37 protein-coding genes and 7 pseudogenes (2 of these 44 cut by a window edge) are annotated in these 57,671 nt (G+C 74.3%); 26 read left to right on the plus strand and 18 right to left on the minus strand.

Going from position 1 to position 57,671, the window contains the following annotated elements:
• The 4 genes and pseudogenes from UK82_RS08205 to UK82_RS41985 form a co-directional block, all read right to left on the minus strand.
• On the minus strand, positions 1–790 hold the 5' portion of the coding sequence (locus UK82_RS08205) for a type IV toxin-antitoxin system AbiEi family antitoxin domain-containing protein (RefSeq protein ID WP_044884346.1). 140 nt of this gene lie to the left of the window's left edge; 790 of the gene's 930 nt are visible here — the first part of the coding sequence; its start codon is at positions 788–790; its stop codon lies off the left edge, out of view.
• Between the two features lie 133 nt (positions 791–923).
• Complete coding sequence (locus UK82_RS08210; RefSeq protein ID WP_044884418.1) at positions 924–3,305, minus strand: hypothetical protein; 2,382 nt, start codon at positions 3,303–3,305, stop codon at positions 924–926.
• Between the two features lie 271 nt (positions 3,306–3,576).
• On the minus strand, positions 3,577–5,451 hold a 1,875-nt coding region (locus UK82_RS36560), incomplete at its 5' end, for an ATP-binding protein (protein WP_396230488.1).
• A gap of 1 nt (position 5,452) precedes the next feature.
• Positions 5,453–6,906 (minus strand): annotated as a pseudogene (locus UK82_RS41985) (helicase HerA domain-containing protein); the annotation flags it as partial.
• A gap of 790 nt (positions 6,907–7,696) precedes the next feature.
• Between UK82_RS41985 and UK82_RS08225 the strand changes: the two are divergent.
• Positions 7,697–8,473, plus strand: coding sequence for a L,D-transpeptidase family protein (locus tag UK82_RS08225; RefSeq protein WP_052681010.1), 777 nt, complete (start codon positions 7,697–7,699; stop codon positions 8,471–8,473).
• 52 nt (positions 8,474–8,525) lie between these two features.
• Here UK82_RS08225 and gnd read toward each other — a convergent pair whose 3' ends face one another.
• Positions 8,526–9,551 (minus strand): phosphogluconate dehydrogenase (NAD(+)-dependent, decarboxylating), encoded by a 1,026-nt coding sequence (gene gnd, locus UK82_RS08230; protein ID WP_044884343.1) that lies wholly within the window; start codon positions 9,549–9,551, stop codon positions 8,526–8,528.
• Between the two features lie 310 nt (positions 9,552–9,861).
• Between gnd and UK82_RS08235 the strand changes: the two genes are divergently transcribed.
• Both UK82_RS08235 and UK82_RS36570 read left to right on the plus strand, forming a co-directional pair.
• The coding region (locus tag UK82_RS08235; RefSeq protein ID WP_236705651.1) for an NAD(P)/FAD-dependent oxidoreductase at positions 9,862–10,883 on the plus strand (1,022 nt) is incomplete at its 3' end.
• A gap of 1 nt (position 10,884) precedes the next feature.
• Positions 10,885–11,376, plus strand: a pseudogene (locus UK82_RS36570) (pyridine nucleotide-disulfide oxidoreductase); the annotation flags it as partial.
• Between the two features lie 51 nt (positions 11,377–11,427).
• Here UK82_RS36570 and UK82_RS33975 read toward each other — a convergent pair.
• The 3 genes from UK82_RS33975 to UK82_RS33570 all read right to left on the minus strand — a co-directional run bounded on the left by UK82_RS33975 (position 11,428) and on the right by UK82_RS33570 (position 13,592).
• Complete coding sequence (locus tag UK82_RS33975) at positions 11,428–11,571, minus strand: GPGG-motif small membrane protein (protein WP_165699166.1); 144 nt, start codon at positions 11,569–11,571, stop codon at positions 11,428–11,430.
• A gap of 38 nt (positions 11,572–11,609) precedes the next feature.
• The coding region (locus UK82_RS08240; RefSeq protein WP_236705652.1) for a glycerol-3-phosphate dehydrogenase/oxidase at positions 11,610–13,346 on the minus strand (1,737 nt) is incomplete at its 5' end.
• A 78-nt stretch (positions 13,347–13,424) separates the two neighbouring features.
• Entirely contained in the window at positions 13,425–13,592 is a 168-nt protein-coding gene (locus tag UK82_RS33570) for a hypothetical protein (RefSeq protein WP_157866924.1), read from the minus strand.
• An 82-nt stretch (positions 13,593–13,674) separates the two neighbouring features.
• On the opposite strand from UK82_RS33570, the gene UK82_RS08245 reads away from it, so the two are divergent.
• The 4 genes and pseudogenes from UK82_RS08245 to UK82_RS42470 form a co-directional block, all read left to right on the plus strand.
• On the plus strand, positions 13,675–14,853 hold the full coding sequence (locus UK82_RS08245) for an acyl-CoA dehydrogenase family protein (RefSeq protein ID WP_044884340.1): 1,179 nt from the start codon (positions 13,675–13,677) through the stop codon (positions 14,851–14,853).
• 98 nt (positions 14,854–14,951) lie between these two features.
• A partial coding sequence (locus UK82_RS08250; protein WP_236705653.1) for an acyl-CoA dehydrogenase family protein occupies positions 14,952–15,858 on the plus strand: 907 nt, incomplete at its 3' end.
• A gap of 1 nt (position 15,859) precedes the next feature.
• Positions 15,860–16,166 (plus strand): annotated as a pseudogene (locus tag UK82_RS36575) (acyl-CoA dehydrogenase family protein); the annotation flags it as partial.
• A 1,082-nt stretch (positions 16,167–17,248) separates the two neighbouring features.
• Positions 17,249–17,497 (plus strand): annotated as a pseudogene (locus UK82_RS42470) (ATP-binding protein); the annotation flags it as partial.
• Positions 17,498–18,947: 1,450 nt separating this feature from the next.
• On the opposite strand, the gene UK82_RS31125 reads toward UK82_RS42470, so the two are convergent.
• A complete protein-coding gene (locus UK82_RS31125; RefSeq protein ID WP_082121758.1) occupies positions 18,948–20,630 on the minus strand; it encodes a glycerol-3-phosphate dehydrogenase/oxidase in 1,683 nt (560 codons plus the stop codon).
• Positions 20,627–21,436, minus strand: coding sequence for a TetR/AcrR family transcriptional regulator (locus UK82_RS08260; RefSeq protein WP_236705654.1), 810 nt, complete (start codon positions 21,434–21,436; stop codon positions 20,627–20,629). The genes UK82_RS31125 and UK82_RS08260 overlap by 4 nt, the downstream gene beginning before the upstream one ends.
• A 98-nt stretch (positions 21,437–21,534) precedes the next feature.
• Between UK82_RS08260 and UK82_RS08265 the strand changes: the two genes are divergently transcribed.
• The 5 genes from UK82_RS08265 (at position 21,535) to UK82_RS08280 (ending at position 29,599) form a co-directional block, all read left to right on the plus strand.
• Positions 21,535–23,253 carry an FAD-binding oxidoreductase gene (locus UK82_RS08265; RefSeq protein WP_044884337.1) on the plus strand — a complete coding sequence of 573 codons (1,719 nt, stop codon included), beginning with the start codon at positions 21,535–21,537 and terminating at the stop codon, positions 23,251–23,253.
• 220 nt (positions 23,254–23,473) lie between these two features.
• Complete coding sequence (locus UK82_RS33980; RefSeq protein ID WP_173667251.1) at positions 23,474–23,629, plus strand: hypothetical protein; 156 nt, start codon at positions 23,474–23,476, stop codon at positions 23,627–23,629.
• Positions 23,630–23,697: 68 nt separating this feature from the next.
• On the plus strand, positions 23,698–24,432 hold the full coding sequence (locus UK82_RS08270) for an SDR family oxidoreductase (RefSeq protein ID WP_044884336.1): 735 nt from the start codon (positions 23,698–23,700) through the stop codon (positions 24,430–24,432).
• Between the two features lie 229 nt (positions 24,433–24,661).
• Positions 24,662–26,233 (plus strand): DUF2993 domain-containing protein, encoded by a 1,572-nt coding sequence (locus tag UK82_RS08275; protein ID WP_055406799.1) that lies wholly within the window; start codon positions 24,662–24,664, stop codon positions 26,231–26,233.
• An 807-nt stretch (positions 26,234–27,040) separates the two neighbouring features.
• Positions 27,041–29,599: an FHA domain-containing protein gene (locus UK82_RS08280; protein ID WP_044884334.1), complete on the plus strand. Its 2,559-nt coding sequence runs from the start codon at positions 27,041–27,043 to the stop codon at positions 29,597–29,599.
• A 205-nt stretch (positions 29,600–29,804) separates the two neighbouring features.
• Here UK82_RS08280 and UK82_RS08285 read toward each other — a convergent pair whose 3' ends face one another.
• Positions 29,805–30,749 carry a DUF559 domain-containing protein gene (locus tag UK82_RS08285; protein ID WP_052681004.1) on the minus strand — a complete coding sequence of 315 codons (945 nt, stop codon included), beginning with the start codon at positions 30,747–30,749 and terminating at the stop codon, positions 29,805–29,807.
• 140 nt (positions 30,750–30,889) lie between these two features.
• On the opposite strand from UK82_RS08285, the gene UK82_RS33575 reads away from it, so the two are divergent.
• Positions 30,890–31,054 carry a hypothetical protein gene (locus tag UK82_RS33575; RefSeq protein WP_157866925.1) on the plus strand — a complete coding sequence of 55 codons (165 nt, stop codon included), beginning with the start codon at positions 30,890–30,892 and terminating at the stop codon, positions 31,052–31,054.
• Positions 31,055–31,185: 131 nt separating this feature from the next.
• On the opposite strand, the gene UK82_RS08290 is transcribed toward UK82_RS33575, so the two are convergent.
• Positions 31,186–33,522 carry a protein kinase domain-containing protein gene (locus UK82_RS08290; RefSeq protein WP_044884333.1) on the minus strand — a complete coding sequence of 779 codons (2,337 nt, stop codon included), beginning with the start codon at positions 33,520–33,522 and terminating at the stop codon, positions 31,186–31,188.
• Positions 33,523–33,848: 326 nt separating this feature from the next.
• Here UK82_RS08290 and UK82_RS08295 point away from each other — a divergent pair, with 326 nt between their 5' ends.
• Positions 33,849–35,198, plus strand: coding sequence for a hypothetical protein (locus UK82_RS08295; RefSeq protein WP_055406800.1), 1,350 nt, complete (start codon positions 33,849–33,851; stop codon positions 35,196–35,198).
• Positions 35,199–35,613: 415 nt separating this feature from the next.
• Here the strand turns inward: UK82_RS08295 and UK82_RS08300 are convergent, their stop codons facing one another.
• Both UK82_RS08300 and UK82_RS08305 read right to left on the minus strand, forming a co-directional pair.
• Positions 35,614–36,831, minus strand: a complete 1,218-nt coding sequence (locus UK82_RS08300; RefSeq protein ID WP_044884331.1) for an acyl-CoA dehydrogenase family protein — start codon at positions 36,829–36,831, stop codon at positions 35,614–35,616.
• 10 nt (positions 36,832–36,841) lie between these two features.
• Positions 36,842–37,876, minus strand: a complete 1,035-nt coding sequence (locus UK82_RS08305; protein WP_044884330.1) for an Acg family FMN-binding oxidoreductase — start codon at positions 37,874–37,876, stop codon at positions 36,842–36,844.
• Positions 37,877–38,126: 250 nt separating this feature from the next.
• On the opposite strand from UK82_RS08305, the gene UK82_RS08310 reads away from it, so the two are divergent.
• The 12 genes and pseudogenes from UK82_RS08310 (at position 38,127) to UK82_RS08355 (ending at position 55,588) form a co-directional block, all read left to right on the plus strand.
• A complete protein-coding gene (locus UK82_RS08310; protein WP_044884329.1) occupies positions 38,127–38,789 on the plus strand; it encodes a hypothetical protein in 663 nt (220 codons plus the stop codon).
• Positions 38,790–39,267: 478 nt separating this feature from the next.
• The gene (locus tag UK82_RS08315) at positions 39,268–41,940 is read left to right on the plus strand and encodes an ATP-binding domain-containing protein (RefSeq protein WP_055406801.1); all 2,673 of its coding nucleotides are present in this window, start codon (positions 39,268–39,270) and stop codon (positions 41,938–41,940) included.
• 159 nt (positions 41,941–42,099) lie between these two features.
• A partial coding sequence (locus UK82_RS36580) for an FAD-binding oxidoreductase (protein ID WP_236705655.1) occupies positions 42,100–43,764 on the plus strand: 1,665 nt, incomplete at its 3' end.
• 1 nt (position 43,765) lies between these two features.
• Positions 43,766–45,087: pseudogene (locus UK82_RS36585) on the plus strand ((Fe-S)-binding protein); the annotation flags it as partial.
• Positions 45,088–45,601: 514 nt separating this feature from the next.
• A complete protein-coding gene (locus tag UK82_RS08325) occupies positions 45,602–47,032 on the plus strand; it encodes a glycosyltransferase family 2 protein (RefSeq protein ID WP_055406803.1) in 1,431 nt (476 codons plus the stop codon).
• On the plus strand, positions 47,019–48,749 hold a 1,731-nt coding region (locus UK82_RS36590; RefSeq protein WP_236705656.1), incomplete at its 3' end, for a PA14 domain-containing protein. The genes UK82_RS08325 and UK82_RS36590, both read left to right, overlap by 14 nt.
• Positions 48,750–49,547: 798 nt before the next feature.
• Positions 49,548–49,850 carry a galactose oxidase early set domain-containing protein gene (locus UK82_RS36595; protein ID WP_236705673.1) on the plus strand — a complete coding sequence of 101 codons (303 nt, stop codon included), beginning with the start codon at positions 49,548–49,550 and terminating at the stop codon, positions 49,848–49,850.
• Between the two features lie 2 nt (positions 49,851–49,852).
• A complete protein-coding gene (locus UK82_RS08335) occupies positions 49,853–50,380 on the plus strand; it encodes a hypothetical protein (protein ID WP_236705674.1) in 528 nt (175 codons plus the stop codon).
• Positions 50,370–51,092, plus strand: a complete 723-nt coding sequence (locus UK82_RS08340) for an SCO family protein (protein ID WP_236705657.1) — start codon at positions 50,370–50,372, stop codon at positions 51,090–51,092. Before UK82_RS08335 ends, UK82_RS08340 begins: the two co-directional genes overlap by 11 nt.
• A gap of 201 nt (positions 51,093–51,293) precedes the next feature.
• Positions 51,294–53,285 (plus strand): glycosyltransferase family 2 protein, encoded by a 1,992-nt coding sequence (locus UK82_RS08345; RefSeq protein ID WP_044884323.1) that lies wholly within the window; start codon positions 51,294–51,296, stop codon positions 53,283–53,285.
• Between the two features lie 1,749 nt (positions 53,286–55,034).
• The gene (locus UK82_RS42475; RefSeq protein ID WP_082121757.1) at positions 55,035–55,319 is read left to right on the plus strand and encodes a type II toxin-antitoxin system Phd/YefM family antitoxin; all 285 of its coding nucleotides are present in this window, start codon (positions 55,035–55,037) and stop codon (positions 55,317–55,319) included.
• The gene (locus UK82_RS08355; RefSeq protein WP_044884321.1) at positions 55,316–55,588 is read left to right on the plus strand and encodes a type II toxin-antitoxin system RelE/ParE family toxin; all 273 of its coding nucleotides are present in this window, start codon (positions 55,316–55,318) and stop codon (positions 55,586–55,588) included. The genes UK82_RS42475 and UK82_RS08355 overlap by 4 nt, the downstream gene beginning before the upstream one ends.
• 418 nt (positions 55,589–56,006) lie before the next feature.
• Here UK82_RS08355 and UK82_RS36600 read toward each other — a convergent pair.
• From UK82_RS36600 to UK82_RS08370, 4 genes and pseudogenes are all read right to left on the minus strand, one after another.
• Positions 56,007–56,339, minus strand: a pseudogene (locus UK82_RS36600) (FHA domain-containing protein); the annotation flags it as partial.
• A gap of 1 nt (position 56,340) precedes the next feature.
• A pseudogene (locus UK82_RS36605) lies at positions 56,341–56,633 on the minus strand (FHA domain-containing protein); the annotation flags it as partial.
• A 147-nt stretch (positions 56,634–56,780) separates the two neighbouring features.
• Positions 56,781–57,320, minus strand: a complete 540-nt coding sequence (locus UK82_RS08365; RefSeq protein ID WP_055406807.1) for a Rieske (2Fe-2S) protein — start codon at positions 57,318–57,320, stop codon at positions 56,781–56,783.
• A 36-nt stretch (positions 57,321–57,356) separates the two neighbouring features.
• On the minus strand, positions 57,357–57,671 hold the 3' portion of the coding sequence (locus tag UK82_RS08370; RefSeq protein ID WP_044886775.1) for a DUF6529 family protein. Its footprint extends 258 nt past the window's final position; the window shows 315 of its 573 coding nt (coding positions 259–573); its start codon lies off the right edge, out of view — the gene reads right to left on this strand; it ends in the stop codon at positions 57,357–57,359.

The raw sequence follows: 57,671 nt of genomic DNA on the forward strand, positions 1-57,671 counted from the left end.
TGGGATCACGTTGGGTGATCAGCCGGTTCGCGGTCGGTTCGACCGCGACCTCGACCCGCACCCGCCACGGCTCGTAGCGCACGGTCAGCCGCGAGGTCGGCTCGTCCGCCGGACCCTCGACCCGATAGCCCGCCGGGGGCAGCTCGCGCCGCCGCTCGATCCGGCGGAACATGATCTCGGTGAGGTGCGGCGCGTCCGCGCCGAGCCGATCCAGCGTCTCGGCGATCAGCGTGCGCCGGCTGATCGGGCCGCGGCGGGACAACGCCTCGCGCAGGCCGCGGACGGTGACGATCTGTTGGCGCACTGCGTCGCAGAGGACGTCCTGCGCCAGGGCCCGGGACGCCGCCCACTCCGCCATGTCGATCAGGGACCGGGCCGGTGTGGTCCGCCGGGGCAGCCGGAGCGGGTCGATCTCGCTGGATTCCAGGCGCGCGCTGTGCCGTAGCAGTACCCCCGGCGGAGCGCTGACACGGCGGTCGGCCGGGATGAGCACGGTCACCGGCTGAGGGTCGTGGCCGACCAGCCCGGCGAGCGCCGCCGCACATCCGCCCGCGAGCACTGCATCCGGCCCGATGGCCTGCACTGCGACCCACAGGTGCTGCGGGCCGGTGGCGGGGTTGAGGTCGGTGATCAGGACGCCGCGGACGGGCTGCCGCCAGCGGCCGTCATCGAGGCGTCGGCGGATCTCGGTACGGGTGATGCCGGCGGCGACCGCGTCGCGGATTGTGATCACGCCGGCCTGGGGGGTGGCGATCTCCTGCCAGGAGAGTCGGCCAGGGTTATGGGCCATGAGAAGACGATGACGGTTGTTCTTCCGTTGGGCCAGCATCTTTTTTTGGTTGTGGATAACTGCGTGCCGTGTTCGCCGGCCACGCAGTGTTCGCCGGTTGGACGGGGCGCGCCGGTTGGACGGGGCGCGCCGGTCACGCCGGGTTCGGCGGCTGCCCGCTGAGGCGGCGCCGGCCCCTGCGCGGCGGCCTCCCCTCCTCGCGTGGCCGCCCGTCGGCCGGGGAGTCCTCCACGGGCCGCCCGGAGCCCCCGGCCTGCGGGCCCGGGCCCGACGCCGGCTGCACTCCGGTCGGCACCCAGCCGCCGGCCACCCGGCCGGGGCCGGGGACGGGGCCGGCAGGGTGGCCGGGCCGTGGCGGCGGTGGGGCCAGCCGGTAGGCCAGCTCCTCCGCGGCCACGGCGAGGCTCGGGTAGGCGTCGGGCGCCGCGGTGCCGATCGGACGCGGTCGGGCCCCATCCCGCCGGCCCGCCGCCCCACCGACCGGGAGCTGCGCCGACGGTGCGGGAGGCTCGGCGAGGGGGGTGGCGCCCGGCGCCCGGGGTGCCGCCTGCGCCCCCGCGGCCCCGGCGGCACCCCGGGCCGCCGACCAGCGGTCCACCGGCGAGACCCGGGGCAGCAGCACGGTGCCGGGGTTACAGTCGCCCGAGATCACCCGACCCGGCCCGTCGACCGGGCTGACCAGCAGGAAGGCGGTGGTCGGCAGGGTCTGCACGGTGGTGGGCTCAATGAGGAACTCATACACCCGCTGGGTGGTGCTGCCGTCGTTCGTCGAGTCGCTGACCGAGGTGTTCGTCGTGCGCTGCCAGGTCTGCGAGCGTGACGTCGTCACGGATTCCTGCCAGCCGGTGTTCGTGGAGGTGTTCTGCAGCCAGGGCAGCAGGCGGGTGCGGTCGTAGGTCCGACTCGACCCGCCGCTGGTGCCGGTGGTGTCGGAGGTGCCGTCGGAGTAGCCGACGCTGTCGCTGTCGCCCGTCGTGAAGCTCCGCCCGACCTGCGTGGTCACCTGGGACATGACGAACCTGTGACCGCGGCCGATGAACTCCGCCGCGGTTGTCGCGTCCTTGCCGTTGCCGAGCCGCATGATGATCGTCGATCCGCCCTGGCTGCCCAGGACCCGCTCGGCGTCGTCGGCGAGCCGTTCGAAGAGCAGCACGAGGCGTACCCCGGCGATCTCGGCGTGCCGGGCGAGGCCGCCCAGCACGGGTCGGCCGAGATGGTCCGCTCCGGCGACGACCAGCATGTCCCGCCCGGCGGCGGGGGCGAGCTCGCGGCGACGAAGCTGGTGGAGGACCGCCTGGATGACCAGCCGGTCGGCGAGCTCCTTGTGATGCGTCGACGACGTGCGGCTGGAGGTCGCCATCACCCGCAGCCCCTGGACGGGCCACCATGTCGCCAGCCGCCGCAGGCCGCCGGCGCCCGGCCCGCCGGCGATCGCCGCCCGTTGCGCGGCCACGGCCGAGGCGTCCGGCGGGCAGAGGGCCTCCAGCGAGGAACGCAGGTAACGCAGCTCGTCGGGGATCCGCTCGCCGCGGCCGAAGGCGTTCATCCGGCCGACGAGCGCACCGGCCTCGGCCGTCGACAACGCCGCGGCCGCCGTGCCGTCGTCGAGACCCTCCAGCACGCGCAGGCCCTCGGCGAGCCGGCGGAAGGTCAGCCGCTCGCCGAGGACCTGACCGACCGTGCTCACCAGGTCGGCGTGCAGCGCCCGGCGGTGATGGTCCTGATCGCCCTCGCGGGTCGGGCCGAAGGCGTCCGCCACGAGCTCGCCGGTCTCCCGCGGGCCGAGCCCGTCGAGCAGCGCGACCTCGTCGAGCTGGCGGGGCAGGTCCCAGGACTCGACGGGCCAGCGGGCCTGCCCGGCCAGCCGCGCCAACCCGCCGCCGACCGTCCGCTCGCTCAGGTCCACCAGCAGGATGCCGGTGCCGCCGGTGAGCACCGAGCAGCCGGCGGTGGCCAACAGGCTGGCCCAGCCGTTGCCGTCGCCGCCGAAGACGTCGACCCGCGGGGTCGCGGCCGGCGTCACGATGGGGAAGAAGCTGCTGGCGGCCTCCCGGCGCCGCTCGTCGGCCCGGATGTGCGCGTCGATCTCGGCCCGCCAGGACACCACCGCCTGCTCGTGGGCGGCGCGGGCGGTCGCCGTCGCCGTCGCCGTCCGGCGCCGGGCGCGCACCAGCCGCCGGTGGCGCACCAGCGGGGGCAGGCCGGCGAGCAGCGCGAGGACCAACCCGGCCGGCACGAAGAACAGCCCGCCCTCGGACGCCAGCAGCACCCCGAAGACGACGAAGGCCGCGGGTACCGGCAGCCGTTTCCACAGCGACCGCAGCGACCGGTCCCGCCGGGCGGCCAGCTCGGTCAGGTCGGGCAGCGCCGGTGGCGTCCAGACGGGGCGTTCGTCGGCGAGCGGGCTCGGCGTCGGCGGGCCGCCGTCGACGAACTCCCACCCCCAGCGTTCCCGAGGGACGAACAGTCCCTGGATGAGCTGGGCCTCCGCCGCCGTCAGGGCTGCGCCTCCCATCGTGACCCCCGCCAGTCGCGTCACGGCAGGACCTGGCCCGCCAGCCTGTGCATCGCCCGGCCCACCGCGTCGCCGTTGCTGGCGAGCACGCCCCGTGGCGAGACCAAATCCCTCCGTCTCCAGTATGGCGTCGAGTGTCCGTTCTGTCGCGTTCTGACGCCCGCGACCGCGGCCGCCGTTCCGTCACCCTGTTCGACGTGGCCGGGAGCCAACGCCACCAGCGTGCCGGTCCCGGCGGGGAACTTCCCCGACTCCTCACCGGGCAACGCTCTCACCGGCCGGCCGCGGCCGACTCCGGCGCCTCGGGTCCGGCCAGCGGGCCGCCCGTGCCCGTCTCGACGAGGTTGGCGATCTGGTCGACCAGGTCCGCCAGGCCAGGCCCGGTGCAGGCGTGCTCCAGCGCGATCCCGACGGCCCCGGCAGCCGTCCCGCCGGCGAGCTCCCGCACCGCGTCGACCAGCCCGCTCGCCGTCACGTCGCCGACGCTGACCTGGTCCTCGCCGCCCGTGTAGATCGGGCTGGCGCGCAGCCAGGCGAGCTGCTCGCCGATCGTGCCGCCGGCGACGGCCAGGCCGCGGTCGTGCCAGGACGAGGTGAGCGGGTGGGGGCCCGCGTCCGGACCCTGCCGGCGCACGGCCTCGCCGAGCGCCAGCCGGACGTCCTGCCAGCGGTAGACGCCCGCGGTGAACCGCCGGGAGTCCACCGGCGCGTCGGCGGGCGGCCCGACCAGCAACCGGCGCAGCGTGGCGCGCAGCGCGGCGGCGAAGTCGTCCGGATCGACGGACGGGCGCAGCAGCCGGGCTCGGGCGTCGGTGGCCCGGTCGGTGGCGTGCGCGAGCAGGCAGTCGAGCCGCCGCGGCGGCTGCGCGGCCAGCATCGCGCGCAGCGCTGGCGAGGGGGCGAACGGCGCGAGGCCCAGCACGTGGGCGAAGCCCATCACCTGGTGGGCCGCGACCGCCTCGACCCAGAGCACCAGCCGGGCGTCGTGGGCGGCCAGCGCCGCCGTCTCGGTCTCCTCCAGGGTGCAGGCCCGCCCGAGGGCGCACGCCGCGCCGCAGTGCAGGCTGCGCCGGCCGGCCAGCGGAACCCGGTCGTAGCGGGCGAGATGCGGGGACTCCCGTGCGTCACCGGCGACCATCCGGGCCAGCACCGGACGGTCCATGCCGTCCACGCTGACGGCGGCCACCCCGGCGGGCAGCGCCACGACGGCCTCGGACTGCTCCGGGCGCAGGTTCATCGTGGCGCCGACGGCCTCCCGGTCGTCAGCGGCCGGCAGGCGATGCATCACCTTCAGCGCGGTGTTCTTGATGACGTCGGGCAGGATCTTCGCCGGGATCTGCTCCACGACGACGAGGCCCTCGCCGTAGGCGCGGATCTCGGCGAGCAGGGAGGCGAACAGCTCCACCGCGGCCGCGGCCGGCCCGTCGGTGACGTTCTTGAGCAGCCGGTGCGCCTCCTCGACGACGAGGACGTGCCGTAGCCCGCCGGCGCCGGCGGCCCCGAACCGGACCCGCAGGTGCTCCACGACGCGGATGAGAACCGCCCCGAGCAGGAACGCCTTGTCCTGGTCGCTGGTGATGTCCTCGAGCTCGATGACGACGTTGCGGGTCAGCAGGGCGCCGATGTCGATGGGATGGCCACCCTCGAAGAACCGTCCCGGGCTGCCCTCCCGCAGGCTGCCGATGCGCACGTCGACGAACCCGCGGACGTCGGCGGTGACCTCCGCCCCGTAGCCGATGTTCTCCACCACCCTGGCGGCGGTTCGCTGCAGGTCGCCGAGGGTCGGGTAGCGCCGCCGCGCCTCGACCGGCGCGTCCGCGTCCGGCCCGCGGACGCGGAACCGCGGCCGGTGCGGCGGCTCGGGCCGGTCGAGCACCAGGTTCCAGCCCAGATCCCGGTAGCAGACGGTGAGTGCCCGGGCCAGGACCTGGGGGAACGGCTCATGCGCCTCGAACGCGGCGAGGAACAGCGCGCGGACCAGGTCGAGGTGGCTCTGCAAGGGGAAGCCGGCCTCCGGCTCCAACGGGTTCAGTGACGCCGGCGCCGCGTCAAGCCGGCCAGGCCGGATGACAAGCACCTCACCGGGCCGCACGGCATCCCCGACGCTCCCCGCGCCGAGCCCGCCCGCGCCGAGCCCGCCCGCGCANTCGGCTCCCGCGTCCCCGCCCTCCGGCGGTCCGGTGAGCGGTCCGGTGAGGTCGGCCAGCCGACCCGCCATCCGCGCGTACTCCGCCTTCGCCGGCTCCAGCACCAGCCACGGCACCGGCGCCGGGGCGCGCGCCAGCGACTCCAGCAGCGACCGCACGGTCTGCGACTTCCCGGAGCCGGTGGCGCCGCAGACGAACGCATGTCGGTTGAGCGTGGACCGGGGGACGGCGAGCGTGCCGGCCGGCGACCAGCCGGCGTCGAGGACGTCGCCGAGCCGCACCGCCCCGGGGGCGCCGCGGGGATCCGCGGGCCCGTTGCCGTCCGGGCCCTCCGGCGTCACGTCGAACGTGTGCGGGGTGATGAGCGTGATGCCAGGAAGTTCCCGGCCGGGCGGGCGGGCCAGCGCCGCGAGCAGCTCGGCGCCGGCCCGGAACGGGCTGCGCTCCGCCCCGTCCGCGGGATCCGCCGGCCGCGGCGCCCGGACACCGGCGAACGACGTCGCGGGGCCCAACGGGCGCAGCGTGTAGGGCAGCTCGTCGAGATCGCTGGAGCTGCACAGCAGCGCCGCCAGAGAGAACGCGCCGGCCCTGCTGGCCCCGCCGACGAGGATCTCGACGTCCCACATCCCGCTGGCCGCGGCGCGGCCAAGCTCCCGGTGGCGGCGCTCGGCCCGTTCCAGGTCGAGCCGGGCGTCCTGGTCGTGCTCGCGCAGGCGCAGCGCGGGGATGCTGCGGGCGAGGGCGTCGCGTTCCTCGGTGAGGCGACGCGGCGCAACCGGCCGGGCCAGCACCAGCCAGGCGAACGGGCCGACGAGGTGGGCGGCGTAGTCGTCGAACGAGCCGCGCCGCGCGCCGGCCGGGGGTTGGTTGCCGCCCTCCCCGCCTGGTCCGGGCGCCCACAGCGCGTCCGGGGCGCCACCGCAGCGCAGCCAGTACGGGAAACGGGCGAGGTCGTCGAGGACGGCGCCGGGCGCCAGCGCGACGGCCGTCGATCCGGGCGGGTAGAGCAGCGGGGCCGGTCCGGCCGCCCGCGGCGCCGACGCGGGCCGGGGCCGGCCGGGGCGGGGCGGCCCGGGAAAGGGCGGGAGCGCCGGCAGCCCTCCGCCCTCGGAATCCGGCCACCCGCCGCCCGGTGGCGGGGACGTCGGGCCCGGTGGGATGGTCGGGGGCGGCGGGGCGGCCGCGGCCTCGGCCTCGGCCTCGGCCGCAGGGATGGTGCCCGGGGGGAAGTAGGGCCGGCCGCCGGCGAGGAAGCGGATGTGGGACTCGCCCGGCCCGCGCAGCCAGGCGACAGCGACGCCCGGCGCGGCCGGGCCGGCGTCGAGCGAGGTCAGCTCGGCGTGCGCACCCACGAGCGCGGCGAACAGCGCGGGCGGGACGGGGTCGGGACGGTCGGTCCCCTCCGGGCGCCGCGGGGTGGCCAGGATGCGGTGGAACTGGAAGCCGTCGAGCACGGTCGTCGGGCCTGATTCGGTGGGGGCCCGAGCGGTGACGGGCCGGGTCGGTGGCGGCCGATTGCGGTGCGGTGAGCGCACTGCGGTGCGGTGTGCGCATGCGGTGCGGTGTGCACGCTTTGTCGCCGCAGATTGACCAGAACGTACCGCAATCGACTCCATGCATCTCGCGCCGTGGGTGCCGGCGACAGGCGTAACCCGGTCGGGCGTGATCCCACCCTCGTCGCGGCCGCGGGGGCGCTGGATGGGCCGGGGTCGGCAGCCGACCGTGCGTTCGTCCTCGCCGGACCTCGCCTGGTTCCGTGCCGACGGCGGGCCGCCGAGCAATCGATCCGCAGCGGCAATCTGTCACCCTCCGCACGGCAAAAAATCCTGATCGTGCTGATCGGCGGGTCTTTCCGGTGCTCTGCGGGCGTTCCGGGCAGGTTCGGAACCGCCCTGTGGGGGAGGTGATGAGGAGTGCGCCGCGGACGATGATGATCCGCCCGGGGAGGCATTCCTCAATGTCACCCAGCGTTCGGATGCTGTGACCGCATGGCACGGGCATCGCGCTGGGGTATCCCACCGAAGAGCGGGAGGCGATCCGTATCGTCGTGACCGGTGCGCCGTGGTCGCACCCCGGTGGCGCGGGCGCGGTCGCCGCCGGGAGCGTCGGCCCTCGACAGCGCGACGCCGCCCCGCCCGCGGCGTCGTCCCGGAGGCCGCAGACATGGCCGATCACCGCAACAGACCTCGCCGCGCGGGCGCCGCGCGGGGCCGGTCGGTCGCCGTCGGTGTCGCGGCTGCCGGCGTGACTCTGGTCGTGGGCGCCGCGAGCGCCGTCCACTTCAGCGGTCCCGGCTCGGAGCGGGACCCGAGGCCGTCGGCATCGGTCGGCGCAGCCTCGGCCGGGTCGGCCCCATCGGCGGCGGGCGCGGAGCGGGTGCGGCCGAACCGGGTCGTGGGCGCGGACGGCACGGCCGGGGCCTCGGGCGCTGTGCCTGGCATCGGGGCGGTGATGTCGGCGAAGATTCCCCGGGACGCCCTCCAGGTGATCGTCGCGAGCGGCGCCGACCGGGATACGAACACCAACAACGTGACGCTGTGGCAGCGCGCGAACCCGGACGCCCCCTGGGAGCCGTTCGGTGCCCCGCTGACCGGGCGCAACGGCGCCAACGGGTGGACCTTCACCCACCACGAGGGCGACCTGCGCAGCCCCATCGGGGTGTTCAGCCTGACGGCGGCCGGCGGCCGGTTGCCGGATCCGGGTACCGGCATGCCCTACGAGTACCGGCCGGCGTTCTACCGGACGGCGGCGCCGCAGGGGCAGCCGATGGCCGACGCGTTCAACTACGTCGTCGCCATCGACTACAACCGGCTGCCCGGGCGTCCCCCGTCGGACCCGACCCGGCCGCTGGGCGACCAGGTCGGCGGCGACATCTGGCTGCACGTCGACCACAGGTCGCCGACCCGGGGCTGCGTCGCCGTCGAGCAGGACGCGCTGACGTCCATCCTGCGCTGGCTGAAGCCCACCGCCCATCCCATGATCGTCATGGGTGACGTGGGTGATCTCGGCGCCGACATCTGACCCGCCCGAGCCACCGACCCGCCCGAGCCGCCGACCTGAAGGCCGGCCGAGCTCAGCCGGCCTTCGGGGCGTGCTGCTCCGCGTGGCCGCCGAACTGCTTGCGCATCGCGGAGAGCAGCTTGTCCGCGAACAGGCTCTCGCCACGGGAGCTGAACCGCTCGTACAGGGAGGCGGTCAGCACGTGCGCGGGCACGCCCTCCTCCACCGCGGCGAGCACCGTCCAGCGGCCCTCACCCGAGTCGGAGACCCGGCCGCTGAACTCGGCGAGTTCGGGGTCCTCCTGCAGGGCGGCGGCGGTGAGGTCGAGCAGCCAGGAGCTGACGACGCTGCCCCGCCGCCAGACCTCCGCGATCGCGGCGGTGTCGAAGTCGTACTGGTAGAACTGCGGGTCGCCCAGCGGGGCCGTCTCGGCGTTGTGCTCCAGGGCCTCCCGGCCGATGTTCGCCTTGTCGAGGATGGCGAGACCCTCGGCGAACGCGGCCATCATCCCGTACTCGATGCCGTTGTGGACCATCTTGACGAAGTGCCCGGCGCCGTTCGGCCCGCAGTACAGGTAGCCCTTCTCGGCCTGCACCGGCTCGCCGTCGCGGCCGGGGGTGCGGGGGATGGCGCCGACGCCGGGGGCGATCGTCTCGAACAACGGCTCCAGCCGGGCCACGGCCTCCGGCTCGCCGCCGATCATCAGGCAGTAGCCGCGTTCCAGGCCGAACACGCCGCCGGAGGTGCCGACGTCGACGTAGTGGATGCCCTTGGTGGCAAGCTCCTTCGCCTTGTGGATGTCGTCGCGGTAGTACGAGTTGCCGCCGTCGATGATGACGTCGTCCGGTGCGAAGTGCTCGGCGACCGCGTCGACGGTCTGCCCGGTCAGCCCGGCCGGCACCATGATCCAGGCGGTCCGCGGGGGACGCAGCGCCGCGGCGAACTCGGCGAGCGTGCCCGCCCCCGTGGCGCCCTCGGCCTCCAGGGCCTTGATGGCCTCGGCGTTCACGTCGTAGACCACGCACTCGTGGCCGTCGCGGATCAGCCGGCGAACCAGGTTGGCGCCCATCCGGCCGAGGCCCACCATCCCGAGCTGCATCTTGTCTCCCCGCTCGTTTCGTCACGGCGGCCCGGTGCGGGCGGCTACGCGCGCACCGGGCCCTGCTTCGCGCTACGACGCCATTGTTCCCTTGACACCCCGCGTCTCCCGGTCACGGGCGGCGCGCCGTCCGTTCGGGCCGGGTGCTTCTCGTCACCGTTCCCGCGCGTACGGTACGACCGGGCTGTCCCCCGCCATGCTGCCGGCGGCAGATGACGGTTCGGGGTCGAGAAAGCAGCGGATCCCTTACCACCGCCCGGCCAGCCCCCCGGCTGCGGTGATCTGGCGGCGACGGTGGGGAGGCACGGGCATGGCCCCGGACACACAGGCGGACACACGGGCACAGGGCGCCCGGGCACAGGGCGCGCAGGTGGATGTGATCGTGATCGGCGCGGGCCCCGCCGGAGAGAACGTCGCCGGCCGGTGCGCCGACGCGGGGCTCGCCGTGACGATCGTCGAACGGGAGCTCGTCGGCGGCGAGTGCAGCTACTGGGGCTGCATCCCGAGCAAGACCCTCATCCGGCCGGGGGAGGTGCTCGCCGCGGCGCGCCGAGTGCCCGGCGCCGCGGCGGCGGTCACCGGCGCGCTGGACCCCGCGGCGGTGTTCACGCGCCGCGACCGGCTGGTCGGCGGCTTCTCGGACGACTCCCAGGTGCCGTGGCTGACCGACAAGGGCGTGACGCTCGTTCGTGGAACCGGCCGGCTGACCGGCCGGCCCCGCCACGTCGAGGTCACCGCCGCCGACGGCGACCGCCGGGTGCTGATCGCGTCGCGGGCGGTGGTCGTGGCCACCGGCAGCCGGGCGACGGTCCCGCCGATCCCGGGTCTCGCCGAGGCCGACCCCTGGGACAACCGTTCCGCGACCGCCGCCCGCTCGGTGCCGCGCCGCCTCGTGGTACTCGGCGGCGGCGCCGTCGGCGCGGAGCTCGCCCAGGCGTTCCGCCGGCTCGGCAGCGCCGAGGTCACGCTCGTCGAGGGCTCGCCGCGGCTGCTCGCCCGGGAGGAGGAGTTCGCCGGGGAGCAGGTACGCGCGGCGTTCGAGGCGGACGGCATCACGGTGCGCCTGGGCACCCGGGCCGTCGAGGTGCGTCGCAGCCGCCCCGACTCCGCGACCCCGCGTGGCCCGGTGACCGTCACCCTCGCCGGCGCGGCGGGGCCGGACGCCAGGGGCGACGACGCCGGGGGCGAGGCCGTCGTGGCGGACGAGATCCTGGTGGCGGTCGGACGCACCCCGGCGACCGGCGACCTGGGCCTGGCCGCCGTCGGGCTGCCGCCCGGGAAGTTCATCGAGGTCGACGACCGTCTCCTGGCGGTCGGGGTGGACGGCGGCTGNCTGTACGCGGTCGGCGACGTCTGCGGCCGCGCCCTGCTCACCCACATGGGCAAGTACCAGGCGCGGATCGTCGCCGACGTCATCACCGGCCGCCGGGACGCCGCGGGCGAGCCTGCCCGTGACGTGGCGGACGGCCTCGCCATCCCACGGGTGACCTTCACCGATCCCCAGGTCAGTGCGGTCGGGCTGACCGAGCGGGCCGCGCGGGAGGCGGGCCTGGCGGTCCGGGCGGTCAGCGTCGCGACCGGTGGGGTGGCCGGGGCGTCGGTGCGCGGCGAAGGGATCACCGGCACTTCGAAGATCGTCGTCGACGAGTCCCGGCGGGTCCTGGTGGGCGCGACGTTCACCGGCCCGGACACCCAGGAGATGGTCCACGCGGCGACGATCGCGATCGTCGCCGCGGTGCCCGTCGAGCGGCTGTGGCACGCGGTGCCCTCGTTTCCGACGGTGAGCGAGGTGTGGCTCCGCCTGCTGGAGGAATACGGCCTGTAATCCCGTCTTTCGCCCGGCCTTCATTCTCGGCAAAGGGCGGAACCACGGGCGTCAACTGAACACCGAAACACCGCCCGGGCCGATGAGCAGGCCGACGACGATGAGCACGATGCCGTAGATGAGACCCCCGCGGACGATCGTGACAACCCCCGCGATGACGAAGATCGCCGCGATGATCCAGAGAATGGTGTCCATGGAGGCGTCGTTCCTCGCGCCGGCCTACTAAAACCCGTTCAGCCGGCGGCCGGGGCGGGGGTGCGGCGTTCGGCCCGACCCAGGCGCACGTCGGGCGCGCCGAGTCGGGCCGCGTCCGCGGTGGCGTCGTCGGCCTGCCGCTGCGAGGCCCGTTCGGCCTGCACCCGGGCCAGGTAGTGCTCGACCTCGCGGTCGCGGGCGGTGGCGTCCCAGCCGAGCGTGGGGGCGATGAGCTCGGCGACGTGGCGGGCCGCCTCCACCCCGCGGTCGGGGGTCTCGATCGAGATGCGGGTCCGCCGGGTCAGCACGTCCTCCAGGTGCAGCGCCCCCTCGTGGGTGACCGCGTACACCGCCTCGGCGGCCAGGTAGGTCGACGCCCCGGGCAGCGGCCGGGAGAGCTCCGCGCGGGACGCGGCGAGCTCCAGCACCTCCTCCGCGAGGGTGCCGTAGCGGTGCAGCAGGTGTTCGATCCACCCGACGTGCAGCCCGGCGCGCCGGGCGAGGCTCTCCCGGGCGTTCCACAGGGCGGGGAAGCCGTCGGCCCCGAGCAGCGGGATCTTCTCCGTGCACGACGCCGGCACCGCCCGGTTCATCCCGCTCACCGCCGCGTCGACCGCGTCGGCGGCCATCACCCGGTAGGTCGTGTACTTGCCGCCGGCGACCATCGTCAGGCCCGGCACGGGGGTGACGACGGCGTGCTCGCGGGAGAGCTGCGAGGTGTCCTCGGACTCGCCGGCCAGCAGCGGCCGCAGGCCCGCGTACACGCCGATGATGTCGTCCGCGGTCAGCGGGGTGCGCAGCACCCGGTTGACGGTGGTGAGCAGGTAGTCGATGTCGGCGCTGCTCGCCGCCGGGTGGGCGAGATCGAGGTTCCAGTCGGTGTCGGTGGTGCCGATGATCCAGTGGCTGCCCCAGGGGATGACGAACAGCACGCTCTTCTCGGTGCGCAGGATCAGCCCCGTCTCGCCGTGGATGCGGTCGCGGGGGACGACGATGTGCACCCCCTTCGACGCCCGGACCGACAGCCGCCCCCGCCCGCCCACCATCGACTGGATCTCGTCGGTCCACACCCCGGCGGCGTTGATGGTCTGCCGGGCGCGCAGCGCGATCTCGTCGCCGGACTCCAGGTCGAGCACCGTGACGCCGGCGACCCGGTCGCCCTCCCGGAGCAGGCCGGTGACCCGTGCGCTGGTCGCGAGGAGCGCCCCGTAGCGCACCGCGGTCCGCGCCACGAACAGGGTGTGCCGGGCGTCGTCGACCTGGCCGTCCCAGTACTGGATGGCGCCGACGAGGGCGTCGGAGCGCAGGGACGGAAAGACCCGCAGCGCCGCCTTGCGGCTCAGATGCCGGTGGTGGGGCATGGTCCCGTCGCCGCCCGGCGCGATGCGGGCCAGGCCCTGGCCGAGGGTGTCGTACAGCAGCACGCCGCTGCCGATGTAGGCGCGTTCCCAGCCGTGGTGGGTCAGCGGCAGCAGGAACGGGACGCTGTGGACGAGGTGCGGGGCGAGGGTGTCCAGCATGAGGGATCGTTCCCGCAGGGCCTCGCGGACCAGCGGGGCGTTGAGCTGTTCGAGGTAGCGAAGCCCTCCATGGATCAGCTTGCTGGAGCGGCTGGAGGTGCCGGCGGCGAGGTCGCGGGCCTCGACGAGGGCCACCGACAGTCCGCGGGTGGCGGCGTCCAGCGCGACTCCCGCGCCGGTCACCCCACCGCCGATCACGGCGACGTCCATCATCTCGGTGCGCATCCTGCGCAGCGCCTCGGCGCGGCGGGCAGGNTCGAGGCCCGCGGTCGGCGCTGCGTGCCTGGTCGGCGTCATGGGCGGCTGTCCTCCTTCGGGCGGGCGGGTCCCGGTTCAGGTGGGCGGGTCCGGGTTCAGGTGGGCGGGTCCGGGCGGTGCCGCGGCGACCGCATCCCCATCGTGCCGGCTGGCGGTGACCGGCGCCTGTGCGCGGGTGAACGGCGGGCGTCCGGCGGGGGGCGCCGAGGCGTCGCCGGGGTCGGCGGGGTCGGCGACCGGCACACCACGCGGTTATCGAGTACTACGGTCTGGACTGAGCCCGGCTCCCGTGGCGGGCACACGCCGACAAGATGGGTTAGACCACGTGGATCTGAGCTATCCCCCGGAGGCGGAGGAGTTCCGCGCCGAGCTGCGCGCCTGGCTGACCGCGAACATCCCCGCCGCCTGGACCGAACCCGGCTTCTGGGCCACCGTCGGCGAGGACGAGGCGTTCGACCTGCGCCGGGACTGGGAGCGGCGCAAGGCGCTGGCCGGGTTCGCCGGGATCGACTGGCCGGTCGAGTACGGCGGGCGCGGCGGCACCCCCGCGATGCGGGCGATCCACGACTCCGAGCTGGTGCGCGCCCGCGCCCCCCGTTCGGTGAACAGCCTCGGCCTGGTCTTCCTCGCCCCGACCGTCATGGCGGTGGGCACCCCGGAGCAGAAGGCCGACATCATCGGGCCGATGCTGCGCAACGAGGTCATCTGGTGTCAGGGCTTCTCGGAGCCGGACGCGGGGTCCGACCTCGCCGCCCTGCGCACCCGCGGGGTGCTCGACGGTGACGAGTTCGTCGTCAACGGCCAGAAGGTGTGGACGACGTTCGCCGGCCGTGGCGACCGGATCTTCACGATGGTCCGCACGGAGCCCGGCAGCAGCCGTCATCGCGGCCTGTCGCTGCTGCTCATCGACATGCACGCCCCCGGGGTCGAGGTGCGTCCGATCCGTCAGATGAGCGGGGTCAGCGAGTTCGGCGAGGTCTTCCTCACCGACGTGCGGGTGCCGGCGTCGCAGTGCCTGGGCGGGATCGGCAACGGCTGGGCGACCGCGATGCTGCTGCTGTCGTTCGAGCGCGGCGCGGCCGGGATCAGCCAGTACACCGCCTATCGGCAGGCCTACGACGAGATCGTGCGGGTGGCGCGGGCGCTGGGCCGTGCCGGCGACCCGGTGCTGCGCCAGGAGCTCGCCCGGCGCCGGGTCGAGCTGGAGTGCCTGCACTACCAGGCGATGCACGTGCTCACCGAGGTCGAGCAGGGCCGCGATCTGGGAGCGTCGTCGTCGGTGACGAAGCTGCAGTGGTCGCAGGCCTACCAGGGCCTGTTCGAGACGTTCGACGAGTTGCTCGGCGCCGACGTCGCCCTGCTGCGGCCCACCGCGGACCTCGACCTGACCGCGCTGCGCCAGGAGAGCTTCTGGACCCGCTCGGTCACGATCTGGGGAGGATCGTCGCAGGTACAGCGCACGATCGTCGCCGAACGCGTGCTGGGCCTGCCCCGAGGGTCGTAGGCTGCCCGCCCCGCCCTCGCCCGCCCCGCCCTCGCCCGCCCCGCCCTCGCCCGCCCCGCCCTCGCCCGCCCCGCCCGGCCCTCAGGAGAACCGCGCCTGTGTACTTCGCCCTCACCGACGAGCAGCGTGCCCTCGCCGAGACCGTCCGCGCCTTCCTGGCTGACCGCTTCGACCTTCGGGCGGTGCGGGCGGTCGTCGACGACGAGCGGGGCGACGGCCATCCCGCCGACCTGTGGCGCGCGATCGGGGAGCAGGGCTGGCTGTCGGTGTGCGTGCCGCCGGAGCACGGCGGCCTCGGTCTCGGCCTCCTCGACGCCCAGGTGATCGCGCGGGAGTTCGGCGCCGGGGTGGTCCCCGGACCGTGGGCGACGACCGTGCTGGCCGGGGCGGCCGTCCGGCGGGTCGGCTCGCCCGAGCAGGCCGCGGCCGTGCTCGGGCCGCTCGGCGCGGGCGAGCTCGTCGCCACCGTGGCGCTGCGTGGCCCGGGTGGGCGCTTCGGCCGCAGCGGGATCGCCGTGCGCGCCGACGCCGCGGGCCGGCTCGACGGCGCCGCCTCCGGCGTCGAGTACGCCCACGTGGCCGACGTCATCGTGGTCGCGGCCACCGAGCCGGTCGCGGCCACCGAGCCGGCCACCGAGCCGGCCACCGAGCCGGCCACCGAGCCGGCCACCGAGCCGGTCGCGGTGCCGACGGGTGGCGGTTCCGGCCGTGGCGATGGCGGCGTGGGTCTGTACCTGCTGGAACGCGGGGGCGACGGCGTGCGGATCGAACGGCAGGCGAACATCGACGGCACCACCCGGCTCGCCGCGTTGACGTTGACCGGGGCGCCGGCCGTCCGCCTGCCGGGCTCGGACGCCGCGGCGCTGGCGGACCTGCTGCGCCGCGGCGCGGTGCTGGCCGCCGCGGACCTCGCCGGCGTCGCCCGGGCGGCGCTGACCCGCACCGTCGCCTACGACACCGAGCGGGTCCAGTTCGGCCGGCCGGTCGGGTCGTTCCAGGCGCTGGNCCACCATCTCGCCGACCTGCACGTCGCCGTGACCATGGCCGAGCATGCCGTGCTGTACGCGGCGCACGCCCTCGACGAGGGCCGGCCGGACGCCGACCTCGCCGTCGCCGTGGCGAAGAGCAAGGCGAACCAGGCCGCCGGCGACGCCACCGCCGCGATGGTCCAGTACCACGGCGGGATCGGCTATACCTGGGAGCACGACACCCATTTCTTCTACAAGCGCGCGAAACGCCTCGTCGCCGCCTTCGGCGACAGCCGCCAGCACCTGGAACACCTCGCCCGGCTCACCGTCGACACCGTGGGGTGAGCGGTGCTTCTCCCATCGGGCGTCTCGCGAAGGCCGGGATCCGCGAAGGCCGGGGCCGCGGAAGCCAGGGCGGCGGAAGCCGGGAATAGCGAAATTCCGATTGCGGGCCGCCCCGCGACCCCCGATACCACGCGCGGGATACCTGCCCCTTGGGCAGGGGGCGACGGCCTTATCGTCCACACTTGTGCGACATGAACGGACGCTCGGTGCAGGCGCTGTCCACAGTGATGCTTCGCTGCACCGCCCGGCTGCGGCTCGCCCAGGTGGGCTACCTGCTGGTCTTCGTCGCCGCCTGGGCCGGCTGGTACCGCGCGCACCCGGCGGCGCTGGCCGGCCCGGTCGTCGTACTGGCGTGGGGTGTGCTGTTCGTCGTGCACCTGCGCCGTCGCCCGCGCCGGGCCATGGCGGTCGCCGACGTGGCCTTGGCGGCCCTTGTCGCGCTGGCCACGGGCTGGCTGACGCCTGACGCGTCGCGGGGCGACCCCGCCTCGTTTGCCTTCGTCGGCCTGCTCACCGCCGTGGTGGCGGCGGCGTTCGCCCTGCCGGCCCGGAAGTTCGCCGTGGCCACGGCGGTGCTGGCGGTCGCCCAGCTCGCCGGCGCCGCCCACCATCGGCCCCAGGTGTTCGCCGCGACGGCGATCCTCCTCGTTGTCGGCGCCCTGCTGCATCACGCCGCCGGGCGGCTGCGTCGGGTCGCGGTCGAGGCCGACCGGCAGCACCGCGACGTGACCGCCCGGCGGCGCCGGCAGCTCGTCGCCGAGGGGCGCGAGCAGGACTCCCGTGAGCAGGAGCGGCTCCTGCACGACACGATCCTCAACACGCTCACCGGCCTGGGCATGAGCGAGGACCAGCCGGCCGCCGACCTGCGCCGGCAGTGCGCGGACAGCGTGCGCGTGGTCGAGGAGCACCTGGCCAGCCGGCCGGACGCGGGTCCCACCCTCAGTGAACGCATCAACCAGGCCGTCGGCAGCGCGCGCGGCGCCGGTCTACGGGTCGTGCTGGAGGCCGACGCGCCGGGAGACGGGCCGGAGCCGGCGGGCGAGTGGGTGCCCGACGAGGTCGGCGCCGCCATCGCCGCCGCGATGGGCGAGGCGTTGCGCAACGTCCGATCCCACGCCGGCACCGGCGACGCCCGGGTCCTCGCCCAGGTCGGCCCCGGCCGGCTGGAGGTGTCCGTCATCGACCGGGGACGCGGGTTCCGGACGGCGGAGCTGGCCGCGGACAGCCGCCGTCTCGGGTTGCGGCACTCGGTCTCCGCCCGGATGGCGGCCGTGGGTGGCTCCGCCGACATCTGGTCCGAACCCGGGCAGGGCACCCGGATCACGCTGCGGTGGGAGCTGCCGCAGCCGGTCGCCGCGGAAACGGCGTGCGCCGACCGGCTGGAGGAGCAGTTCGCCGCGGCGGCGCGCCGGGCGTTCGCCCTCGCGGTGGTCGTGGGCTGGCTCGCCGCGCTCATCCCGGTCATCGTGCACCGGGACCAGGCCCGGTCGATGCCGGCCGGCGTGGCGATCTGGCTGACGACGGCCGTGGTCATCGGGCTGACGGCCCGGGTCGTCGCCCGCCGGCCGCTGGTCCGCCGCGAGTCGGCCGCCGTGCTGCTGGTGGCCGTCGCCTCGGCGGTCGCCGGCGCGGTCAACACGGTGGAACCTCCCGGTGAACTGGTCGTGAGCTGGGGCACCACCATGATCAACCCGCTGCTCGTGGCGCTGGCGGTGCTGTCCCGGCCGCCGCGGGAGCGCTACGCTGCCGCCGGGTTCGCGACGGTGGCCATGGTCGGCATCGTCATCGGCCTCGGCCTCGGCTGCAGATACGACCCGCTGGTCCTCGCCAGGCTGGCCGCCGCGGTGTACGCGCAGTGGATCATGCAGGTGCTGGTCACCATGTTCGGGCCGGTCCTGCGGGCCAGCGCGCAGGAGCGGGCGCGGGCCGACGACCTGGAGGCCGACCTGACCAGCCGGCGGGTGCTGGACCGCACCGTCCGCCGGGACCGGCGTCGGCGGCTCGACGAGCTGGACGCGCGGTTCCTGCCGCTGCTGCGCGACATCGCCGCCGGTCGGATCGATCCAGGCCGGCCGGAGGTGCGTGCCCTGTGCATGGCGCGTGCCCGGGCGCTGCGTCGGGATCTCGGCGGTGCCGGCCTCGCTGCGCTGCGTGACCTGGCCGGTACGATCGAACAGGCCGAGGCGCGGGGCATCGCCGTCACCGTCCAGACGGACGGCGACCTGCTGATGCTGCCCGAGCCGGTGCGCCGGGAGTTCCTTGCCCGGGTCTCGGCGGTGCTGGCCGCCGTCCGGGAGGGGCCCGTGGTGCTCACCGGCTACCTCGGCACCGCGCAGGCGAGCGTCTACCTCACCTATCCGGCCCGCCGTGCCCCGGCCCCGCCTGTCCTGCCGGCCCCGCCTGTCCTGCCAGTGCAGGGAGCGGCAGCGGCTGACGCGCGGGTTGTCGGGCGGCTCGAAGGGCGGCGGGCCGGGGTGCCGGCGACGCCAGGACGACCCGTTCTCGCCGGGCCGACCCTGGCCGAGTTCGGCCGGGCGAGCGAGTTCGGCCCCGGCGGCTCGGGGCTGGTCCGCGCCGGCGGGACGATCGGCGAGGGCGTCGCCTGCATCGAGATGCACTGGTCCGCGACCATCGAGGCCGGCCCTGCCGATCCGGCCGGCCCCGCCAGTCCGGCCGGCCCCGCCGGCCCGGACGACCAGGCGACGGCTGCCTCCGAGCGGATCGGCTCTTCTGGCGGGTCCGGCCCAGTGGAGGGCCTCGGTGAACCCGGTGGGGAGACGGTCAGCGTGTCATCGCATGGTCGAACAGCCGGGTGGCGGCGGCGAGCGCCGCGCGCCGCTCGGCGGGAACGAGGCCGATCCGCGAACGGCGGTCCAGCAGGTCCGCCGGATCGAGCGCTCCCTCATGGCACACCGCGAACAGCAGCTCCGCCCCCGTGACCGGCACCCCATCGACGATCGGCGCGAGCAGTCCAGGGTCGTCGTCGGCGACCGCGAGCACCCGCGGCGCCTCCGTGCCGTACCGCTCAACCAGCCGGCGCGGTGCCGCGACCGCGGCGAGCACCGATCGCGGTGCGGCGCCGACGAGCCCGAGCCGCCGGGTCCGGCAGGGGCCGGCGGGCAGCTCGCCGGCTGTGATGGCCGCGTCCACGGCATCGGCGGCCATCCGCCGGTAGGTCGTGAGCTTCCCGCCGACGACGGTGACCAGACCGCCCGGATCGGTGCGGACGAGATGGCGCCGGGACAGGTCCGCGGTGCGCCCCGGGTGGGCGATGTCGGGTCGGGGAGAGCCGCCGGGTCGGGGGTGGTCGTCGGGTCGAGGGTGGTCGTCGGGCCGGGGGTGGTCGTCGAGAAGGGGGCGCAGCCCGGCGAACGCGCCGAGCAGGTCGGCGCGGTCCAGGGGCGCGGCGAGCACGGTCGACACGACGTCGACGAGCTCGGCGATCTCGCTGTCGTCGGGCTCGGGGACGTCGGTGATCCGATCGACCGGGACGTCGGTCAGTCCGACATAGACCCGGCCGTCACCCTGCGGGAGCACCAGCGCGAACCGGTTGTGCTCACCCGGCATCGGCACGGACAGCGCCCCGCGGGCTCCCGCCAGGGCGTCCGAGCGCAGTACCAGGTGCGTGCCGCGGCTTGGTCGCAGCCGGATGCCGGGCGTCAGGGCCGGGGCCCAGACGCCGGTGGCGTTCACGACAGTCCGGGCGCGCAGCCGGATCTCGTCCCCGGTGCGCTGGTCGCGGGCGGTCACCTCGAAGCCGCGGTGCCGGGCGGCCGCCGGTGCGCCGCCGCCCGCCGCGCCGGGCCCGTCGATGTGTTCGACCCGAAGGCGGGTGAGGATTCGGGCGCCGTGGCCGGCGGCGGTGCGGGCCAGGGCGACGACGAGCCGCGCGTCGTCGACGAGCTGGCCGTCCCAGTACACCAGGCCGCCGCGCAGCCCGGTCTCCCGCAGCGCGGGGGCGAGGCCGAGGGTCTCCACCGCCGTCAGCCGGCGCGGCCTCGGCAGCACGGTGTGCGGGGTGCCGGCGGCGCGGCGCAGCACATCGCCGATCCGCAGCCCGGTGTGCACCAGCGCGGCCGCCGAGCGGGACACCTGTGGTGTCAGCGGGGTCACGATCGGCAGTGCCCGGACGAGGTGGGGCGCGGTGTGCCGCATCAGGATGTCGCGCTCCACCGCGCTCTCCCATGCCACCGCGACGTCGCCGCCGGCGAGATAACGCAGCCCGCCGTGGACGAGCTTGGAGCTCCACCGGCTGGTGCCGAAGGCGAGGTCGTGGGCCTCGGCGAGCGCAACCGACAGGCCGCGCGACGCGGCGTCCAGGGCGACCCCGGCGCCGGTGACGCCGCCGCCGACCACCAGCACGTCGACCGGATCGCCGTCGACGGTGGCGGCCAGTTCCCGGTCGCGCCGCCGCGCGTTGAGGGAGGTGTTCCCCGGCGGGGCCGGCCAGCCGGCACCCGTCAAGGCGTCGCGCCCCGGGTCGGCCCGCCGACGCTTGCGGCGCGCACGGGTGGCGTACCTGCGGCGTCGGGAGCGAGGTAGCCGCGCAGCAGGCGCCGCAGCTCGGTCGCCAGCGTCGCGGCCGACACCGGCCCGGCGAGGGCGCCCGCAGACAGCACGAACGACTGCACGACGAGCAGCACCATGACCGCCAGCGCCGCCGGGTCCACCGGGCGCACCGTGCCGTTCCGCGCGGCGGCGTCGAGCTGCCCGGCCAGCAGGTCGATGATCATCTGCTGGGTGGCGCCGCGCCGCTCGGTCAGGTACGGCAGCAGCAGCTCCGGGTCGGTCTCGATGATCCGCAGGTAGATCGGGTTCGTCCGGAACGCCTCCACGGTCGCGATGACGTGGTCGACGAGGTCGTCCAGGTCGCCGCCGGACCGATCGGAGGCAGTCGGCCGCGTCGCCGCCGTGACCACCCGTGTCCACTCCCGGGTCATCACGTCGCCGACCAGCGAGCGCAGGTCCGGCCAGCGCCGGTAGAGGGTCATCCGGCTCACCCCGGCACGGCGGGCGACCTCGGTCAGCGTGGTGCGGCGGACCCCGACCGCCAGCAGCGACGCCTTCGCCGCGTCGAGGACGGCGTCCTCGCCGGACCAGCGGACCGGACGACCCGGGGCCACGGCGGTGTCGGGTCGCCGGTCGGTGCCGGGGTGCCGGTCGGTGGCGGGGTGCCGGTCGGTGTCGAGCATCGTGCGGCCACCCTCCTGGTCGACTGCCGCGATCGTGCACCGGGCGTCGCGGGGGCGCACCCGCTGCGGCTGTGCCATCGTGGAGTCGGGGTCTTGTGACAGTGTTACTTCGACTGTCACACTGTCTCGCGTCGAAGTCCAGTGAGCCGGATCGAGCAGGCGAACCGAGGTGGGCGATGACAAGCACCGACGAAGCGCGCAGGATCGGCTCGACCGAACCCGTCTGGTGGGGCTGGGGGCCCGCGTCCGCGCACGAGCCACTGCCCGACGAGGTTCGTGAGCTGCTGGCCCGATTGGGCATCCCGGCGCGGCCCACCGCGCCGGTCCCGCTCGACGAGGTGCGCCTGCCGCCGGCCCGGCTGCCCGCGGCGGTCCGGGACGCGCTGGCGACGATCGTCGGCTCGGGCCACGTCCATATGCACGACGAGGCGCGCATCCGCCACTGCCGCGGGAGGTCCACGACCGACCTGCTGCGCCTGCGCGCCGGCGACGCCTGGGCCGCGCCCGACGCGATCGTGCTGCCTGCGGACCACGACGAGGTGCTCGCGGTGCTGCGGCTCGCGAGCCGGGAGCGCATCGTCGTCGTGCCGTTCGGTGGGGGCACCTCCGTCGTCGGCGGCCTCGAACCCGCCGGGCCCGCCGAACGGCCGGTGGTCGCCCTCGATCTGGCCAGGCTGGACGCGTTGGGCCGGGTGGACCGGGAGTCCGGCACCGCCGAGCTCGGCGCCGGGCTGCGCGGCCCGCGCGCCGAGGCGCTGCTCGCCGAGCACGGTCTGACCCTCGGGCACATCCCGCAGTCCTGGGAGTACGCCACCATCGGCGGCTTCGCCGCCACCCGGTCCAGCGGCCAGGCCTCCGCGGGCTACGGCCGCTTCGACGACCTGGTCGTCGGGCTGCGGGTGGCGACCCCGGTCGGCTCCTGGGAGCTCGGCCGGGCGCCGGCCTCGGCGGCCGGGCCGGACCTGCGCGAGCTGCTGCTCGGATCCGAGGGTGCCTTCGGCGTCATCACCCAGGTGGTGGCGCGGGTGCGGCCGTTGCCGGCGCGGCGGATCTTCGAGGGCTGGTCAGTGCCGGACTTCGCGACCGGGACGCGGCTGCTACGCACCCTCGCGGCGGGTGACCTGCGGCCCACCGTATGCCGCCTGTCGGACGAGACCGAGACCGTCGGCGGCCTCGCCCGTCCGCCGCGCCCGACCGGCCGGGCGGCAGCGACGGGTCCGGCGGCGGAGACGAGGCCTGCGGCGGAGACGGGTCCGGCGGCGGAGACGGGTCCGGTGGCAGTGACCGGGGCCGTCGCGGCGGACGGCCCCCCGGGCGGCTGCCACCTCGTCACCGGGTACGAGGGGTCCGGGCCGGCGGTCGAGCGTCACACCGCCGAGGTCGCGGGGGTGCTGCTGGCCGGTGGCGCGCGGCGGCTGGATGCCGCGGCCGGCCCCGACTGGGAACGGGGTCGGTTCCGGGCGCCCTATCTGCGCGATGCCCTGCTCGATCTGGGGATCTTCGCCGAGACGCTGGAGACCGCCGGGTTCTGGGCCACCCTGCCGGCGCTCTATGCGGGCGTGCGCGAGGCGCTGATCGGCTCGCTCGGCGCGGCGGGGCTGTCGCCGGTGGTGATGTGCCATATCTCCCACCTGTACGAGACCGGGGCCTCGCTCTACTTCACCGTGGTGTGCGCGCAGGGTGCGGACCCGATCGGGAGCTGGCGGGCGGCGAAGGCGGCGGCCGGCAATGCGATCGTCGCCGCGGGCGGCACGATCACCCATCACCACGCCGTCGGCACCGAGCACCGCCCCTGGCTCGGCGCCGAGATCGGCGGCCTCGGCGTCGACGTGCTGCGCGCGGTGAAGCGCACCCTCGACCCCGCCGGAATTCTCAACCCGGGGATCCTCGTCTGACCGCGGCCGCGCGGCCCGCCGGCTCGCCCGGCCGCCGGCCTGTGGACAGGCTCTCCTGTCTGTCCGGAGGCTCTCCTACCTGTCCGGAGGCTCCCCTGCTTGTCCGGAGGCCGCACCGTCCGACTAAACCCTCCGGGCCCTCCGGCTAAGCAGCGGGGCCTGGAGCGACTCGTGCGTCACACCCGGCTNGGCTACCCCGGATCGTGGGTAGGCAGACAGCATGGAGACCTTTGGCGCGGTCGTCATCGCTCTGCTTCTCCTGCTCATCCCCATGATCATCGTCAGTGCCGCGCTCGGGTGGGCCTACGCGCGCAGCGCGCCCCTGCGGGCCGCCAACGCGGCTTCGGCCGCCCGGGACGAGCGCGCCCGAACCTGAGCCGTCCCGCCGCGGCCGATCTGGCCATCCCCGACATCTCGCGGCGCCGCCTCGGCCAGGATGTGGGCATGAGCAGTACCGCGCCGCGCGAGCCGGATGCGTCCGAGCCGCCGACGCGCGGCCTCGTCGTGATCGGGCCGGGGACGAGCTTCGGCGTCGAGCTGGTGCGCCGGTACGGGCGGGAGGGCTTCGCGCTCGGGGTCGTCTCCCGCTCCGCCGACACCCTCAACCGGGTGCGCGACGCGCTGGCGGAGGAGGGGCTTATGGTGGCCGGCGCGGTCGCGGACGTCACCGACTCCACCGCGCTCGCCGGCGCGGTCGAGCGGGTGTCCGCCGAGATCGGCGGGCTCACCGTGCTCGTCTACAACGCCAAGCTCAGCATCCGCGGGGCCGCGCTCACGGTGGCGGCCGAGACGGTGAACCAGACGCTGGCGGTGAACGTCACCGGGGCGCTTGCCGCCGTGCAGGTGGCCGCCGGGCTGCTCGACGACCGGGTGGCAGCGACGATCCTGCTCACCACGGCGAGCCCGCGCACCGAACCGGTGGCCGGCCGCTTCGCTCTGGCCGTCGGCAAGGCGGGGCTGACCGCGCTCGCCGAGGCGCTGCGCCCGACGCTGGCCGCCCGCGGGATCCGGCTGCGCACGGTCGTCCTCGACGGGCGGGTGAGCCCGACGGGCCCGCTTCGTCCCGCCGAGGTCGCGGACCACTTCTGGCAGGCGTTCGCGGCGCCGCGCGGCGACGTGTTCCGCCTGGCACCGGTCAGACGGGACACCGCGGTGGCGCAGCTCCCGCTGGAGGTGTGAGCTGTGGGTACCGGACCGTACCGGACCAGCGCTGAAGGCGCCTGTTCCGGCTCGCTTCGGGTGAAGGTCGGTAATCCGACAAGCCTGATCCGGGAATGATCGGACCCGCGGGCCTGCCGGACGCGCGTAACGTGCGACGATCCGGCAGAGCTTGGTGCATGACAGCCGCCAGGCGGAAGACCACACAGCGACGGCGTGCTCCGGCGCGGTACTGGCAGGAGATGGTCCGGTGAACGACGGACGCGACGGTGACGGGCAGGCGGCGGACAGCACGCACGTGATGCCCGCCGACGGTAAGGGGACGCGGTCGGCGGGCGCGGCGCCGGCGGCGGGGCAGCGCGCTGCCCGACCGGGGGCGCCGTCCGGGCCGCCGCCGCCCGCCGAGTCGTTCCGGCCGTCGGGCCCGCCTCCGCCGGCCGACTCGTTCCGGCCGGTACGCCCGATGGACGCCGCCGCCTCCGGACCCCACGCCCGGCCCGTTCCCGCCGCCGGACCCACCGCCGCCGCCGGACCCACCGCTGCCACCGGTCGAGACGCCGACTCCCGATCGGGCGCCAGCTCGCGGCCGGGCGCTGACCCGCGATCGGGCGTCGGCTCCCGGCCGGGGGGCGATCAGCCCGCCGCCGCGCCGACGACGAGCACGGCGGCCGTGCGCCGTCGAGGTGAGGCCGGGCCCGGTTGGTCCGACCCGGAGGACGCCGCCGACGGCACGATGATCATCGGTCGGAGCGGCATCGCGGCCGCCGGCCAGCCGCAGCCGGGTTCGACCCGACCTGAGGATCCCCAGTCCGGGTACCCACAGACCGGGCATCAGCACTCCGGGCATCAGCAGTCCGGGTACGCGCAGTCCGGGCATCAGCAGTCCGGGTACGCGCAGCCCGGCTATGCCCAGACCGCCTATGACCAGTCCGGCTACGGACAGCAGCTTGCCCATGACCCGGGCTCCGGGGCGGCGATCGGCCAGGACGGGCCAGCCGGCGCCGGCGGGGCCTCCCGAGACGGGTTCGGCGCCGGCGGGCCGCCGGCCGGTGCCACCGCGGCCGCCGCGAAGCCGCCACGGCGGCGTCGGCGAGGTCGGCTGCTGGCGATCGTGCTGGTCGCGCTGGTCGTGTTGTTCGTCGTGGGCGACCGGGTCGGCGTGGTGATCGCCAAGGGGCAGATGCGCAAGCAGGTCGAGGCGTCCGTCGCCGAGAACCTCAAGCCCGGCGACCCGGTGCCGAAGGTGACGAGCGTGAGCATCGGCGGGTTCCCCTTCCTCACCCAGGTGCTGTTCGGCAAGTTCACCGACATCGGCGTCGGGATCGACGGCATCCCCACCCCCGGGCCGAAGATCTCCTCGGTGAAGGCGCATCTCAAGGGCGTGCACGTGCCGCTCGGGGACGCCCTCACCGACAACGTGGGGAAGGTCCCCGTCGACGACGTGCGGGCCACCGTCGGCATCACCTACGCCGACCTGAACGCCTTCCTCGCGAAGCAGGCGGTCAACTTCCAGGTCAAGCCGGTGGACGGCGGGAAGAAGGTCGAGCTGAGCGGCACCACCGACGCCCTCTTCGGGCTGGGTAGCACGCAGATCGGCGGTATCACCACGTTCGAGGTCAACGACAACCAGCTCACCCTGGTGCCGTCCGAGCTGTCGATCAAGGGCGGCCTGAACTTCAGCATCCCCTTCCAGTTCAAGGTCCCGATCCCGATCCCGGTGTCCGGGCTGCCGTTCCACCTGCGGATAGTCAAGGCGTCGACGAACGCCACCGGGCTGTCGCTCACCGCGACGGCCAAGGACGTCGTTCTTCCGGCATCCTGACCGGCCTGCCGATGACCATGCCCGCCCGGAACCCGATCTTCCCCGGGCGGGCATGATTCCGGCCACATTCCCGGTGCCGTCCCGGGCGGCGTCACCGGCCCGAGTGCGCGGGCGCCCGCCGCGTGGGCGCCGCCGCGGGCGTGGACCCGGTCCGTCCGCGGCCGTCCGGCTGCCCGCCCAGGCCGGGTGGGCGCGGGCCGGCCTGCCGCCGTCGCAGGGCACGCACCCAGGTATTTTCTGGACGCGAAGCGAGTGGCTGCGGTCGCGGTGGGGCCGTCATGTGAACCGGTTGTGCGCGGACGGTCAGGTGCTGGGAGCCGTCCGGGTCCCCCCTCGGTCGGATCGGCGACAGATACCACTCCCGAGGACCACCAGCCGGCATTCTCATAGGGTGCCGCACGGGAGTCGCGCGTCGTCACTGTCGCCCCCGTGGCACGGTCGCCGCGGTGGCGGCCCGACTGGGCCGACGGCGGAGAAGGTCCGTGCAGGACAGCCGGCATATCGAAGGATCAAGAGGCGGCAGGAAACCGAGAGATGTCCAGAGGTCGAATGCGACGGCGGGAACGCCGTTCGGCTGGCCGGTCAACCGTCACCCGGGGTGGATCAAGGTCATCCCTCGACGCTACGATCGGACTTCCGGCATGATCGGTCAGCCCGCGTGACCGCTCGGCGTGGCATCACCGGTCACCCCGGTGGCGCCGCTCGAAGCGGTGGCATCGCTCGGCTTGGTGACACGACCTGGCGTAGTTACAAGGTGGAGTTCGGCGGGACAACCCGGCCAGCGTCCCGTCGCGAAGGGGGAAACACGTGCAGACGACCTTCCTGAGAGTCGTCACCGAGGCCGGTGCGGCCACCGTGCCCGCCGAGGCCCAGTTCATCATCGGCCGTGCCCGGACCGCCGACTACGTCATCGCCGACAGCCGGGTCTCTCGCCGTCACCTCCTCCTCGAACAGGCCGGCAGCGGTTGGGTCGTCCGCGACATCAGCTCCAACGGCACCTGGATCGACGGGCAGCGGATGCCCGAGTCCGTCCCGGTACACGACGAGGTGCGGCTGCGGCTGGGGACCCCCACGGGCCCCGAGGTCGTCGTCCACCCCGAGTTCCCGCAGGGTCGCGGCCCGGTCGACGAGCCGGCCTACGACCCCGGCTACGACATGCAGACGATGCTGCCCAACGCCGCCGGCTACAGTCCGCCGCGGCCCACCTCGGGGCGGGGCAGCCGGGGCCACCAGGGGCCGACGAGCCCGGCGCAGCGCGGGCGTGACTACGACGACTACGACGACCGCCGCCGCGACGAGCGCGCCGGCGGCTCCACCAGCCTCGAGCAGGAGCACGAGCGGCGCACCACCTACCGCCTGCGCCAGGGCACGATGTCGATCGGCCGTGCTCGGGACAACGACATCGTCATCACCGACCTGCTCGCCTCCCGCCGGCACGCCGAGCTCTACATCGGCCGGTCGGGCCTGCAGATCGCCGACCTCGACTCGGCGAACGGCGTGTTCGTCAACGGCCGCCGGATCAACCGGACAGAGGTCGGCCAGGGCGACGTCATCGCCGTCGGTCACCACGTCTTCCAGCTCGAGGGCGACCAGCTCGTCGAGTACATCGACTCCGGCGACGTCAGCTTCGAGGCCGACGCCCTGAACGTCTGGGCCGGCCAGAAGCAGCTCATGCACGACATGACGTTCAAGCTGCCCGGTCGGGCGCTGCTCGGCGTCGTCGGGCCCTCGGGCGCCGGCAAGTCGACCCTGCTCAACGCCCTGACCGGGTTCCGGCCCGCGGACAAGGGGACCGTCCGCTACGCCGGCCGTGATCTGTACTCCGAGTACGACGAGCTGCGGCGCCGCATCGGCTACGTGCCGCAGGAGGACCTGCTGCACACCTCGCTCACCGTCCGCAAGGCCCTGGAGTACGGCGCCGAGCTGCGCTTCCCGCCGGACGTCACGAAGGTGGAGCGGCGCACCCGCGTCGACGAGGTCCTCGCCGAGCTCGGCCTCACCCAGCACGCGAACACCCAGGTGTCGCGGCTGTCCGGTGGCCAGCGCAAGCGGACGTCGGTGGCGCTGGAGCTGCTGACCCGGCCGACCCTGCTGTACTTGGACGAGCCGACCTCCGGTCTCGATCCGGGCATGGACAAGAACGTCATGGAGTCGCTGCGCAGCCTGGCGGACGACGGCCGGACGGTCATCGTGGTCACCCACAGCGTCGCCCAGCTCGACCTGTGCGACTACATCCTGGTCCTGGCTCCGGGTGGGTACGTCGCCTACTTCGGGCCGCCCCAGGACGCGCTGTCCTTCTTCGGTAAGCGCGACTACCCGGACGTCTTCCTCACCCTGGAGGCGACGCCGGGCGCCGAGTCGGCGGCTCGTTTCCGTAACTCGCGGTACTACGTTCCAGCGTCGATCACCGCCCCGTCGGCGCGGCCGGCGCCCGAGGAACTGCCCTCGCTGCGCCAGCAGTCGGTGGCTTCCCAGCTCGTCACGCTGAGTCGTCGAACCTTGGCCGTCGTGGCGTCGGACAAGTCCTACCTGCGGTTGATCATCGCGTTCCCGTTCCTGCTGGGGCTGATACCCAGAGCCATCGGCGGGAACTTCGAGCTGACCGCCGAGCAGGCCAAACAGTTCTCGCCGAACTCCGACGGCCCGACGATTCTGCTGATCATGGTGCTCTGTGCCTGTTTCATGGGCATGGCGAACTCGGTTCGCGAGATCGTCAAGGAACGGGCGATCTATCGCCGGGAGAGAGCCATCGGCCTGTCCCGTACGGCGTACATCGGGTCGAAGGTCCTCGTCCTGATCCTGATCACGGTGGCGCAGTCGATCCCGTTCACGTTGATCGGGCTGGCCGGGCGAACACCCAAGGCGGGGCTCATCCTCGGCAACTCGCTGCTGGAGATGCTCATCGCAGTGATCGTGGTGTCGCTGGCCTCGGCGATGCTCGGTCTGGTGATCTCGGCGCTGGTCGACAACGCCGACAAGACGATGCCCCTGCTCGTCCTGATCACGATGGCCCAGTTGATCTTCAGTGGTGGCATCGTGCCGGTCAAGGGCACCGCCGGTCTGGAGCAGGTCGCCTACATCGCGCCGGCGCGCTGGGGGTTCGCGTCGATGTCGTCGATCGCCGACATGAACCGCATCACCCTCGCCGGAGTGCTGCGCCCGGACGGCTCCAAGAAGCTGATCAATCCGAAGGCCGTCGTCGACCCGTTCTACGACCACACCGCGTCGGCCTACCTCACCGACATCATCGCCGGCGCCGCGATCGGCATCCTCTTCATCATCATCGTCTCGATGCTGATCCGCCGCATGGACCCCAAGACCGTCAAGCGCGCCCCCGCCACCCCCGTCAGCGGCCCCCCGCGCTAGCCCGTCGCCGCCGCGGTGCCGCGCCCCGCCCCGCCCCGCCTCCCTGGGGCGGTGTGCATGGGAGCGGCGCCACCTGTCTCTTCTGTAGGGATAAATCGGGTGCCGAACCCTACAGAAGAACCATGGAGGCGCTCTCCCACGCATCCGCCGCCGACGCCCCCTCCGCGGCCGGTCCGGAGCCGCTCGCGCCCGGGTGGCTCGCGCCCTAGGCGGTGCCGCCGCGGCGGGCGGCGTCGCGCAGCGCGGCGGTGACGGTCGCCGTCAAGCGCCGCGACCCGACGGTCACATCCCGCCAGGTGAACCGTAGGACCTCCCAGCCAAGCCGCACCAGCTCGTTCTGGCGAGAACGGTCGCGATGCAGGGCCTCCGGCTCACCATGGGGACCGACGCCATCAGCCTCGATCGCCAGCCGGGCTGACGGCCAAGCGAAGTCGAGCCGGGCGACGAGACGGCGAGTCATCGGGTCGTGGACCGGCCACTGCAGTTCCTCGGGCAGCAGCCCGGCATCGCCGAGCAGAAGCCGCAGGCGTGTCTCGAGCGGAGATTCCGCCCGCCCGTCGATCAGCGTCCACCAGTGCCGGGCGCGGCCACCATGTCGGCGAGCCTCCACCCGGCCTCGTAGGCCGAGCAGGTCGCCCTCGGTCATCAGTCGCCCTTGCAGCATGGCGTCGAGCACGCAGACGAACACCTCCCGCTCGCACAGAAGCGCGAGATCCTCGAGCGTCCGAGGGACCGAGCTGACACGCAGACCAGCGAGATCGACGGCCTCCGAGTCGCCCAGTGTCATCCGGTGCCGGCGGTAACCGCGCCGCTGGCGGTACCCGTCGGCACCGGGCAGGGCGACGTCCACCGGTTCCTCCGGCCGGCGCAGGAGGAGCCCGGGCAGACCGTGTAGTCGGGCGGCGGTCAGCCCGCAGATCGTGCCGCCGCCGACGGCGACAAGCGCCCGCGCGTGGGCTCGTAGTTCGTCGCGGACGGGTGGGACGACCAGGGCTCCGCGGATCGGTGACGTCCAACCGTGCTGACTTCGTCGCAGCGCGATCGCGCCATGCGACATGCCGAGCTGGCGAGCCTGCTCCCGAGTGACGACATCATCCTGCCGCCGGGCGAGTTCGACAACCTTCTCGTACTTCTCGTACGCCTGAACCATCTCTCGAGTCTCGACCCGGATTACCCGACCGCGATGGTCTGAAACGGCCGGTGTGGACAACCGATGGCCGGTGTGGACAACTTCGGTGTCCGGCCGGCCTGTCTCGCCCCTGGGGTGCTTTCGGCGGTGGCTTGTGTCGAATGGAGTCCGGTGGCGAGGTCGACGATCTGGCCTCGCCGGGGCGGGTGCGGTTCGCTCTCGACGGCAGCCGGCGCTTCGAGGACGCCGTGGTTCTTCGCTGGCCGCGCCCCACCTGGCAGTCACCTGATGGGACGGTGCGCGGCCACTCGCCGGTCGCGTCCTGACGCCGGGCCTGACGCCGGGCCTGACGCCGGGCCTGACGCCGGCCGGCAGGCCCGCGCCCAGGCCCCTGCCGCCGACTACGCCGGCGCGACCTTGCCGTCCGGCAAGTGGGACTGGGTCAGGCCGGCGTCGGTCAGCCGGCGTTCCAGCGGGCGTGGCCGTTGAAGCCGCCGAGGGTGGTGAGCTGGCGGTCGCCGGCGGTGGGGTCGTTCGGGTTGAGGATGAAGAGCTGGCGGGCGTTGGGGTTGGTGGGGTCGCGCTGGCCGGAGAAGACGATGCGGCCGTCGGGGCCGAAGGCGGGGTCCTGGTCGTCGCCGCGCGCGTGGGTGAGCTGGCGGACGTCGGAGCCGTCCGAGTTCATCTCGAAGATCTCCAGGTCGCCGTTCTGCCGCCGGGTGAACGCGATCTTGTCGCTGTCCGGTGACCAGACCGGGTCGGAGTCCGTGGTGAGCGTGTCGTTGATGACCGGCGTCGCCTCGGCGTTGGGCTGCACCGGGATCACCACGATGAACCCGCGGTCGCCACCGGTCTTGTTGGACCAGTAGGCGATCCGCTCGCTGTCCGGCGACCAGGCCGGGTCGGTCGCCTGCGGCTTCGCGTTGAGTCGTTGGACGCTCGAGCCATCCAACTTGACCACGTACAGGCCGAGGTTCGGCGCGCCGGTCCCGTCGGTGCTCGAGCGGACGACCAGGAAGTTGCTGTCCGGGGAGAGGGACGGCCGGGCGTCGTTGGCGATCGTCAGCTTCGCTGCCGGGCCGGAGGTGAACAGTTGCACGGGCTTGCCGGTGCCGTCGGCGGCGATCGCCTGCAGCGTGTTCGGGCTGCCCTTCTTGAAGAAGACGACCGTCTTCCGGTCACCGGAGATCGCCGGCAGCATGTCGTTGTCCGGGCCGGTGAGCAGCGGCTTGTCGTTCTGGAGGCCGCCGTCGCCGGTGACGTCGCCCCGGAACAGGTCGTAGTTGCCGTTGCGGTTGGAGGCGTAGACGAGGGTGTCGCGGCTCAGCGGCTCGGCCGAGCGGGGCAGCGTGAACGCCGCGGGCTGCGCCGGCGCTGTCGTGCCGGTAGCCGGCTTCACCTGGGCGCCGGAGTCGTTGGCTTTGTCGTCGCCGCCGGAGCTCAGGGCGAGGATGCCGGCAAGGATCGCGCCGACCACGACCACGCCGCCGCCGACGAGCAGCGGCACGCGGTTCCCACGGCTGCGGGCGCCCGCACCGGGCGGCGCACCAGGACCGCCGCTCCCGCCGATCCCGCCACTCCCACCGGGCCCACCCGGCCAGGAGGGGCCACCCGGCTCGGCGCCGACCCGGGTGGGGGACTGGCCGGCGACGGTCCCGTCGCCCGCCGGCCGCGGCTGCGCCGGAGCGCCGAGGCCGGTCGGCAGCCGGGTCGGGGCGTCGGGGTCGGCGGTGTACCCGGCGGCACCCGCCCCCGCTCCCGCCGTCCCTGCCCTCGCCGCCGCGGCGGCTACCCCGCGCCCGCCGACGTCCGCCGCCGGTCCGGTGCCCACCGCGCCTGCGGTCGGGTTTCCCGTGCCCGGGCCGGTGGCGCCGGGGGCGGGCAGGTTCCAGCCCTGCAGGACGTTGGTGACGTCCTGCGGGTCGACCGCGGCGGCGGCGTCCGGTCCGGTGCCGGCGGGGTCGCCGAGCAGGCGCAGCATGAGCTGCTGCGCGCTCGGCCGGGTGGTCGGGTCCTTGCGCATGGCGAGCCAGACGATCGGGCGCAGGGCCGGGTCGACGTCGTCGAGGCGCGGCTCCTCGTGCAGCGCCCGGTAGAGCAGCACCTGGGCGGAGGCGTCGCCGAACGGGTAGTGCCCGGTGGCGGCGAAGGCGACCAGGCCGCCCCACGCCCAGATGTCCACCGCGGAGGTGATCGGCTGGCTCTCGATCTGCTCGGGGGACATGAACGCGGGCGTGCCGAGCTGCTGCAGGTCGCCGGTCAGGCCGCTGCCGGCGTCCACGGCCCGGGCGATCCCGAAGTCGATCACCCGGGGGCCGAAGGGGGAGAGGATGACGTTGGCCGGCTTGAGGTCGCGGTGCACGATCCCGGCGCTGTGGATGGCGGTCAGCGCCGCGGCGACGCCGACCGCGAGCTGCTCCAGGTTGGCGTCGGCGAGCGGGCCGTTGCGCTGGACGTAGCGCGCCAGCGTCTCGCCCTCGATGAACTCGGTGACGAGGTAGGGCCATTCGGCGTCGGGGTCGGCGTCGAGGACCTCGGCGGTGCAGACCCGGGCGACGCGCCGGGCCGTCTCCGCCTCCAGCCGGAACCGGGCCCGGAACTCGGGGTTGCCGACCGCCTCCGTCCGGATCACCTTGATCGCGACGAGCCGGCCCTTCTCCGAGCGTCCCAGGTAGACCATGCCCATGCCGCCCTGGCCGAGCTTGCCCAGCAGCGTGTACGAGCCGAGCTCGCGGGGGTCGTCCGGGCCGAGCGGAACGGCGCGCGCCGCCACATCAGCATCCGATGACGCCATCGACCTGTACCCCTGCCTGCCGCGTGTCGACCGCGGTCCGGGCGGGGCGACGCGCTGGGCGCGGGCCCGCCGGTGTCGCGCACCGACCCTTGATCGATCATGGTGTCCCCGACCCGCCGGCACGGCGGATCACGTGGGAAAATCTTAGGTGAGTGTCCCCTGTTGCAGGACTGTCGGGGCTCCGACTCCCCTTACGGACTGGTTGTCAGCGGATTGACAGGGTTCGCACCGGTCTCGGACGGCTCTCCGCGCCCCGGATGTGTCACTGTCGTGGCAACGAGATCTTGACGCGAGGGCGAGATCTGGACATGAGGGAAAGGCACCGTATGGCGAGGACGGCCGGCCGCGTCGCCCGGGTTACCGGCGCGCTGGGCTGCGCGGCGGCGCTGCTGGCCCTGGCCGCCTGCTCGGACGGCGACCACCGCGGCGACGGCGGGGCCGCCCGCTCGGCCACGCCGACCGGCGGCCCCGGGGCGACGGCGGCGCCGGTGTGGGGATTCGCCAGCGTCACCGCGACCGGCAGCTCAGGGAGCGCTCCCACGGCGATCCCGGCGGCGCAGAGTGCGGGGAGCTGGCGCACCGCCGGCGGGTCGAGCAGCGCTGCCGCGCAGGTCACGGTCGTGCGGCGGCAGCCGGGCGGCTACCGTGTCACCTTCCCCGGCATCGCCGTGGCCGCCGGGCGCGGCGCCGCGATCGTGACCGCGCTGGACCCGGCCGCGGCCGTTGTCGAGACCACCGCGCCGGTCGTCTCCTGCCACGTCGTGGGCTGGGGCGCCGCTGGCCGGGACGAGCAGGTCGACCTGACCTGCCGCGACGCCGCGGGGGCGCCGGTCGATTCCGCCTTCAGCGCGCTGTTCACCCAGGTGCCGGACACCGCGTCCCTGACCTCGACCCCGCCCGCGTCCCCGGGCACCCTGTCCCCGGTCACCGCGTCCCCGGTCACCGCGTCCCCGTCGCCGTCGTCGGGCGGGGCGTACGCCTACCTCCGGTCCGACGCCGCGTCGGCCGCCACCTCCCGCCCGACGAACGCCTACAGCGTCAGCGGGCCGGGCACGATCGAGGTCCACCGGGTCGGCGCCGGGCACTACACGATCGACCTGACCGGGCCTGCGTTCGCGAAGAACGGCAACAACCTCCAGGTCAACGCGATTGGCGATGGTCCCGTCGGGTGCAACGCCCTTGGCCGGGTGGTGAAGAAGGACCGCCAGTCGGTGTTCGTCGGCTGCGCGCGTGGGTCGGTCTGGACGGACAGCCCGTTCGTGCTGCTCTACACCAGCGGCCACGCGCTCATCCCGACCGGCGCGGCCAGCTTCGGCCACGCGTTCACCGGTGTCCTCCGCCCGGGCGGGCCGATCCAACAGGTCCCGCCGGGCCCGCCGGTGAACGCCTGGGCCTGGTACTCGGCGAACAGCACCGGGGCCACGAACCAGATCAGTCGGGTCGGGGTCGGCCGCTACCGGGTGATCTTCCCCGGAGTCTCGCGGACCCCGCATGCGCTTCAGGTGACCCCCTACGGCGAGCCCACCGCTCGCTGCGCTGCGAACGAACTCCCGGTCGCCGCCGGCGCGCCCACGGCCGTCACGGTGGCCGTGCGCTGCGTCGACGCCGCCGGGCGCCCCGCCGACAGCTACGCCAGTGTCGCCTACGTCAGCGCCCCCGGCCCCACGACTCCCTGACCACCCTGCTCAAACCGCGAAGCCCAGGCCGAAGCCGCAGCGGCCGTCCGCCCTGCCTGTCCAGAGGGATAAACCCGACACGAAAGCCTCCGGATGAGCCGGACAAGGCGGAGCACGATGACGATCCCGGGCGGCGATGTCCCCGGGCGGCGATGTTCCCGGGCGGCGATGTTCCCGGGCGGCGATGTTCCCGGGCGGCGGTGGCCCCCGATCTCCCCGGTGTCCCCGGGGACACCGCGGTGGTCGGCGCCCCCGGGACCCCCCGAGTCGGGACCGGGCCGCCGCCGGCGGGCCAGTGACGCCCCCGAACGTCGGGCGCCGCCGTGAGCGACCCGGTCTGGTCCGATCAAACCGCCACGTGACCGTGCAGACCCCGTATCTCGGCGGCTTTCGGAGAAATGACCCCGATGCGAGGTCAGGCGATGTGCAGGCCGGAGATCGCCCGGGCGATGACGAGCCGCTGGATCTCCGACGTGCCCTCGAAGATCGTGTAGATCTTGGAGTCGCGGAACATCCGCTCGACGGGATGGTCGCGGCTGTAGCCGGCGCCACCGAGGATCTGCACCGCCTTCTCCGTCGCCCACACCGCGACCTCGCTGGCCTTCAGCTTGCTCATCGAGCCCTCGCCGGCCTCGAACGGCCGGCCGCTGTGGCCCATCCAGGCGGCCCGCCAGATGAGCAGCCGGGCCGCGTCGATCTCCATCCGCATGTCGGCGAGCGCGAAGGCGATCGCCTGGTTGGTGATGATCGGCCGGCCGAACTGCTCACGCCCGCGGGCATAGTCCAGGGCGTACTCGTACGCGGCGCGCGCGATGCCGATGGCCTGGGCGCCGACGATCGGCCGGGTGACCTCGAAGGTCGCCAGCGCCGCCTGGCCGGAGGCGCGCCGGCCGGCACGGGCGGCGGCGAGGCGCTCGTCGAGCCGCTCCCGGCCGCCGAGCAGGCAGCGCCCCGGGACGCGCACGTCGTCGAGGAACACGTCCGCGGTATGCGAGGCCCGCAGGCCCAGTTTGCGGATCTTGCGGGACGCGGTGAGCCCGGGCGTGCCCGGCGGGACGACGAACGCCGCCTGGCCGCGCGAGCCCAGCTCCGGGTCCACCGAGGCGACGACGACGTGGACGGCGGCGATGCCGCCGTTGGTGATCCACGCCTTCTGGCCGCTCAGGATCCATTCGTCGGTGGCGGGGTCGTGGCGGGCCCGCACCCGCATGGCCGACACGTCCGAGCCGGCGCCCGGCTCCGAGACGCAGAACGCCGCCACCTTCGGGTCGCTCGCGTCGCCGAAGCACTGCGGCGCCCACTCGCCGATCTGCTCCGGGGTGCCGGCGGAGACGATGCCGGCGACACCGAGTGTCGTGCCCATGATCGACATGCCGATCCCGGCGTCGCCCCAGAACAGCTCCTCGGACAGCAGCGGCAGCGACAGACCGGTGGGATCCGCCCACAGCGTGGCCAGGGCGTCGAAGTCGTACAGACCGATCTTCGCCGCCTCCTGGATGATCGGCCACGGCGTCTGCTCGCGCTCGTCCCAGTCCGACGCCGCGGGGCGGACCACGTCGGCGGCGAAGCCGTGCACCCAGGAACGCAGCTCCCGCTGCTCGTCGCTCAGGTCGAGCCCGAACCCCCCGCTCATCGGCGCCGCGTCAGGTGCGCTCGTCGGAGCCGGCGACGTCGAGGACGTCGTCGACCCGCCGCCGCGGGGTCGGGTCGAGCGGCTCGGTACCCGATGCCAGGTAGCCGGCTCGCAGGATCATCTGGACGTGCCCCAGCCCGCCGGTGGCCGCGCGGAACTGCTCGCGCATGCCCTCGACGTCGATCGCCTGCGACATGGGCGACGTCGCGAGGTTGAGCGCCGTCGCGGTGAGCAGCACCCGCTGCATCGCCTCGCCGGCCCGCAGCCGGTCGGCGGTGGTGTCCGCCTCGGTGCCGATCAGCAGGATGCCGGGACGCTCCACGTCGTGCTCCTGCAGCAGCGTGCCGGCCTGGCCGACCACGTCGAGGTCACGCATCGGGAACTCGGACTGGCGAGGCGCGTCGGAGTGGACGACCGCGCTGCGGGGAATGCCGTCGGCGGCCGGCGCCGTCCGGCTCCACGACGCCAGCTCCTTGCGGTAGTCGTCGTTGTGCACCTCGATCCAGTCCGCCCGCGAGAGCAGGACGCTGACCTGGACCCGCAGGTCCGGATCGGTCGGCGCGGTGAGCCAGGCGCCGTGCGCCTCGGCCGCCTCGCGCAGCCGGGCGACGGCCTCGTCGGACAACGGGCGCTCGGCGAAGGGGCGGCGGTCGGTGTGCCGGCGGGGGATGGCCTCGACGAGGGCCCGCTCGGTGTCGTCCGCTGGCCGCTGCCCGACGACCGTGACGGTGGCCAGGGGCTTCGAGCGGAAGTCGTCGCCGTCCGGTAGGAGCTCGACGGCCGGTTCCAGGCCGCGGACCCGCAGCGCCAGCAGGGCGTTGCACAGCGCCGCGCCACAGCTCAGCAGGAGCTGCCGCCCCTCGGGGTCGGCGATGTCGAGCTGGCGGGAGCTGTCGGCGAGGAGGGTGAGCCCGTCCGCTTCGAGCCGCCACAGCCAGGGCTGGGTGTTGTGGATGGAGGGCGCCGCAGCGGCCGCCGCGACCACCTCTCGGGCCAGGCCGGGCGACAACGGCAGCGATGCGGACCGCTCTGCATCGGTGGGCATGTCAGCCTCCCTTCTCCTCAAGTATCTACCCCCAGCCTGAGGGACGGTCGCGTTCGGGGCATGCGCCGACCGGAACCCACGGGTCGGGACCGACGGCCGGGCCGAGGGAGTCGAGTGGCACGTGTCCCGCACCTCACCTGCACTGCTGGTACCGACAGAAAGCCGACGAATCGTTCCCCCAGGTGGCAGCGGGTGGCCACCGGCCGGCAGCGCCGGAGTGGGCGCGGGGGAGCACGGGTAGTTCCTGTGCATGGTTGGAACTGACCCTGAGGCGGTGGTCGCCGAGCTGCTCGCCCGCCACGGGCGGACGTACGCCGACGAGATCGGCGCCGACGTGCCGGCCGACACCGCCGAGGCGATGTTCCGGCTGACCGTCTTCGCCCTGCTCGCCAGCGCCCGCATCCGGACCGCGGCGGCGGTCCAGGCCACCTGCGCGCTCATGGACGCGGGCTGGACCGATGCCGCGTCGATGGCCGAGGCGACCCGGGAGGAACGCACGGGGGTCCTGCACCGCAACGGCTACGCCCGCTACGACGAGAGCGCCTCCCGTCAGCTCGGGGACGCCAGCGGCTACCTGTCGGACACCTACGACGGCGACATCCGGCACCTGCGCGAGGCCGCGGACCACTCCCCGGACCGCGAGCGCGCGCTGCTACAGAAGATCAAGGGCATCGGCCCGGTGGGGGCCGACATCTTCCTGAGCGAGGCCCAGGCCGGCTGGGACGAGCTCGTCCCCTACCTCGACGAACGGGTGCGCCGCACCGCCGGCGAGCTCGGGCTGCCGACCAGCCCGCAGCTGTTCCTGGACCTGGCCGACCGCGGCGACCTGCCCCGGCTGGTCGCCGCGCTGGTCCGGGTGCGGCAGGAGCGCGACATCGGCGACCTGCGCGAGTCGGCCTCCGACCACTCCTGACCCCCGTTTGGCGCAGCCCAGACGGATGGGTGGCGGGACGTCCGGGGCCGACGTCCGTAACCTGGAACACGCGTCGGCGCGGCGTTGCAGCCACCGTGGCCCGGGTACGGTTTCGGGACGCTGTCGCCGTCGTGGTCGTCTGCCCGCCCGATCCGCCCGATCCGCCCGGTCGTGTTCGAGTGGGCTCCGCGGCGGGCCGGGAAGGTTCGCGGGGAAGGTGCTGTTACCTTCCTGGATCACCGGTCCGCGCCCGGCAGGTAGCCAGGTCGGGCCGCGGTCAGCGGTCGGCCGACCGGCGGTCGCCGTCCGCGGCGGCGTGGCCGGATCGGCTGCCGGGGCGGTCCCCGCACCGGGCGTCGAGCCTCGCCGGGACGCCGCGGGCAGGTCGGCGCAGCGGTGTGCCGCCGCGGGCCGACCCGCCGGCGGGGCCCCCGAGCCGACCAGCCATCGAACCCGATTCCGACCGGGAGGAGCGCCGGTGCAGACCATGCAGGATGTCGAGCGCGCCCGCGAACAGGCATACCTGGACACGCTGTACACCCGCCTGGACGAGGTCCGGGAGATCACCCGGGAGCAGCTACGCGGGGTGCTGCTCGACGTCGGCACCGGCACCCCGCAGTCGATCGTCGAGCGGGACGTGTTCGCCGCGGCGCACGCCGACCGGCTCGCCCGCCTCGACGCCGCCGAGGGCCGGCTCTGCTTCGGCGCGATGGACCACGACGACGGCCGGCGCACCTACATCGGGCGCATCGGCCTGTCCGACAGCGAGCAGGAGCCCATCCTCGTCGACTGGCGCGCCCCCGTCGCCACGGCCTTCTACCGGGCGACCCTCGCCGACCCGCAGGGCCTCGTCCGCCGCCGGCACCTGCGCACCCGGGGGCGGGAGGTCACCGGGATCGCGGACGACCCGTTGGGGCCGCTCGGGGCGGCGCCGGACGGCGCGGTGGCGCCGTCCGGCGACTCGATGCTGCTGGAGACTCTCGCGGCGCCGCGCACCGGGCGCATGCACGACATCATCGCGACCCTGCAGGCCGAGCAGGACCGCATCATCCGCGCCCGGGCGAACGGCATCCTCGTCGTCGACGGTGGTCCGGGGACCGGCAAGACGGCGGTGGCGCTGCACCGCGCGGCCTACCTGCTCTACAACGACCGGGCCCGACTCGACCAGTCCGGCGTGCTGATCGTCGGGCCGAGCCCGGTGTTCCTGCGGTACATCGACCAGGTGCTGCCGTCCCTCGGCGAGACCGGCGTGGTCTTCGCGACCCCCGGGCGGCTGTTTCCCGGGGTCGACGCCACCGCCGACGAACCGGTCGAGGTCGCCACTCTCAAGGGCGACCCGCGGATGGCCGAGGTCGTCGCCGGGGCGGTGCGGGACCGCCAGCGCCTGCCCCGGCAGGAGCTGGTGATCAACTATGACGACCACGTGCTGCGGCTCGGCCAGGAGACCGTCGCCCGTGCCCGCACCCGGGCCCGCCGCAGCCGCCGTCCGCACAACTCGGCCCGGCGGGTCTTCCTGCGCGAGCTGCTGGCCGAGCTCACCACGCAGGTGGTCCGTCAGATCCGCGGCGGCCTGCTCGACGCCGACGAGCGCGGGCAGATCACCCGCGACCTGTGGGCGGAGGAGGAGATCCGGGCGGTCCTCGACGGGCTGTGGCCGCTGCTGACGCCGCAGCAGCTCATCGGCGACCTGTTCAGCGACTCGGCCGCGCTGGCCCGGGCGGCGGGCAACCGCCTCACGCCGGGCGAGCGTGCCCTGCTGCAGGATCTGCCCCCGGCCGTCGATCTGGCCCGACCCGGCCGGGCGCTGTCCGGTGCCGACGCGCCGCGGATGATCCGGTCCGGCGGGGTCGCCGGCCCGCGGGCGGCGGACGAGGACGATGCCGACGACCTGTTCGCCGCGGCGAACCTGCTCCCGACCGCCGCCGGCGCCGGCCCGAACGGCGCCCCTCCGGACGATCGTGGCCGGGCGGGCGATCGGGCGGGCGATCGGGCGGGCGTGGATCCCGCCGGTCACGCGGGCCGGATTCCGGCCCCACGGACCGGTGACCCGACCGTCGGCGCCGACCTGGCGGCCGCTCGGCGGGGCGCCGGCGGGGAGCGCCGCTGGACGCCGGCGGACGTGCCGCTGCTCGACGAGGCGGCCGAACTGCTCGGTGACCCCGAGGAGGAGGCGGGCCTCGAGGCCGCCCGGCGCGCCGAGCGGGAACGGGCGGAGGAACGCGAGTACGCCCGCGGCGTGGTCGACATGCTGGGCCTGGACGGGCAGGTCGACGCGGCGGCGCTCGCCGACCGCTGGTCCGGTCCGCGGGTGCGGCGCAGCGCCGCCGAGCACGCCCGCGCCGACCGTGGCTGGGCGTTCGGCCATCTGATCGTCGACGAGGCCCAGGAGGTCTCCCCGATGCTGTGGCGGCTGCTGTGGCGCCGCTGCCCCGGGCGGACGGCCACCCTCGTCGGTGACCTGGCCCAGACCGCCCGGCCGGGCGCGCCGACGAGCTGGGCGGAGCTGCTGGCACCGGTGGTCGACGAGCGGTTCACGGTGGAGCGGCTCAGCGTCAACTACCGCACCCCGCAGGAGATCATGGATGTGGCCGCGGAGGTCCTGCGCGCGCAGAACCCGAGCCTGACCGCGCCGGTGTCGGTCCGCGCGGTGGGCCACCGCCCCACGGCGGTGCGGGTCGGCGAGGTCGCCGTCGAAGACGTCCCCGGGCTCGCGCGGCTGCTGGGGGACGCGCCGTCCCCCGCGAACGAGCCGTCCGCGTCGCTGCTGGCCGCCGTCGCACACGCCGCCAGGCGGGAGGCGGCGGCGGCCGACACCGGCCGCGTGGCCGTGATCGCCCGGCCCCGCGACGTGCTGGTCCTGCGGGCCGCGCTGATGGCCCTGCTGCCGGACCTGGCCGTCGTCCCGGACTCGGTTGATCCGGCGAGCGCCGCCGGCAACGCGTTGGATGCGCCGGTCGCGGTGCTCAGCGTGGCGGAGACCAAGGGGCTGGAGTTCGACGCGGTGGTGCTCGTCGAACCGGCCGCGCTGCTCACCGAGCCGACGCGGGGCCTCGCCGACCTGTACGTCGCGCTGACCCGGGCCACCCGCTCCCTCAGCGTCGTCTACTCCGGCGAGCTCCCGCCGGTGCTGGGCGGCCTCGACCTGGAATGACCGGACGGCCGGTGTCCGGACCGCCGGTGTCCGGACGGCCGGTCCGGACCGCCGGCGAATCGTGACCTCCGGGGTCGGTGTGGCTGGGACGGATCGGCTGGTCCGGGCGAACGGGCCGATCCCGTGCGGGAGGCGCCGTCCGGCAGCAAGGATGGTGGGGTGACACGGGACGGGGACAGGGCGCGGGATCGGGCGCTGCCAGGGGCGGGACGGGGGCATCGTCTCGCCCGGGTCCGACAGTTTCGGGCCGCCGGCCGTGCGGCGGCCACCGACCCCGGCGGCGCGGACCGGGCCGAGCTGGTCGCCCGGCTGCGGGCGGCGCTGGGCGAGCGGCCGGGCGCGTCGATCGTCGACGCCTCCGCGCGGCGGCGGGCGGAGTACTCGTCGGACGCGTCGAACTACCGGGTGCCGCCCGCGGTGGTGGTGTTCCCGCGGGAGGTCGACGACATCGCGACGGTCGCCGAGGTCTGCCGGGCCACCGGCACCCCGCTGACGACCCGCGGCGCCGGCACCTCGATCGCCGGCAACGCGGTCGGCCCCGGCGTCGTGGTGGACGTCAGCCGGCACCTCGACCGCATTGTCGCGCTGGACCCCGTCGCACGCACCGCCACCGTGCAACCCGGGGTCGTCCTCGATCGGCTGCAGGCCGCCGCCGGTCGCCATGGCCTGCGCTTCGGCCCGGACCCGTCCACCCACGCCCGCTGCACCCTCGGCGGGATGATCGGCAACAACGCCTGCGGTTCGCGCGCGATCGCCTACGGTCGCACCGCGGACAACGTGCTGTCTCTCGATGTGCTCGACGGCACCGGCCGCCGGCTGCGCGTCGGCGCGGGTGCCGGCGTCGGCGAGCGCGACGAGGTCCCCGGGCTCGACGCGTTCGTCCGGGCCAACCTGGCAACCCTGCGCACGGAGCTCGGGCGGTTCGGCCGCCAGGTGTCCGGCTACTCCCTGGAGCACCTGCTCCCGGAGCGGGGCGCGGACCTGGCCAAAGCGCTGGTGGGCACCGAGGGGACCTGCGTGGTCGTACTCGGCGCGACGGTGCGGCTGGTGGCACCCCCGCCGGCGACCGCCATGGTGGTGCTCGGCTATCCCGACATGCCGGCCGCCGCGGACGCGGTGCCGCCCCTGCGGGCGCACGGGCCGCTGGCGATGGAGGGGATGGACGCCCGGCTGGTCGACATCGTCCGCCGCCACCGGGGGGCGGGCGCGGTGCCGGCGTTGCCGGCCGGCACCGGCTGGCTGTTCGTCGAGGTCGGTGGGGACACTCCACAGCAGGCCCTGGCGGCCGGCCGGGCGTTGGCGGCCGACGCGGGGACGGCGGCGGTCCGCGTGCTGGCGACCGGGCCCGAGAGCCGCGCGTTGTGGCGGATCAGGGAGGACGGCGCGGGGCTGGCCGGGCGGACCGCCGACGGCGAGCCGGCCTGGCCCGGCTGGGAGGACGCCGCCGTGCCGCCCGAGCGGCTCGGCGCCTACCTGCGCGACTTCGAGGAGCTGCTGCGCGCCCACCGGCTGGCGGGGGTGCCCTACGGTCATTTCGGCGACGGCTGCGTTCACGTCCGGCTCGACCTGCCGCTCGGGGCAGCGCCCGGCCGGGTGCGTGCCTTCCTCGGCGAGGCCGCCGACCTGGTCGCCGCGCACGGTGGGTCGCTGTCGGGCGAGCACGGCGACGGCCGCGCCCGCAGCGAGCTGCTGCCGCGGATGTACTCGCCGGCCGCGATCGCCGCCTTCGCCGGGTTCAAGCACCTTTTCGACCCCGCGGACCTGCTCAACCCGGGCGTGCTGGTCCGGCCCCGGCCCGTCGACGCCGACCTGCGCCTGCCCGCCNCCCGCCCGTTGCCCCGCGCCGGTGGCTTCGCCTTCGCCGCCGACGCGGGGGACTTCGGGCGGGCCGTGCACCGCTGCGTGGGGCTCGGGACCTGCCGGGCGGACACGTCGGCGGCGGGCGGGTTCATGTGCCCGTCGTTCCTGGCCACCCGGGACGAGAAGGACTCCACCCGCGGGCGGGCCCGGGTGCTGCAGGAGATGGCGAACGGGACGCTGGTCCGCGGCGGCCCCGCGTCCCGGGAGGTCGCCGAGGCGCTGGACCTGTGCCTGTCCTGCAAGGCCTGTGCCCACGACTGCGCGGCCGGGGTGGACATGGCGACCTACAAGTCCGAGGTGCTGTACCGGGCGCACCGCCGCCGGATCCGGCCGGTCGGCCACTACGTCCTCGGCTGGCTGCCGCGCTGGGCCCGCCTCGTCGGCCGGGCGCCCGCGCTGGTCAACGCGGTGTTGTCCCGGCCCGCGGCGCGGCGGACCCTGCTGCGCCTCGGCGGCATGGATCCCCGCCGCGACGTCCCCGCGTTCGCGGACGAACCGTTCAGCCGCTGGTGGCGGCGGGCGGCGCCGGCGGACGGCGGGGACCGGGACGTGGTGCTCTGGATCGACTCGTTCACCGAGTCGTTCTCGCCCGAGGTCGGCCGCGCGGCGGTCGAGGTGCTGACCGCGGCCGGCTACCGGGTGATCGTGCCGCCCGGCCCGGCGTGCTGCGGGCTGACCTGGATCACCACCGGCCAGCTCGACGGGGCGCGCCGACGGCTGCGGGCGACCGTGGCGAGCCTGGCGCCGTACGCCCGAGCGGGCACGCCCATCGTCGGCCTGGAACCGTCCTGCACCGCGGTGCTGCGTGGCGACCTGACCGAGCTGCTTCCCGACGACCCGGCCGCGGCCCTGCTGGCGGGCGGGGTCCGCACGCTCGCCGAGCTGCTGGCGGCCACCCCCGGCTGGACGCCGCCGCGCCTCGACGGGGTGCGGGTGCTCGCCCAACCGCACTGCCACCAGCACGCGGTGATGGGTTTCACGGTCGACCGCGACCTGCTCTCAGCGGCCGGCGCCCGGCTGGAGGTGCTGGCCGGCTGCTGCGGCCTTGCCGGCAACTTCGGGATGGAGGCCGGGCACTACGACGTCTCCGTCGCCATCGCGGAGCGGGGCATCGGCCGAGCGGCCGCGGCAGCACCCGCCGACGCGGTGCTGCTCGCCGACGGGTTCTCCTGCCGCACCCAGGCCGCGCACATCACCACCCGGCACGGCCGCCATCTCGCCGAGCTGCTCGCCGCGCCCTCGGCCGTCGCGCCCTCGGCCGTCGCGCCCCGGACCGCCGCCACCTGACGCGGCGGTCCGGACTCGCCCTATCCGGGCTATAGGCTTGCTTGTCGGGCATCGGACGTATGCGATGAACAGCGTTCTTCGTTCCCGTCGTGGTCGCGGGAGAAGGCGGTCGTCGAACCCGGTAAAGATGCGCAGGATTACTGCGGAGAATGTCGCGGATTTCCGTGCTGGTTGGGCCGCTCGACGGGCTTCGTAGCGACGCCGGTTGTGTCTCGGAGTGTGCCTGGTGGGAGCTTGTGCCCACCTGTCGCGACCGTACGGTAATTTTTCGCTCGGCCTCGGGAGTTGTCAGGCCGGATTCGGGCCGGGGGTGTCACGAAAATGGCCCGATTCGCTGTTTCTTTTTCGGCTCCAGCTGGGGGAAATTCGTCATGCTCCTTGCCACAACCATGCCCGACAGACGCTGTGTCGCATTGCCGGCGGCCGCCCCCGGGAACGGGAACCAGCCGGCGCCGGTTCGCCTCCTGAGAATCCACCGACTGATGGCGTGCGGACCGGGCGGAGGCCAGCCGCGATGACGCCGACGAGTACCGGGGATCTTCCCGACGACCTCACCGGCCTCCTGCGCGGGCCGGTCCTGCCCCAACCCCGCACCCCACCGGACGGCCTGGCCGGCGCGGCGGCGGCGGGCGGAGCCAGGGCTGACCTGCCCCTGCCCCTGCCCGCCGACGCCATCCCCGACCTCGACCTCGACCCGCCGACGACCGCCCACCGCCTCGTGCCGGTGGCCCCGCGGCTGTCCGTCGTGGTGCCGACCCGCAACGAGGCGCACAACATCGAGCCCCTGCTGCGCCGGCTCGATGAGGCGCTGCGGGGCCTCGCCGGCGAGGTCATCTTCGTCGACGACTCCGACGACGGAACACCCGAGGCGATCGCCCGGGTCCGGCCGACGGTGAGCCTGCCGGTGCGGGTGCACCACCGCGCGCCGCGGGACCGGGTGGGCGGTCTCGGTGGCGCGGTCAGCGAGGGATTCGCCCTGTGCGCGGCGCCCTACGCCGTGATCATCGACGGCGACCTGCAGCATCCGCCGGAGACGATCCCCGCCCTGCTCGCCGCGGCTCTGCACGACGCCGCCGACGTGGTCATCGGCAGCCGTTACGCGCCCGGCGGCAGCGCCTCAGGTCTCGCCGGCACCACCCGTCACCTCGTCTCCACCGGCTCGAACCTGCTCTGCCGGCTGGCGTTCCCGCGGCGGCTGCGCGGGGTGTCCGACGTGATGAGCGGCTTCTTCCTCGTCCGGGTGGCCGCGGTCGACCGGGCGGGACTGCGTCCCGACGGCTACAAGATCCTGCTGGAGCTGCTGGCCACCGCCGGCCCGCTGCGCATCCGGGAGGTCGGCTACGCCTTCGCCGAACGGCACGCCGGTGCCTCGAACGCCTCGATGTCCGAGGGGGTGCGGTTCGTCCGACGGCTGTTCTCGCTGCGGGTGCCCCGCCCGGCGCGGTTCGCCCTGGTCGGGGCGTCCGGCACCGTCCCGAACCTGTTCGGCACCGCCGTCCTGCACCACCTTGGCCTGCACTACCTGGCCGCGGCGATCCTCGCCACGCAGGTCGCGATCGCCTGGAACTTCGCGGGTTGCGAGCTGCTGGTCTGGGACCGCCTGGCCGGCTCCCGGCTCCGCCGCTACCCGGCGTTCGCGATCATCAACAACCTCGACCTCGTCGTCCGGCTGCCGCTGCTCGCGCTGCTCGTCGGCCGGTGGGGGTTCGGCGTCGGCACGGCGACCCTGCTGTCGCTGGCCGCCGCGGTGATCATCCGCTACCTGGTGGTGGAGCGACTGGTCTACCGTCGCCGGCCGGCGGGATCACCCACGCCGACCCCGAGTGGGACCGCGGGACCGTCACGGGCATTCCGGTCCGGCCGGGCCCGGGGCGGGAGTCGGCCGGGTGGCCTGTCCTGGCCGGCGGGCGTACCGGGAGAGGAGGCCACCGATGCGGCCACGTGATCTGCGGCCACGTGATCTGCGGCCACGTGATCTGCGGCCACGTGATCTGCGGTCGCGCCGGCTCGCCCGCCCGACCCGGTCCGGCCGGGCCCTGGTCGCCGTGGTGCTGGCCTCGGCCGTCGGGCAGCTCGTCCTGCTGGTCGCGGGCTCGCCGGCGGCGTCGGCGCAGACCTGCTTGGACGACCAGTGGAACGCCGAGTTCCACTCCGGGACCGATCTGGGGGGCGACCCGGCCGGGCAGCGCTGCGACGCCGCCATCGACTTCGACTGGTCGGCGAACGGCCCCGGCGTCACCGGCATCGGCACCACCGGCTACTCGGTGCGCTGGACCCGCCAGTTCACCCTCGCCGCCGGCTCCTACACGGCGAGCGTGACCGGCGACGACGGCGTCCGGGTGCTCATCGACGGGCAGTCCGTCGCCGACGGCTGGGGTGACCACGGACCGCAGACGTTCACCGGCACCCGCACCCTGACCACGGGCGCCCACACGATCGTCGTCGAGTACTACCAGAACGCCGGCGGCGCCATGGTCGAGTTCGACCTCACCGGCGGGCCGGCGGCGCCGGGCGGCGCCGGGCCCGACTGCGCGGCGGACGAGTGGGCGGGCACCTACTTCCCGAACCGGGCGCTGAGCGGCACCGGGGTGCCCCGCTGCTCGGCGGGCGTCGACTACGCCTGGGGCGACGACGGTCCCGGCCTGACCGGCATCGGCGCCGACAACTTCTCCGCCCGGTGGACGCGGACGGCGACCTTCGCCGCCGGCACTCTGGCGTTCACCGTCACCGCCGACGACGGGATCCGGGTCTACCTCGACGACCAGCCGATCATCGACCGGTGGCGTGATCAGGGCCCCACCACGTACACGGCGAGCACGGAGGTCACCGCCGGCAGCCATGCCATCCGGGTCGAGTACTACGAGCACACCGGAGGTGCGACCGCGCGGGTCGGCTACACCCTCACACCCGCGGCCGCCTGCCACGGCCTGCAATGGTCGGCCCAGTACTTCGGCAACGTCACGCTCGCCGGCACGCCGACGCCGGCGCGTTGCGAGACCGGCCTGCACCACGACTACGGCGACGGCGGTCCGGGCGTGGCCGGCATCGGCCCGGACGCCTTCTCCGCCCGCTGGACTCGGGTCGACCGCTTCGCCGCCGGCCCGATCACGATCACCGCGACCGCCGACGACGGGGTGCGTGTCTACGTCGACGACACCCGGGTGATCGACGGCTGGAACGACCAGGGCCCGACCACCTTCACCGCCACCCCGACGGTGACCGCGGGCGTCCACACGATCGTCACCGAGTACTACGACCGGGCCGGCGGGGCGCAGATCCGCGTCGACTACACCGGCGGCGGCGACCCCGGTCCCGTCCCGCCCCCGCCGCCGGGTGGTTGCGCCTCCGACTGCGGCGGATCCTGGCAGACGCTCAGCTATCCGAGCTCCGTCCGATCGGTCCACGCCAGCGTCCTGCACACCGGGAACGTGCTGCTGGTCGCCGGTTCCGGAAACGACCTGTCCGCCTTCGACGCGCACACCTTCAAGTCCACCGTCTGGAATCCGAATACGGGTCAGTTCAAAGATGTTCCTGTTGCGGATGACCTTTTCTGCTCCGGCCATGTCCAGCTCCCGGACGGTCGAATCCTGCTGGCTGGCGGAACGGCCGCCTACTCCACCGCGACGGCCAACTACAAGGGCCTGGAGAAGAGCTACGTCTTCNATCCCGTGGCCGACACGTACACGGCGACGAACGACCTGCCTGGCGGCGGCCACTGGTATCCCAGCCTGACCGAACTGGGCGACGGCAACGTCCTCGCCGTGGGCGGCCTGGACCAGAACGCGGCCGGCAGCGTCGCGACCGAGATGTTCGACAGCTCCCGGCAGACCTGGCTCCCCGACGCCCAGGTGCCGCAGACGTACTTCTTCTGGGGCCTTTACCCGGAGCTGAAGCTGATGACGGACGGGCGGCTGTTCTACGCCGGCGTCCACACCTTCGGCAACGCGCCGACCGAGGCCGGCTCGAACATCTACGACCCGGCCACGGCGACGGTCAACGACGTGCCGGGCCTGCGCCACGTGAACCTGCGCGACCAGGGCGCCTCGGTGCTGCTCCCGCCGGCCCAGGCCGGGCGGGTGCTGACCCTGGGCGGTGGCAACGGCGACGCCGGGGCCGACGCCATTGACGCCACCGACCTCATCGACCTGCGCCAGCCCGACCCGCACTGGCAGGCCGGCCCGGATCTGCCCGCGGCGAAGATGTACGTCAGCGCCGTGATCCTGCCCGACGGGAAGGTCCTGGAGACCGGCGGCGGACGGCACCTGCGCTCCGACCCGGTGCACGAGGCGTCGATCTACGATCCGGTCGCGAACACCTTCACCTCCGTCCCGCCGGACCCCCAGGACCGGACCTACCACTCGCAGGCGTTCCTGCTGCCCGACGGCAGTGTCGCGGCGGTGGGGAACAACCCGCTCGACGGGTCGTTCAGCCAGGCGATCTCCGTCTACCGGCCGTGGTACATGGACCGGCAACGGCCCGCGATCACCCAGGCGGCCGACACGTTCGGCTACGGCTCGCGGCAGGCGCTGACGGTCGACGGCGACATCGGCCGGGTCACGCTGCTGCGGCCCGCGTCGGTCACCCACCAGGCCGATCCCAACCAGCGCAGCGTCGACCTGCCGGTCTCGGCCGGCAGCCAGGGCGGCCAGATCTCGGTCGACGTCCCCGATAATCCGAACCTGCTTCCGCCGGGGTACTACATGATGTTCGCCCAGAACACCGCCGGGGTTCCCTCGGTCGCCCGATGGGTGCGGGTCGGTTGAGCGTGCACCTGGGAGGGCCGCCCATCCGGCCCGTCCCGCCCATCCCGCCCGTTCCCGCGGCCGGGGGGCGGCGGCGGGTGCTGGTGACGATCGCCCTCGCGGTGGCGCTCGTCAACGGCGCCGCCGGGGTGATCGGCCATGGTGGTTGGCCCGGCGGCGGCTCCGGCCATCCCCGTCCCGCCGGACAGGACTCCGCCGGCCATGACTCTGCTGGCCATGACTCCGCTGGACAGGGCATCGTCGCTGCCGTCGCGCCGGCCGCCGGGCTGTCCGGTCGGGTCGTGCCCCGAGGTAACGGTAGGCCCTCCCCGGTCCCGGTCGGCTTGGACGGCTGCGACTACAACTACGTCGCGGCCGACACCGGCCGGCGGATCTGCGTGCCCCGCACCCCGCCGCCCGGCCGGCGCCTCGACTGCGCCTACCTGCGAGAACAGGGAATCGGGTCCGTCCGGGTCACCGGTCAGGACACCCGGCGGCTCGCCGGCGCGGCGCCCGCGGCCGCACGGGGCACGGTGCTCTGTGCGCCGTGACGACGTGCCGGTGATGGCGCGGCGGGGGATGGTGGCGCTGGTCGCCGCCGTCGGGATCGGTGCGCTCACCGGCTGCGGCGGGGCCGGTTCCGCGGGCGGCGCGTCCGCGGGGATGGCCGACGGGCCGCCGTCCGGTTCCGGTGCGGCGGCCACGGCCGGCGGTGGCTGGCATGGCACCGTGCCCGGGGTTGCCGTGCCCCGCCCGTCGTTCGTCCTGACCGACACCGCCGGGCATCGTTACGACTTCGCCCGCGCCACCGCCGACCGCGCCACGCTGCTGTTCTTCGGGTACACGCACTGCCCCGACGTGTGCCCGACGACGATGGCGGACCTTGCGGCGGCCCGACAGGTCGCCGGGCCCGCGATCGCGGCGAAGGTGACGGTCGTCTTCGTCACCACCGACCCGGCGCGGGACACCCCGGCGGTGCTGCGCCGCTGGCTCGCCCAGTTCGACGCCGGGTTCGTCGGGCTGACCGGCACCCCGGCGCAGATCGACGCGGCGCAGCAGGCGGTCGGCGTGCCGGTGGCCCTCGCCGACCCGGCCGCCGGTGCCGGTGCCGGTGCCGGTGCCGGCGGCCCGGCGTACCTGGTCAGCCACGCCTCGCAGGTCCTCGGAATCGGTCCGGACGACCGCGTCCGCGTGCGCTACTTCGCCGACACGACGGTCGCCGACTACGTCGCCGACCTGCCGAGGCTCGTCGCCGCCCTCTGATCCGACCCCAGCCTCCACGGCGCGCAATCCCGGAGCGCACGCGCCGCCCGCGGCGGCATCCCGCCGTTGCGACCCGCCAGGCCGGCACCCGGCCAGTCCGGCATCTCCGCCAGTCCGGCATCTCCGCCGCTCCGGCATCCCGGCGCTTCGGCCTCCCGGCGTCATGCCGCCGCGTCCCCTTCCCGTCAGGCAGGTACTCCAGTGACATCCGACTTCGAAGCACCGCGGCCCCGCGCGGTTCCGTCCGGCGCGGCCCGGCTCTCATCGGCGCACAACCACCGCGACCCGCGGGTGTCCGCCCGTCGCCGGCGGCTGGCGACGGCGGCCTGGGGGATCGCGCTGCACGTTGCGCTCGCCGCCCTGTTCGCCGGCCCGTTGGCGGTCGAGGACGGCCTGGCCTACCTGGTTCCGGCCGCGCTCGCCGTCCTCGCGCCCCGCACGTTCGGTCGCGCCGGCCCCCGCCGCCCGGCCGCGGGTTGGCCGAGACCGGGTGGTGCCGGCGGCGGTCTCGCCGTCGTCCGCGCCGCCGGGCGGGTCGATCACCGCGGCGCCCGGCTGCCGCGGATCGTCCAGCTCGCCTGCGAGTCCGTCGGCTGGTACGTGTTCACGGTCGCCGGCTCCCCGGACCTGCGGGTCGCCTCGGTCGACGGCCCCGACCTGCCCGGCTGGCTCGCCGCGACGCTGGGGGCGGCGGCGGCGATGGGTGGCACGCTGCTGCTGTCCCGGCACGAGCCGCCCGTGCCCGCGGCGCGCCACCGCCGTCGCGCGCTGTCCGTCCTGGCCGCCGCGCCGCTCGCCGCGGCGCTGGCGGTCCGCGCGGCACAGCATCACCACGCGGTGCTGCTCGCCGCGTGGACGGGGGTGTCGCTGCTGATGCTGCTCGTCGCCATCCTCACCCTGGTCCGCGGCCAGTACAGCTGGCAGCTACCCGAGCGGGTGCACCACGTCGACCTCGCCGACGTCCAGGCGCCGCGCCACCGGTTCTCGCTGATCATTCCCGCCCGCGACGAGCCGATCCTCGGCCGGACCCTGACCCAGATCCTCGCCGGTGACTACCCGGCCGACCTGCTGGAACTGGTCGTGATGGTCTCCCACGACGAGGTCGACCGGCCGACCCGGCGCATCGCCGAGCAGATCGCCGCCCGCCATCCCAACGTCCGCGTCATCGCGCCGCAGGGCAGCCAGCGCAGCAAGCCGCTGTCCCTGGAGGACGCCCGCCGGCACTGCACCGGGGACATCGTCGGCATCGTCGACGCCGAGTCGCTCATCGCCGGCGGCCTGCTCACCTACGTCAACACCCTCGCGTTGCGCCAGGCCGACGTCGGCATCTTCCAGGGCGGCGTCCAGCTCATGAACGTGCGCGGCCCGGGACGCCAGCCGCGGCCCGCCGGCGTCGGCCGGCTGCGCGCGGCGCTGCGCCGGTGGAACACCGGGACCTCCTGGTGGCGGGCCCGCAACTGCCTGGAGTACTACATCTGGTTCATGTCCCGCCTGCGCTTCCAGGCACGGGCGCGCTTCATCCCCCTCGGGGGGAACACCGTGTTCATCCGCCGGTCCGTGCTGGAGCGGCTCGGCGGCTGGGACGTCGCCTGCCTCACCGAGGACTGCGACCTGGGCGTGCGGGCCTCGGTCGCGGGCATCCGCACGACGGTGTTCTACCACCCGGACCTGACGACCCGGGAGGAGACGCCGGAGAGCCTGACGAAGCTCATCGTCCAGCGCACCCGCTGGATGATGGGGTTCATGCAGGTCCTGTTCAAGGGGGACTGGCGCCTGCTGCCGGGGGGCCGCCAGCGGATGATGGCGGCGGAGATGCTGGCCATGCCGTTCTTCCAGGCGATGGCCGGGGTGCTGCTACCCGTCTCGGGAGTCCTCACGCTGTTCCTCGCGGCGCCGACGGGCCTCGTCATCGTGTTCTGGCTGCCGCTGGCCGCCTCCGTGATGACCGTCTTCTCGGAACAGGCCGCTTTCCGGGAGTTCACCGACGCCTACGAGCTCGCCGTCGGCCGGTGGGACAGCGTCCGGCTCATCCTCAGCGCGCCGTTCTACCAGCTCGCGCTGTCGATCGCCGCGGTGCGGGCCACCGCCCGCCTGGTGCGCGGCCGACTGGAGTGGGAGAAGACGTCGCATTCCGGTGCCCATCACGGTGCCGGGGCCGGCACGGGTCGCTTCGGGCTGGAGGCGGCATCGTGACCGTCCCCGACGTGTTCGACGCTCTCGACGAGACCCTGCCACGGCCGGTGGCGTCGAGCCCCGCCGCCTGGGCCGCCGACCGGGCCCGGCTGCTGAGCGCGTGGGTGGCGGACGGCGCGCGAGCCCACCGGCGCAGCCTCGCCCTGCTCGCAGTGCTCCTGCCGATCGTCGCGGTGGTACACGGGGTCAACTTCGACGGCTGGCCCGGGCGGGTCACCGACGACGAGGGCACCTACGCCGCCCAGGCCTACTCGATGCAGTACTGGAACCGCATCGCCCACTACACCTACTGGTACGACCACCCCTTCGGCGGCTGGCTGCTCATCGCGATCTACACGAAGCTGACCGACGGCTTCCACCGGGCGGCGACGGCGGTCACCGCCGCCCGCGAGCTGATGTTCCTGCTGCACCTGGTGAGCTGTGTGCTGCTGTACCGGCTCGGCCGGCTGCTGGGCCTGCGCCGGTTCTTCGCCGGCCTCGCGCTGCTGGTCTTCTCGCTGTCGCCACTCGCGCTGTGGTACCAGCGGATGGCGTTCCTGGACAACATCGCGGTGATGTGGCTGCTCGCCGCCTTCGTCTGCGCGGCCTCCCCGCGGCGCAGCGTGGCCGCGGCNGCGCTCGCCGGGACGTTCATGGCGTTCTCGTTCTGGTCCAAGGAGACGACGCTGCTGTTCCTGCCCGGGCTGTACGTGCTGCTNTGGCAACACCGGGACTCGCGGAACTGGCGGTTCGTGCGGCGCAACTTCCTCGGCTGCCTGCTCGGGATCTGCGGCATCTACATCCTGTACGCGGCGGCGAAGAACGAGCTGTTCGAGGGGCCCGGCCACGTCTCGCTGGAATGGGCGGTGCGCTGGCAGTTGTTCGACCGGGCGCCGAGCGGCAGCGTGCTCGACACCGGCAGCGACACCTACAACGTGGTCCGCTCCTGGCTGGACCTGGATCCGTACCTGGTGCTGGCGGGCATCGCCGCGGCCGTGCCGCTGCTCGCCCTGCGCCGCCTACGGGTGGTCTCGGCGCTGCTGCTGCTCCAGTTCGGCTTCATCTTCCGCAACGGCTACCTGCCCAACCCGTACGTCACCGCGATGCTGCCGTTCGCGGCCCTGTGCGCCGCCGGCCTCCTCGACGCCGCGCTGCCCCGCACCCCGCTGCGAGTCGCCGGTGCTGACGGCGAACGCGACGGCGACGGCGGCGCGCGGGGCGTGCCGGGATGGTTGACGGCGGTGTGGACCGGACTGCGTCGAGGTGCGGTGGCCGTGGCCGTGGTCGGCTCGGTGGTGACGCTGGCCTGGGACTGGACGCCGAAGATCCACACGGCGCTGACGGTGGACGCGAGCGCCCCGAGCCGAGACGCCACCCGCTGGTTCCTTGCCCACATCCACGACGATGGCACGGTCATCACCGACGACATCGCCTGGACCGATCTCGTGGTCGCCGGCCGCCGACCGCTGCCGGTGTGGTTCTACAAGCTCGACCTCGATCCGGAGGTCCGCGGCCACTTCCCGCACGGCTGGAAAGACGTCGACTACCTGATGATGGGCAAGCCCCCGGACTCGGTGCTTGCCGAGGTCCCGATCGTCGCCGAAGCCCTGCACCACTCGGTGGTGCTGAAGTCCTTCGGCAACGGCGAGATCGAGATCCGCCGTGTCCTCCCTCCCGGCTGCCGCCCCGACATCCCGCCCGCCCACTGCGGCCCTGACGCGTCCCAGCGGTTGTCTCCGTCCGCCGGGGCAGGTGACTATAATTCTGACCATGGATACGCTCCCGTTGGCGGAGGTCAAGGCCCGGCTGTCCGAGTTGGTGACCCGGGTTCAGGAGCAGCACGACCAGGTGACGGTGACGCGCAACGGCCGGCCGGCGGCAGTGGTCGTCTCGGTGGAGGAGTGGGAGAGTCTGCACGAGACTCTGGAGATCCTCTCCGACGCCGAGACGGTGTCCTCTCTCCGGGTGGCCCGTGAGGAGATCGCCCGAGGCGGGGTCTACACGACCGACGAGGTGCTCGCGGCGTTCCGTGAACGAGGTCAACAGAGCGCGTGAGCGATCTCTACGACGTGCAGTGGTCGCGTTCGGCACGTCGGGCGATCGCCGAGGAGCTGCCGGAGTCGGTGGCGTCCGCGGTGCTGAAACTCGCCACCGGCCCGCTGCGGGAGGAGCCGCGTCGGGTGGGCAAGCCGCTGCACGAGCCCTTCGACGGCCTGTGGTCGGCGCGCCGGGCCACCTACCGGGTGATCTATAGCATCGACGACGACAAACGTCTCGTCATGATCGAGATGGTCAAGCGCCGGCGGCACTCCTACCGTCCGTGACGCGGGTGAAAGACCCTGGTGGACAGCGTGCCCCAGGGGGCGAGCCGGCGATCTGGTTCCAGTACGCCACTTGCCGTGCCCTGTCCGTTTTCCCAGGTCGCGGCGCTCCCGATGTTCCGACGTGACCCTCGCTGCCTTGTGTTGCCGGAAGATCTGCACCCATAATGAGTCCACGTCCGCACCGCGCCGAATGTTTTTGTCGATCGCGGCCTCGGGTGCATCGCAGTGCCTCGCCCAGGATGTCACCTGGCTGGCCGACACTGCCCGACTGGGCTGGGCAGCGCTGATTTACGCCGTCCACGCCCGTCAGATCATAAGAATGCGGCTCGACTGATTGAAATAAATGGGCGGTGGGAGGTGTTCGCGGCGTTCTGTGGGCGAAATCTCGCTGACCGTCCTTGGTGGAGGAATCACAGCTTCAGGTAAGCGCGAGCAGTGCGCCGAGGGCGAAGCCGACCGCGGCGAGCCAGACGAGGGTCGGTAGCGCGTGCAGCCAGCGCGCGAGTGGTCGCCGTCCGGACGTTCCGGCAGCCCCGTCCGGCGGTCCCGGCTGGGCGGGCACCGGCTGTCCGTACGTCGGCGGCTGGCTGGGCACCGGGGCACGGCCTGCCGCCGGTGTTCCCGGTGGCGAGGCTGCGGGGCGGGGGAGGGAAGCGGGTGGGGGTTGGGGGGTGCCTTGGCCGGCGAGGACGGTCTCCTGGTCGGCGACGTCAGGGGCGGCGGGTGGGGCGGGCGGGCGGGGCGCTGGGGGNGGGGGGATCAGAACGACGAGTGGGCCGTTCGCGGCGCCGAGGTGCACCCGGACCTCGCCGCCGGTGAGGGGGACGCTGACCCTGCGGGTGCCGTTGACCCAGATGCCGTTGGAGCTGATGTCGCGGGCGAGCCAGCCGTCGCCGCCGGGTTCGAGCCGCAGGTGGCGGCGGGAGACCCGGCCGTCGGCGAGGACGACGTCGCAGTCCCGGCCGCGGCCGACGACGTGCTCGCGGTCGGGCGGTAGGACGGTCTCGCCGGCCGGGGTGACGATCCGCAGCCCTGTCGGGTCCACTGCTGGTCCTCTCGAAGCGGCCCGGCCGGTGGCGGGGCTGGGGTCGGCTGGGCGGGTGTCGGCCGGGACAGGCCGGGCCGGGACAGGTTGGCCGGGCGCATTGGTGCGGTTGGTCGGCTGGTGCGGGGTTCGCTTACATCCTCACTGTCAGGCGGGGAAGATCTCGTCGCCGCGGACGGTCACCGCGACGGGGGGCAGGGGTGCCTTGGCCGGGCCGGCGACGGGTTGGCCGGTGCGGGTGTCGAAGGCGCTGCCGTGGCAGGGGCAGCGGATCCGGCCCTTCGACACCGCGTTCACCGAGCAGCCCTGGTGGGTGCAGACGTTCGAGAAGCCCTGGACCTTGCCGGCGGCGTCCCTGGTCAGGACGATGCCGGCGTCGTCGAGGATGAGCCCGCCGTCCGCCGGCACGTCGCCGACCCGGGCCAGCGGCGCCCCCTTGCCCCCCGAACCGCCCGCGCCCGAACCGCCCGAAGCGTCGGAGCTTCCCGAGCCGCCTGAGCCGCCTGAGCCGCCTGAGCTTCCGGAACTGCCGGCGGCGGCCGACGTCCGGCCGTGGTCGCCGGACCGGCCGGACGACGATTTCGCCGCGTCACTGTGATCTGCCACGACGTAGCCGACTGCCCCGGCGGCCACGGTCACCGCGATTCCCGGAACAATGGTTCGCCGGCTCGGTGCTTCCTGGGTCATCGTCGCTTCCTCGATATCGGGCCCGGGAGCATCGGCTCAGACATGGGGAATTCCGGACTGGGTGAAGAACCACAGCGAAGCGCTCAGCCAGAGCACGACGAGCGACGCCAGCACCGTGGAACCGAGCACCGGCAGTGCCCACCCGGGCAGGCCGCGCACCCGCAGGCCGAGCATTTTCGCCGCATAGGCGCCGTAGAAGAGGCAGCCGACCACACTGTGCACCAGAACGCGGGCATCGGTGTCGGCGAAACCGAGCGCCCAGATGCAGTGGAAGGCGACCGGCAGGGTCAGGACGAACGCGGCCGTGCCGCTCCATCGGTGCAGCCCACCGGCCCAGGAAGGGGCCGGTCC

This window comes from Frankia sp. ACN1ag (genome assembly GCF_001414035.1).
GTDB classification, from domain to species: Bacteria; Actinomycetota; Actinomycetes; order Frankiales; family Frankiaceae; genus Frankia; species Frankia torreyi.

Bases quoted from the DNA above. Each gene is read 5' to 3' on its own strand.
- UK82_RS08210 (WP_044884418.1), bottom strand. From the start codon at position 3,305: ATGGGAGGCGCAGCCCTGACGGCGGCGGAGGCCCAGCTCATCCAGGGA.
- gnd (WP_044884343.1), bottom strand. From the start codon at position 9,551: ATGCAGCTCGGGATGGTGGGCCTCGGCCGGATGGGCGCCAACCTGGTT.
- UK82_RS33975 (WP_165699166.1), bottom strand. From the start codon at position 11,571: ATGGACACCATTCTCTGGATCATCGCGGCGATCTTCGTCATCGCGGGG.
- UK82_RS08260 (WP_236705654.1), bottom strand. From the start codon at position 21,436: ATGGCACAGCCGCAGCGGGTGCGCCCCCGCGACGCCCGGTGCACGATC.
- UK82_RS08265 (WP_044884337.1), top strand. From the start codon at position 21,535: ATGACAAGCACCGACGAAGCGCGCAGGATCGGCTCGACCGAACCCGTC.
- UK82_RS33980 (WP_173667251.1), top strand. From the start codon at position 23,474: ATGGAGACCTTTGGCGCGGTCGTCATCGCTCTGCTTCTCCTGCTCATC.
- UK82_RS08270 (WP_044884336.1), top strand. From the start codon at position 23,698: ATGAGCAGTACCGCGCCGCGCGAGCCGGATGCGTCCGAGCCGCCGACG.
- UK82_RS08285 (WP_052681004.1), bottom strand. From the start codon at position 30,749: ATGGTTCAGGCGTACGAGAAGTACGAGAAGGTTGTCGAACTCGCCCGG.
- UK82_RS33575 (WP_157866925.1), top strand. From the start codon at position 30,890: ATGGAGTCCGGTGGCGAGGTCGACGATCTGGCCTCGCCGGGGCGGGTG.
- UK82_RS08290 (WP_044884333.1), bottom strand. From the start codon at position 33,522: ATGGCGTCATCGGATGCTGATGTGGCGGCGCGCGCCGTTCCGCTCGGC.
- UK82_RS08295 (WP_055406800.1), top strand. From the start codon at position 33,849: ATGGCGAGGACGGCCGGCCGCGTCGCCCGGGTTACCGGCGCGCTGGGC.
- UK82_RS08300 (WP_044884331.1), bottom strand. From the start codon at position 36,831: ATGAGCGGGGGGTTCGGGCTCGACCTGAGCGACGAGCAGCGGGAGCTG.
- UK82_RS08305 (WP_044884330.1), bottom strand. From the start codon at position 37,876: ATGCCCACCGATGCAGAGCGGTCCGCATCGCTGCCGTTGTCGCCCGGC.
- UK82_RS08310 (WP_044884329.1), top strand. From the start codon at position 38,127: ATGGTTGGAACTGACCCTGAGGCGGTGGTCGCCGAGCTGCTCGCCCGC.
- UK82_RS08325 (WP_055406803.1), top strand. From the start codon at position 45,602: ATGACGCCGACGAGTACCGGGGATCTTCCCGACGACCTCACCGGCCTC.
- UK82_RS36595 (WP_236705673.1), top strand. From the start codon at position 49,548: ATGGACCGGCAACGGCCCGCGATCACCCAGGCGGCCGACACGTTCGGC.
- UK82_RS42475 (WP_082121757.1), top strand. From the start codon at position 55,035: ATGGATACGCTCCCGTTGGCGGAGGTCAAGGCCCGGCTGTCCGAGTTG.
- UK82_RS08365 (WP_055406807.1), bottom strand. From the start codon at position 57,320: ATGACCCAGGAAGCACCGAGCCGGCGAACCATTGTTCCGGGAATCGCG.